The 48,954-nt window shown below is 35.7% G+C and carries 43 protein-coding genes, 1 pseudogene and 1 riboswitch; of the genes and pseudogenes, 30 read left to right on the forward strand and 14 right to left on the reverse strand.

Translation table 11 applies throughout. From position 1 onward, the window contains the following. Positions 1-202: 202 nt before the first annotated feature. Genes KQI76_RS07440 through KQI76_RS07450 form a run of 3 tightly spaced genes read left to right on the forward strand, consistent with a single transcriptional unit; the run spans position 203 to position 4,325 of the window. Positions 203-640 carry a MarR family winged helix-turn-helix transcriptional regulator gene (locus tag KQI76_RS07440; RefSeq protein ID WP_216399698.1) on the forward strand — a complete coding sequence of 146 codons (438 nt, stop codon included), beginning with the start codon at positions 203-205 and terminating at the stop codon, positions 638-640. A 36-nt stretch (positions 641-676) separates the two neighbouring features. Continuing rightward, complete coding sequence (locus KQI76_RS07445; protein ID WP_216399699.1) at positions 677-2,416, forward strand: ABC transporter ATP-binding protein; 1,740 nt, start codon at positions 677-679, stop codon at positions 2,414-2,416. Further along, positions 2,409-4,325 carry an ABC transporter ATP-binding protein gene (locus KQI76_RS07450; RefSeq protein ID WP_216399700.1) on the forward strand — a complete coding sequence of 639 codons (1,917 nt, stop codon included), beginning with the start codon at positions 2,409-2,411 and terminating at the stop codon, positions 4,323-4,325. Before KQI76_RS07445 ends, KQI76_RS07450 begins: the two co-directional genes overlap by 8 nt. Before the next feature lie 233 nt (positions 4,326-4,558). Here KQI76_RS07450 and KQI76_RS07455 read toward each other — a convergent pair whose 3' ends face one another. The 4 genes from KQI76_RS07455 to KQI76_RS07470 all read right to left on the reverse strand — a co-directional run bounded on the left by KQI76_RS07455 (position 4,559) and on the right by KQI76_RS07470 (position 8,689). Next, positions 4,559-5,809, reverse strand: coding sequence for an L-lactate MFS transporter (locus tag KQI76_RS07455; RefSeq protein WP_216399701.1), 1,251 nt, complete (start codon positions 5,807-5,809; stop codon positions 4,559-4,561). A gap of 138 nt (positions 5,810-5,947) precedes the next feature. After that, on the reverse strand, positions 5,948-6,502 hold the full coding sequence (locus tag KQI76_RS07460; protein WP_216399702.1) for a DUF3221 domain-containing protein: 555 nt from the start codon (positions 6,500-6,502) through the stop codon (positions 5,948-5,950). Positions 6,503-7,042: 540 nt separating this feature from the next. Then, entirely contained in the window at positions 7,043-8,404 is a 1,362-nt protein-coding gene (locus tag KQI76_RS07465) for a PFL family protein (RefSeq protein ID WP_216399703.1), read from the reverse strand. A 12-nt stretch (positions 8,405-8,416) separates the two neighbouring features. Beyond that, positions 8,417-8,689, reverse strand: coding sequence for an ACT domain-containing protein (locus KQI76_RS07470; protein WP_216399704.1), 273 nt, complete (start codon positions 8,687-8,689; stop codon positions 8,417-8,419). A 93-nt stretch (positions 8,690-8,782) separates the two neighbouring features. Then, positions 8,783-8,858: riboswitch (glycine riboswitch) on the reverse strand. A gap of 657 nt (positions 8,859-9,515) precedes the next feature. On the opposite strand from KQI76_RS07470, the gene KQI76_RS07475 reads away from it, so the two are divergent. The 14 genes from KQI76_RS07475 to gndA all read left to right on the forward strand — a co-directional run bounded on the left by KQI76_RS07475 (position 9,516) and on the right by gndA (position 20,225). Continuing rightward, complete coding sequence (locus tag KQI76_RS07475) at positions 9,516-9,956, forward strand: hypothetical protein (protein WP_216399705.1); 441 nt, start codon at positions 9,516-9,518, stop codon at positions 9,954-9,956. 88 nt (positions 9,957-10,044) lie between these two features. After that, complete coding sequence (locus KQI76_RS07480; RefSeq protein ID WP_216399706.1) at positions 10,045-10,770, forward strand: DUF5027 family lipoprotein; 726 nt, start codon at positions 10,045-10,047, stop codon at positions 10,768-10,770. A gap of 20 nt (positions 10,771-10,790) precedes the next feature. Beyond that, on the forward strand, positions 10,791-11,522 hold the full coding sequence (locus KQI76_RS07485; RefSeq protein ID WP_216399707.1) for a DUF5027 family lipoprotein: 732 nt from the start codon (positions 10,791-10,793) through the stop codon (positions 11,520-11,522). A gap of 20 nt (positions 11,523-11,542) precedes the next feature. Then, entirely contained in the window at positions 11,543-11,665 is a 123-nt protein-coding gene (locus KQI76_RS11895; protein ID WP_256442990.1) for a hypothetical protein, read from the forward strand. Positions 11,666-11,841: 176 nt separating this feature from the next. Further along, positions 11,842-12,036 (forward strand): hypothetical protein, encoded by a 195-nt coding sequence (locus KQI76_RS07490; RefSeq protein WP_216399708.1) that lies wholly within the window; start codon positions 11,842-11,844, stop codon positions 12,034-12,036. Continuing rightward, positions 11,981-12,319: a DUF5027 family lipoprotein gene (locus KQI76_RS07495; protein ID WP_216399709.1), complete on the forward strand. Its 339-nt coding sequence runs from the start codon at positions 11,981-11,983 to the stop codon at positions 12,317-12,319. The genes KQI76_RS07490 and KQI76_RS07495 overlap by 56 nt, the downstream gene beginning before the upstream one ends. Beyond that, complete coding sequence (locus tag KQI76_RS07500; RefSeq protein ID WP_216399710.1) at positions 12,312-13,169, forward strand: hypothetical protein; 858 nt, start codon at positions 12,312-12,314, stop codon at positions 13,167-13,169. The genes KQI76_RS07495 and KQI76_RS07500 overlap by 8 nt, the downstream gene beginning before the upstream one ends. Further along, positions 13,156-13,998, forward strand: coding sequence for a hypothetical protein (locus KQI76_RS07505; RefSeq protein WP_216399711.1), 843 nt, complete (start codon positions 13,156-13,158; stop codon positions 13,996-13,998). The genes KQI76_RS07500 and KQI76_RS07505 overlap by 14 nt, the downstream gene beginning before the upstream one ends. 27 nt (positions 13,999-14,025) lie before the next feature. Then, positions 14,026-14,685, forward strand: coding sequence for an ATP-binding cassette domain-containing protein (locus KQI76_RS07510; protein ID WP_216399712.1), 660 nt, complete (start codon positions 14,026-14,028; stop codon positions 14,683-14,685). Further along, positions 14,682-15,311: a DUF5028 domain-containing protein gene (locus KQI76_RS07515; RefSeq protein ID WP_216399713.1), complete on the forward strand. Its 630-nt coding sequence runs from the start codon at positions 14,682-14,684 to the stop codon at positions 15,309-15,311. The genes KQI76_RS07510 and KQI76_RS07515 overlap by 4 nt, the downstream gene beginning before the upstream one ends. Before the next feature lie 569 nt (positions 15,312-15,880). After that, positions 15,881-17,026, forward strand: coding sequence for a sensor histidine kinase (locus KQI76_RS12065; protein WP_216399714.1), 1,146 nt, complete (start codon positions 15,881-15,883; stop codon positions 17,024-17,026). A 26-nt stretch (positions 17,027-17,052) separates the two neighbouring features. Then, entirely contained in the window at positions 17,053-17,787 is a 735-nt protein-coding gene (locus KQI76_RS07525; RefSeq protein ID WP_216399715.1) for a LytR/AlgR family response regulator transcription factor, read from the forward strand. A gap of 66 nt (positions 17,788-17,853) precedes the next feature. Beyond that, positions 17,854-18,591, forward strand: a complete 738-nt coding sequence (locus KQI76_RS07530) for an HAD family hydrolase (protein ID WP_216399716.1) — start codon at positions 17,854-17,856, stop codon at positions 18,589-18,591. 215 nt (positions 18,592-18,806) lie between these two features. Continuing rightward, entirely contained in the window at positions 18,807-20,225 is a 1,419-nt protein-coding gene (gene gndA / locus KQI76_RS07535) for an NADP-dependent phosphogluconate dehydrogenase (protein ID WP_216399717.1), read from the forward strand. Positions 20,226-20,427: 202 nt separating this feature from the next. Here gndA and zwf read toward each other — a convergent pair whose 3' ends face one another. After that, positions 20,428-21,900 (reverse strand): glucose-6-phosphate dehydrogenase, encoded by a 1,473-nt coding sequence (zwf, locus tag KQI76_RS07540; protein WP_216399718.1) that lies wholly within the window; start codon positions 21,898-21,900, stop codon positions 20,428-20,430. Between the two features lie 206 nt (positions 21,901-22,106). Between zwf and KQI76_RS07545 the strand changes: the two genes are divergently transcribed. The 3 genes from KQI76_RS07545 to KQI76_RS07555 all read left to right on the forward strand — a co-directional run bounded on the left by KQI76_RS07545 (position 22,107) and on the right by KQI76_RS07555 (position 23,677). Beyond that, positions 22,107-22,871: a TIGR01457 family HAD-type hydrolase gene (locus KQI76_RS07545; RefSeq protein WP_216399719.1), complete on the forward strand. Its 765-nt coding sequence runs from the start codon at positions 22,107-22,109 to the stop codon at positions 22,869-22,871. A gap of 23 nt (positions 22,872-22,894) precedes the next feature. Continuing rightward, positions 22,895-23,122: a YdbC family protein gene (locus tag KQI76_RS07550; RefSeq protein WP_216399720.1), complete on the forward strand. Its 228-nt coding sequence runs from the start codon at positions 22,895-22,897 to the stop codon at positions 23,120-23,122. A 69-nt stretch (positions 23,123-23,191) separates the two neighbouring features. Beyond that, positions 23,192-23,677, forward strand: coding sequence for a PTS sugar transporter subunit IIA (locus KQI76_RS07555; protein WP_216399721.1), 486 nt, complete (start codon positions 23,192-23,194; stop codon positions 23,675-23,677). A 490-nt stretch (positions 23,678-24,167) separates the two neighbouring features. Here the strand turns inward: KQI76_RS07555 and mreBH are convergent, their stop codons facing one another. Beyond that, positions 24,168-25,172, reverse strand: a complete 1,005-nt coding sequence (gene mreBH, locus KQI76_RS07560; protein ID WP_216399722.1) for a rod-share determining protein MreBH — start codon at positions 25,170-25,172, stop codon at positions 24,168-24,170. A 565-nt stretch (positions 25,173-25,737) separates the two neighbouring features. Here mreBH and KQI76_RS07565 point away from each other — a divergent pair. From KQI76_RS07565 to KQI76_RS07575, 3 genes are all read left to right on the forward strand, one after another. Next, the gene (locus tag KQI76_RS07565) at positions 25,738-26,457 is read left to right on the forward strand and encodes a lysophospholipid acyltransferase family protein (protein WP_216399723.1); all 720 of its coding nucleotides are present in this window, start codon (positions 25,738-25,740) and stop codon (positions 26,455-26,457) included. A 421-nt stretch (positions 26,458-26,878) separates the two neighbouring features. Next, positions 26,879-27,349 (forward strand): low molecular weight protein-tyrosine-phosphatase, encoded by a 471-nt coding sequence (locus KQI76_RS07570; RefSeq protein ID WP_216399724.1) that lies wholly within the window; start codon positions 26,879-26,881, stop codon positions 27,347-27,349. 353 nt (positions 27,350-27,702) lie between these two features. Further along, a complete protein-coding gene (locus tag KQI76_RS07575) occupies positions 27,703-28,542 on the forward strand; it encodes a YihY/virulence factor BrkB family protein (RefSeq protein WP_216399725.1) in 840 nt (279 codons plus the stop codon). Positions 28,543-29,249: 707 nt separating this feature from the next. On the opposite strand, the gene KQI76_RS07580 is transcribed toward KQI76_RS07575, so the two are convergent. Then, positions 29,250-31,190, reverse strand: a complete 1,941-nt coding sequence (locus tag KQI76_RS07580) for a heavy metal translocating P-type ATPase (protein WP_216399726.1) — start codon at positions 31,188-31,190, stop codon at positions 29,250-29,252. A 338-nt stretch (positions 31,191-31,528) separates the two neighbouring features. On the opposite strand from KQI76_RS07580, the gene KQI76_RS07585 reads away from it, so the two are divergent. Together KQI76_RS07585 and KQI76_RS07590 are read left to right on the forward strand one after the other, a co-directional pair. Beyond that, positions 31,529-32,431: a transporter substrate-binding domain-containing protein gene (locus KQI76_RS07585; protein ID WP_216399727.1), complete on the forward strand. Its 903-nt coding sequence runs from the start codon at positions 31,529-31,531 to the stop codon at positions 32,429-32,431. Positions 32,432-32,722: 291 nt separating this feature from the next. Further along, complete coding sequence (locus KQI76_RS07590) at positions 32,723-33,394, forward strand: amino acid ABC transporter permease (protein WP_216399728.1); 672 nt, start codon at positions 32,723-32,725, stop codon at positions 33,392-33,394. A 145-nt stretch (positions 33,395-33,539) separates the two neighbouring features. Here the strand turns inward: KQI76_RS07590 and KQI76_RS07595 are convergent, their stop codons facing one another. Further along, positions 33,540-34,691 carry an MFS transporter gene (locus KQI76_RS07595; protein WP_216399729.1) on the reverse strand — a complete coding sequence of 384 codons (1,152 nt, stop codon included), beginning with the start codon at positions 34,689-34,691 and terminating at the stop codon, positions 33,540-33,542. Positions 34,692-34,955: 264 nt separating this feature from the next. Here KQI76_RS07595 and KQI76_RS07600 point away from each other — a divergent pair, with 264 nt between their 5' ends. After that, complete coding sequence (locus tag KQI76_RS07600; RefSeq protein ID WP_216399730.1) at positions 34,956-35,345, forward strand: OsmC family protein; 390 nt, start codon at positions 34,956-34,958, stop codon at positions 35,343-35,345. Between the two features lie 513 nt (positions 35,346-35,858). Further along, on the forward strand, positions 35,859-36,620 hold the full coding sequence (locus tag KQI76_RS07605) for a YfkD family protein (protein WP_216399731.1): 762 nt from the start codon (positions 35,859-35,861) through the stop codon (positions 36,618-36,620). A gap of 66 nt (positions 36,621-36,686) precedes the next feature. Here KQI76_RS07605 and KQI76_RS07610 read toward each other — a convergent pair whose 3' ends face one another. After that, the gene (locus KQI76_RS07610) at positions 36,687-37,541 is read right to left on the reverse strand and encodes a mechanosensitive ion channel family protein (protein ID WP_216399732.1); all 855 of its coding nucleotides are present in this window, start codon (positions 37,539-37,541) and stop codon (positions 36,687-36,689) included. A gap of 411 nt (positions 37,542-37,952) precedes the next feature. Between KQI76_RS07610 and pdaA the strand changes: the two genes are divergently transcribed. Continuing rightward, positions 37,953-38,735: a delta-lactam-biosynthetic de-N-acetylase gene (gene pdaA, locus KQI76_RS07615; RefSeq protein ID WP_253288865.1), complete on the forward strand. Its 783-nt coding sequence runs from the start codon at positions 37,953-37,955 to the stop codon at positions 38,733-38,735. A 245-nt stretch (positions 38,736-38,980) separates the two neighbouring features. On the opposite strand, the gene KQI76_RS07620 is transcribed toward pdaA, so the two are convergent. From KQI76_RS07620 to KQI76_RS07630, 3 genes are all read right to left on the reverse strand, one after another. Further along, the gene (locus KQI76_RS07620; RefSeq protein WP_216399733.1) at positions 38,981-41,086 is read right to left on the reverse strand and encodes an RNA degradosome polyphosphate kinase; all 2,106 of its coding nucleotides are present in this window, start codon (positions 41,084-41,086) and stop codon (positions 38,981-38,983) included. A gap of 62 nt (positions 41,087-41,148) precedes the next feature. Further along, complete coding sequence (locus tag KQI76_RS07625) at positions 41,149-42,684, reverse strand: Ppx/GppA family phosphatase (RefSeq protein ID WP_216399734.1); 1,536 nt, start codon at positions 42,682-42,684, stop codon at positions 41,149-41,151. A 206-nt stretch (positions 42,685-42,890) separates the two neighbouring features. Next, a complete protein-coding gene (locus tag KQI76_RS07630) occupies positions 42,891-44,207 on the reverse strand; it encodes a hypothetical protein (protein ID WP_216399735.1) in 1,317 nt (438 codons plus the stop codon). Between the two features lie 187 nt (positions 44,208-44,394). On the opposite strand from KQI76_RS07630, the gene KQI76_RS07635 reads away from it, so the two are divergent. Together KQI76_RS07635 and KQI76_RS07640 are read left to right on the forward strand one after the other, a co-directional pair. Beyond that, positions 44,395-46,515, forward strand: a complete 2,121-nt coding sequence (locus KQI76_RS07635) for an ATP-dependent Clp protease ATP-binding subunit (RefSeq protein ID WP_216399736.1) — start codon at positions 44,395-44,397, stop codon at positions 46,513-46,515. A 357-nt stretch (positions 46,516-46,872) separates the two neighbouring features. Beyond that, the gene (locus tag KQI76_RS07640; RefSeq protein WP_216399737.1) at positions 46,873-47,718 is read left to right on the forward strand and encodes a dimethylarginine dimethylaminohydrolase family protein; all 846 of its coding nucleotides are present in this window, start codon (positions 46,873-46,875) and stop codon (positions 47,716-47,718) included. Between the two features lie 181 nt (positions 47,719-47,899). Here KQI76_RS07640 and KQI76_RS07645 read toward each other — a convergent pair whose 3' ends face one another. Further along, positions 47,900-48,544 carry an SdpI family protein gene (locus tag KQI76_RS07645; protein WP_216399738.1) on the reverse strand — a complete coding sequence of 215 codons (645 nt, stop codon included), beginning with the start codon at positions 48,542-48,544 and terminating at the stop codon, positions 47,900-47,902. Beyond that, positions 48,541-48,801, reverse strand: a pseudogene (locus KQI76_RS07650) (autorepressor SdpR family transcription factor); the annotation flags it as partial. The pseudogene KQI76_RS07650 and the gene KQI76_RS07645, both read right to left, overlap by 4 nt. Between the last annotated feature and the right edge of the window lie 153 nt (positions 48,802-48,954).

A 48,954-nucleotide genomic window follows, 5' to 3' on the forward strand; every position in this document is an offset into this window, starting at 1 on the left:
ATCAGTGAGTAAGTGTGGTGCAAAAGGGAAACCCATTCAGTGGGCCTTTTAGGCCGAGGCCGGTAACATAGGCTTTCAGCCGCAGAGCAAACCACCAGTTCACACTGGTGGTTTTGATTTATTTCTAGCGAGTTAAATTTGTTGACATTCAATATAATAATAGTGATAATAGATAGCATGCTATGTATCGGAGGGGAAATTGGTGTCAAAGGATATTATCTTTTATATTAGACTTGTCCATTTTGCACTAGAACGGGAAAAAAATATCTACTTTGAAAGTCAAAATTTAACCTCGTCACAAGGTGATATTTTACTTTTTCTAGGTGGAGCAAGATGGCATAATAAAGAAGTTAACCAAAAAGATATTGAACAACATTTTAGATTGTCGAATCCAACAGTTACGGGTTTACTTAATCGTTTGGAGGAAAAGGGATTTGTCGAACGAAAGAAAAGTCAGGTAGACGGACGCAATAAGAATATTTACTTGACCGATCACAGTTTGTCTATTCTGGATCAGTTTAAAGATCATAATCATGTTATTGATCAAAAGCTTTTTTATAATATAGATAAAAGCGAACAAAAAATGATGTTAGAATATTTGAAGAAATTATTAGCTAATTTGAACAATGAACCCCGATGAAATAAGTTATGTAATAGGAGACAGGAGGTAGAGAAGATGGTAAAAAAACTCATGCCATTTTTAGGTGAATACAAAAAAGAAGCAATTTTAACACCAGTTATGGTGATGTTAGAAGTAATCCTGGAACTAATGATACCATTACTAATGGCACGCATTGTTGACTATGGGATTCAAGGTGAAGGTGGAATGCCTTATACAATTAAAATAGGATTGCTAATGATCGGATTAGCTGTTTTAGCACTTATTTTTGGCGGATTAAGTGGGAAATATTCTGCGATTGCAGGGATGGGTTTCGCGAAAAATTTACGAGCTGGATTATTTAGTAAAATTCAGACCTATTCCTTTGCCAATGTAGATAAATTTACAACAGCCTCTTTAGTTACACGTTTAACAACTGATATTACAAATACACAGAATGCTTTGATGATGCTTCTTCGAATGGCTGTTAGGGCACCAATTATGTTAATCGGAGCCTCAATCATGGCAATATCAATTAATCCACGATTATCAATGATCTTTTTAATTACGATGCCAATATTAGCCCTTTCGCTTTATTTAATTGGAAGCCGAGCCCACCCGAGATTTCTTGATATGTTGGAGAAATATGATTTGTTAAATGAAAAAATTCAAGATTTTATTGTCAATATTCGTGTGGTAAAAGCTTTTGTTAGAGAGGACTATGAAGAAGAAAAATTTATTAATAGTGCTAAAAGTGTGAGTGATGCACAACTGAGAGCAGAGAAACTAGTTATTCTAAATATGCCAATTATGCAGTTTGTTGTCTACACAAGTATTGTTGCGATCTTGTGGTTTGGTGGCAACATGGTGATTGGTGGTCAATTTAATATTGGTGAACTATCAAGTTTTATTATGTATATGATGCAAGTACTTATATCTTTAATGATGTTGTCGATGATTTTCATTATGCTAATTATTTCTCGAGCATCTTTTTCACGTATCATTGAAGGCTTAGAAGAAGTTCCCATGTTAGATGATCAAGATGCACAGCCAAATCTAGACTTAAAAGACGGTAGTATCGAATTCAAACAAGTAAACTTTAGTTATAATCGTGATCCGAACAACTTGGTGCTCAGAGACATTGATTTAAGGATTGAATCTGGACAAACGATTGGGATTATAGGGGGGACGGGTTCTTCTAAATCAACATTTGTTCAATTAATTCCAAGATTATATGATGTCTTAGATGGTGAAGTTATTGTTGGTGGTCATAATGTCAAGGATTATCCATTAAAAACTTTACGTGATCAAGTGGCAATGGTCTTACAAAACAATGTTTTGTTTAGTGGCACGATAAAAGAGAACTTGAAGTGGGGGAATGAAAACGCAAGTGATGAAGAGGTAATTGCCGCAGCAAAGTCTGCTCAAGCACATGACTTTATTAGCTCATTCCCAAATGGTTACGATACGGATTTAGGTCAAGGTGGTGTCAATGTTTCTGGTGGACAAAAGCAACGTTTAACAATTGCTAGAGCATTGCTTAAAAAACCGAAAATTGTTATTTTGGATGATTCAACAAGTGCAGTTGATACAGCAACTGATGCAGCTATTCGAACAGAATTTAAAGAACAATTTAAAGCTGTTACTACATTAATTATTGCCCAACGGGTTAGCTCAGTATCAGATGCAGATAAGATTATCGTCATTGACAATGGGACAATTAATGGCTTCGATACACATGATAATTTACTGAAAACAAATGATATTTACCGAGAAATTTATGATTCACAAAGCAAGGGAGTGAATGAAGATGAGTAGACAACCTAAAGCTGAAGGTGGACCAATGCGTGGTGGCCCAAAAGGAATGGGGAAACCGACTAATATTGGTCAGACGATGAAGAGAATTGCTTATTACATGAGAGAAGATAAGTGGATTTTATTGATTGTCTTTATTTCGATTATTGTTAGTGCAGTAGCTAATATTGTTGGAATATCTGCATTGCAAATCATTATTGATAACTATCTACAACCTTTGACTCAAAATAATAATAGTGAATTAATGAGAGAATTTATTCTCGTCATTGGTGGAATTTCAATTGTATATTTGGTAGGGGTTGGCTCTACTTATCTGTTTAATCGCTTAATGGTTGGAGTATCAACCCGAACCTTATATAAAATTCGGGTTGACTTATTTACGAAGATGGAATCACTACCAATCAAATATTATGATACAAATACCCACGGTAATTTAATGAGCTTGTATACGAATGATATTGATACGTTAAGACAGGTTTTATCAAACAGTATTACAGGTTTCATTAACTCGTTGATTACAGTTGTTGGTGTATTCACGATGATGATTATTTACAGTTGGCAATTAACGATTATTGTCGTGCTTATGATGTCGTTAATGTTACTATCAATTCGTGTGATTGGTGGGAAAAGTGCCAACTTCTTTATGAGACAACAACAAGAAATTGGTCGGGTTAATGGTTTTATTGAAGAGATGATCGAAGGACAAAAGGTTATTAAAGTCTTTTCCCGTCAAGAAAGAGTCATTGAAGAATTTGAAGTGTTAAATGAAGCATTACGTAATAGTGCGACAAGTGCTAATATATTTGCTAACATCCTAATGCCAATCATGGTTAACTTATCCTATGTGCTGTACGCGATTACAGCAATGGTTGGCGGATTATTTGCAATCAATGGTACTCTATCAATCGGAACAGTTATCGCATTCTTACAGTTTACAAGAACATTGTCGCAACCGATTAATCAAATTTCACAACAAATGAATGCTGTTTTAACCTCGCTTGCAGGTGCTGAACGTATTTTTAATGTAATTGATGAAAAACCTGAATTAGATGAAGGACAGGTGACGATGGTTCCTGTTGAACTTGACCAGGATAACCAAATGACTGAAGTTGATTATCGGACTGGCGAGTTTGCGTGGAAAGAAGAAAATGCAGATGGCTCTATTAAATATACCCGTGTTAGAGGGAATGTTGTATTCAGCGATGTAACTTTCGGTTATGAAAAGAATAAGACAGTCCTCAAAGGGGTATCGTTGTATGCAAAACCAGGTCAAAAAATAGCATTTGTAGGTTCGACAGGTGCAGGAAAAACGACGATTACTAATTTAATCAATCGATTTTATGATGTCCCTTCGGGTAAAATTAGTATAGATGGAATTGAAATTAATAAAATTAAGAAACCTGATTTACGTCGATCATTAGCGATGGTATTACAAGATACACATTTATTTACCGGAACGGTGATGGAGAATATTCGTTATGGTCGGCTGGATGCAACGGATGAAGAGGTTATTGCTGCTGCAAAATTAGCAAATGCCGATAAGTTTATTAGACATTTAGAAAATGGCTATCAAACAGTCTTAACCTCAGATGCTTCAAATCTTTCGCAAGGTCAGCGTCAGCTTTTAGCTATAGCAAGGGCTGCAATTGCGGAAACACCAATTCTTATTTTAGATGAGGCAACATCATCAATTGATACACGAACTGAGAAGTTAATTCAAAAAGGTATGGATCGTCTGATGGAAGGGAAAACATCATTTATTATCGCCCACCGTTTATCTACAGTCCGATCAGCTAAAGCTATTATGGTTCTTGAACATGGTGAAATTATTGAACGTGGTGATCATGATCAATTAATCGAACAAAAAGGACGTTATTATGAACTATCGGCTGGATTATTTGAATTAACTTAACCTAACTGTTTTGATTAATTAGAGGATTAAGCAAATCCTTTAATCATACATGGGGGACCTATGGATGACAAACGGGGATTAGCAGTCAGGGAGAAACCCTGTTCGTTCATCTATCATCCAGTTGTGAGGGAAGAAATCCTCCCACTTAGTGGAGGTTCATTTTAGAATAAATCACCCAAGTACAATTTGTACTTGGGTGATTTTGCTGTGGAGTTATAATAAATAATATTTAATTAACTAGCTTTTTTCTGTGTCGTTCTAGTAAAGGACCGGATGCTTAGTTTCATTAAGATGGAAACGATAAATGCAAACGCTAGTAACCCAGCAAAGATGTAAAAAGCAGCATTATAGCTTCCTGTGGTATCGTTAATAAAAGCAACGAGCAAAGGTCCGAAGATTCCGGCGCATGACCACGATGTTAACAGTAATCCATGAATAGCACCGAGTTGAAGTGTTCCAAATAAATCACTTATAAAGGCAGGGAGTAGGGCGAAACTTCCTCCATACATAGAAATAATAATAAAAATAAATATTTCTAGTAACAACGCATTCGTCACATTAGGAAGTGTTAACATTAGGACAAATTGAACACCAAAAAACATCAGGAATACGTTACTACGTCCTAAATAATCAGAAAAAGCTGACCAGCCAATTCGGCCACCGCCATTAAATAATCCCATTATTCCAACCATTGTTGCTGCAGCAGTAACACTCATTCCAACTTTAGATTGGGCAAATGGAGAAGCGGCTGAAATTAACATAATTCCGTTGGAAATGTTAATAAACATCATAATCCATAGTAACCAAAAACGATTCGTACGAATTGCCTCTTTGGCGGTTAATTGCTGTAAGCTTGTTTGGATTTTTTCTGTTTTAGTTGTTGTATTCTTTGTTGACTTTGTAGATGGTACCCAATTTTCAGGTGGTCTTACAATATAAAGAGCACCACTCAACATGAGAGTAAAATAAATTGCTGCCAAAATAAAAAACGTATTGGATAATCCAACCGCCTCAATTAATCGAGTTATGACAGGTGCTGCAATTAAGGACCCAGCCCCAAATCCCATGACTGCCATTCCTGTAGCGAGTCCACGGCGATCTGGAAACCATTTTACAAGTGTTGATACTGGTGAAATATAGCCAAGTCCAAGTCCCATTCCACCAATAATTCCATAACCCAAATAAAATAATATTAATGATTCTGTTGCTAAAGATAGCCCAGTGATCAGTTGCCCAGAGCCGAACAGAATAGCCGCAATTGTTGCGGATTTTCTTGGTCCCCATTTCTCTACCGAACTTCCGAATAGGGCAGCAGACGTACCTAATAAAGCGATTGCAAGAGTAAATGCTACTGTAACTGTTTTGTCGCTCCATCCAATTAAATCTGCGATTGGATTTTTCAATACGCTATATGCATAGACAGATCCAATTGAAAGGTGGATGGCAATAGCGGACAATGCTATAAGCCAACGATTTTTTTTCATTATTACCTCCGAGTATATACCCACAGCTCTGTATTCACTATAGCAGACTTCTGCAAGTGAAGTAGTGAACAATTTATGAACAATCTTCAATTTATCCAAATATATAGAATAAAATCCGTTAAATTGTTATTCACCCTATTAACTGGATGTAAGATTCATATAATTTGAGGAATTACTTTGAAGGTGATCGGTTTCAGAATACTCAATCGTCACAACTTCTTCCGTCCATATTTCAACTAAGGTAATTATCCATGTCTGTTTATTTTTATTGAAGTATGTTGATCGAACAGCGTATAGCTCGCTTGGTTGGATATCTTTTTGTGATAGAACCTGTTCTAATACTTCAGATTCGGTCATTTTAGCACCTTCAGGTGAATCTGATTCACAAATAGTGTAATGTTCAATTGTTGATCTTGCTGGGTAGGATTCATGCAGTTCCTTATGCCAAATATCAACTTTATCACCATAGTTTAATTCCTTTGGAGCATTGGAGAACCAAATCATTTGATAGAACTCAGACACACCACCGTTTCCACTTAAATCTTCAGGTATTACGCTTGAAACCAGTATATTCTGTTCTGATTTTTCGACAACATATCCGGTAATGTCTGGTGCTCTATCCGCTTGGTTACTGCAGCTAATTAAACTGATTGTCAATGAAATTATGTAGATAAGCTGAATAAGTCGTTTCATAGAGTTCACCTTTCGTTAATCTTTAAATAGTAGACGAACTTATAATAAAAAAGTTACAAACATTGACAAGCAAAATGAGAAAAGATGAACTTAGATATGGCATTTCTTTAATATTTCATTTTTTAATTAAGCTTAGTGGAAAGATGATTAAGATTAACTGACTGCAACCGCTTGCCTCATGTATGCAAGTGAAACTTCTACCTCAAATAATAAACAAATCCGATTTTACTGATGAAGGAAGCTATGAAAGATCTGAAATTTAGAAAGAAAAGCACCCTGTTGTATTGTTTTAATGACAGGGTACTTTTTTTGCTTGGACTTTCTTATTTTTTAAAGGTTAGGATTATAAAAAAACATCAGGTTAGTCCAGTTTATCCATTGATTTGTAATGATCTTTAGGTTTCATCATAGATAACCATCCGCAAAACTTCCAGGTCAAAGCCAAAAGGAACTTATTTGGTTTAGATGTCAAATAACGATTGGAAATGTCCTGATTCACTCAATTAACAGATACTTTGATTGAAACTTTGATTTTCAAATTTAGTTAATTAACGATTGGAGAGGAGCAGGAATACGACCACCTCGTTTAATCATTTTCTCTGAACTAAATGGTTTGACCCCAATGATGGGTGCTCGACCGAGTAGCCCACCGAACTCAACAATTTCCCCTTCTTCCTTTCCGATCACTGGAATGATTCGAACAGCTGTTGTTTTTTTGTTAATCATACCGATCGCGGCCTCATCAGCGATGATCCCCGCTAGTGTTTCAGGCTCCGCATCTCCTGATAAAGCGATCATATCGAGGCCGACGGAGCAAACACAAGTCATCGCCTCAAGTTTGTCCAATGTTAATGAACCATCTTCAATTCCACGGATCATTCCATTGTCTTCACTAACAGGAATGAATGCACCACTCAAGCCCCCAACATAAGAACTTGCCATTGCGCCACCTTTTTTTACTGCGTCATTCATTAGAGCGAGGGCAGCAATCGTACCATGCGTCCCAACGCTTTCAAGACCAATCTCTTCAAGAATTTCTGCGACACTATCATTCATTGCATTCGTTGGTGCTAAAGATAAATCCATGATCCCAAAAGGAACATTAAGGCGTTCTGCCACGACACGTCCTAATAATTCACCAGCTCTAGTAATTTTAAAAGCAGTCTTTTTAATGACATCAGCTACTTCACCTAAATCCGCATTAGGGTATCGTTTTAAAGCATTGAGAACGACACCCGGTCCGCTAACACCAACACTTAAAACTGCTTCGCCTTCACCACTTCCATGGAATGCACCGGCCATAAAAGGATTGTCCTCAACTGGATTACAGAAAGCAACAAATTTTGCACAACCAATACTTTGATTATCCTTTGTTAATTCAGCGGTTTCTTTGATGACTTCACCTAGTTTTCTTACTGCGTCCATGTTGATTCCCGCCCGGGTTGAGCCGATTGAAACGGAACTGCAAACACGCTCTGTCGTTGCCAATGCTTGTGGAATTGCATTTAACAGGGTTAGGTCACTATTAGTCATCCCTTTGTGAACCAGTGCTGAATAACCACCGATAAAGTCAACACCTGTCTGGTGAGCCGCCTTGTCAAGAACATGGGCCAATTCAATGGCTTGTTCAACGGTGGCATCGCCTAATATTTCTGCGATTGGTGTAATAGAAATCCGCTTGTTAATAATTGGAATCCCGTATTCCTTTTCAACCTGCTCAGCAACTGGTTTAAGTTTACCAGCGTAGTCAGTTATCTTTTGATAAACTTTCTTTTTTACTATTTCAAAGTCACTGTCCGCACAATTACGTAAGCTAATTCCCATCGTAACCGTTCGAATATCGAGACTTTCTAACTCCACCATTCGAATCGTCTCTTGAATTTCACTGTGAGCGATTGCCATCTTAATTCCCCCTTAAATTCGGTGCATCGCTTGAAAAACATCCTCAAGCTGAATACTGATGCTCAAATTCATTTCATCTTCAATCGTTTCAAATGCTTTTAATAATTGTTCCAAATGATTTTGTTCAGCAATATCAACAATCATCATCATTGTAAAGTAATCCTGTAAAATCGTTTGACTAATATCATGGATGTTCATATTAAATTCAGCTAATACACTTGTTACACGAGCTATAATGCCAACTTTATCTTTCCCAACTACCGTTACAACTGCACGTTTTTGCATCTTCGTCACCCCATTGAATAAATATTTTAAAAACTAAAAAAAGATTGGAGCTTATCCCCAATCTCAGTGACAACAATGATGGCTATCATCATTTTGTTGTCTTCTGTCCTGTTACCTGAGATTATGAATCCTTCGGTGTCGCCTAAGCGAGCTCTCCAGAAGTTGCTCCTATTATAGTGTTATCCATAATAATCATTGCGACTATTTAGTTATTATAAAAATCCTAACAGTAATTTTCGTAAAGGTCAATAAGATAATTAGCCTGAATTATGATAAGTGATTATAGAATGACAGGCGATTATAGTGTAACAGACTTTAAAAATAAAGGGTTTATCTTATTTAAGGCCACAGTTTCATTTAGTGAGTGGTGATAGATATTTACCCAACATTTAATCGCCTATTTCTCTTAAGATAAAGCTTAAAAATTTAGCCCAAGCGACAATAGGGACATATTATTTTAGTTTAATAAAGTAGTCCTTCATAAAGTGATGCCTTCTTAATAATCAGGGCCATTCCTATCTATCACCTAAGCATTTCCTTTGTATGATTGAAGTGGGATCTTACAAGTGATTAAATTGCGCCAAAGGAATACAAGGTCAATCAATAAACTCTTTGATCTATTTAAGGGCTAAATTTAATGAATATATTGTACTTTACTATATATTTAAGTTTAAGAAAATAGCTGAATTGGTTAAAAAATACGTTCACGATCAAAATGCAAGCGTTTGCGATAATTTTGCCCTTTTTATTGGAATTTATGGTAGAGTATAGGCAGGTTAACCGCCAATTACTCATGAGTAAAAAATTAAAGTGAGGAGAATTTAAAATGTTGAAGAAAATTACAACACTTTTCTTTTTAGGCATCATGATTCTCACAATCGTACCAAATGAAGTGTTCGCGTCAAATCATGGGGACGAACCTTTTCAATTCTATATCGAAGCATCAAACAATCGTGGAACGACAAAAGGCCGCGCAAAGAAAAATACAACATCAACGTATGTGAATATTGAACAGCTTCCTTCAGCTTATATTAATTTACAAGTTCAAGGCTTTCGCCCGACTTCAGGTTCAGGTACAAATGTTTGGAAGAATGAAACGATCGGTGGACGCCAAACAGCTGGTCGCGGTCAATGGCTAGTTAGACAATTAGTCTATGAAAATGGTGGACGTAGTGCAAGACTAAGATTTGACCGCCATGGGGGGACAGGAACAGTTAAAGGAAAATGGAGTCCTGACAGTGTTGGCACATATCCAAGATTAAACTAATTTCTTATCTGTTTTTAAGAAAGAAGTAGAGTTTACTTCACTCTGCTTCTTTCTATACATATAAAAAAAGCGACGGGAGAAGTGAATAATGAATTTAAATAAAAAAAGTATAGTCATTTACCTGTGTTTAATATTCAGTCTGTTAACAGCTTGTTCATATCGAGAGTTTGAAGACTCACTTAAACAGGAGCTGAATAATGATGAAGATGTGCATGTGAATGAAGCCATTGTACCTGAACAACCAGCTGAAGACGAAGAAGATGATGGTCTGTTTTTCATTGGTGATACAATCGCAAGAGGCGGGGTTGAGTATACGCTTAATGATGTTCGCATTTCAAAAAATATCAATGAAGTAGGCTTAGATAAAGTAGACTTTTTTTGGCAAGATCAAATTGAAGATAATGGTGATATAGAGAGTGGTTATAAATTAGTCACAGTTGATGTTACAGTCAAAAATATAAACTATACTGACTATGAATTGAGGACTAATCCCGATCTTGAACGTGATAAACCGAATTTATTTATAGAATCATATATAGGTTTTAAAGACGATCTTGAAGATCCAAATGGTCCCTTTATAATTGAAACTTCCTATTTTAGTGAGCATCCCCCAATTGAACAGGATCAGTGGAACGATTATTATCAGTTTTTATTAGATCATGGTGAAGAGGTCGATGCTATAGTTGGATGGATTGTCCCGATAGATCAATTAAATGAGGAGTCATTGTATTATTTAAATGGATCTGAAGGTCGTGCTGAAGATCAACAATATTTCTACATTATATCTGAAGGAGAAATTGTGTATCGTGATTGATTGAGAAAGGGGCTATTTCTGTGAATTTAAAACGAATAAAAGGTGTACCTTTTCTGTGTTTAATATTCAGTCTGTTTACAGCCTGTTCATATCGAGAATTTGAAGACTCACTTAAACAGGAGCTGAATAATGATGAAGATACGCATGTGAATGAAGCCGTTGTACCTGAACAACCTGCTGAAGACGAAGAAGATGATGGTCTGTTTTTCATTGGCGATACAATCGCAAGAGGCGGGGTTGAGTATACGCTTAATGATGTTCACATTTCAAAAAATATCAATGAAGTAGGCTTGGATAAAGCGGAATTTAATTCACTTGGTTATCCTTTAGTAAACGACGATGGCTCTATTAATGGTAATCATCAGCTAGTAACTGTTGATGTTACAATTAAAAATGTAAACTATACCGACTATGAATTGAGGACTAATCCTGATCTTGAACGTGATAAACCGAATTTATTTATCGAAGGTTTAATCGGTTTTAAAAATGACCTTGAAGATCCAAATGGTCCTTTTACTATAGAGTTAGCTTACTTTAGTCATCATGCTCCATTTGATCAAAACCTAGGGAAAGATTATCGGCAGTTTTTATTAGATCATGGTGAAGAGGTCGATGCTATAGTTGGATGGATTGTCCCGATAGATCAATTAAATGAGGAGCCATTGTATTATTTAAATGGATCTGAAGGTCGTGCTGAAGATCAACAATATTTCCACATTATGTATGAAGGAGAAATTGTGTATCGTGATTGATTGAGAAAGGGGCTATTTCTGTGAATTTAAAACGAATAAAAGGTGTACCTTTTCTGTGTTTAATATTCAGTCTGTTAACAGCTTGTTCATATCGAGAGTTTGAAGATTCGATTAGAAATCAGTTGAATAATGAGGATGGATAAATGTATCCGAATGAAGCGAAGATTCCTGAATAACCAGTAGAAGACCATGAAGCGGAGAACGCTGAAGATGTGCTGTATTTTATTGGCGAAACGATTTCTTTTACAAATGATCTTGGGACGGTTTTGACTATACACTCAACGCTGTTCAGATATCAGAGAATAGTAATGAAGTAGATTTGAAGAAGATAGACTTTGATTTACTTGGCTATCATTACATAGGTGAGGATGGTTCTATTGATGAACACTATAAGCTCGTAACTGTTGATGTCACGATAAAAAATATTGATTATACAGATTATGCCTTGAAAACAGATTTTGAGTATAACACAGAAGCGGATTCTGACCGCGATACACCATTGCTATTTTTTTGAATACTTAATAGGATTTAAAGAGGGTATTGAAGATCCAAATGGTCCGTTTACTATTGAAGCGAGTTACTTTGGTGGTCATACACCAATAGAAGATGATCCCAAAGGTTATTATCAATTTTTATTAGCTCAAGGTGAAGAAGTTGAGGTGACAGTTGGTTGGCTGGTTCCAGCAGATCAATTGAACGTAGAGCCACTCTATTACATCATTGGTTATAGCGGCCACATAGAAAACCAATTGTATTTTCAATTAACAGAGAATGGGGAAGTGATTATGGGTGACTAGTACATTTAAGCAGTTGTTAAAAGTTGAATTAACAAAAGCAATTAAAAACAAGTTTTTTATAACAACGTTGATTATTGCTTTACTTTTTGCCTTATTCAGTGCTTGGTATATGATTGATTTATATTTTTACTCTGTGAAGGGTCTTAGCAGAATGGGTGGCAATCAAATGATACAGGCTTTATCGTTATTTAACCATTGGATAGGTGGAGAGGCCACCACTCTCGGTTTCACCTTATTTTTTACTTTAATGCCACTTATCGCTGCACTTCCTTATGGTTGGTCTTATTTTATTGAAAATAAATCAGGATACGTGAAGACGGTAGTCACGCGAAGCAGTAAAACAGAATATTTTTTAGCCAAGTATATTGCAACTTTCATCGCAGGTGGGCTTGTTATTCTAATCCCACTCTTGATTAATTTTGTCGTGGTAGCATGTTTCATACCTGCTGTTACACCATCAATAATGTACCCAATGTATCATAGTGTCTATCATGGTTCACTTTGGTCACAGTATTACTATACCAATCCAGTTTGGTTTGTCATTCTATATTTTGTACTTGATTTTATTTTTGCAGGGTTATTTGCAACGATGAGTTTAACAATTTCTCTTTTTGTAAAAAATCGAATTGCTGTTATTTTGGTTCCCTTTTTTCTGATTTTGGTATTGCATTACAGTCGAACATTTTTAGCTTATAAGTATTACTATGAAATCTCACCGCTTAACTATTTACATTCAACAATTATCGAGAATCCTGTTAATGTCTGGATCGTACTTGGGCAAGGATTATTGTTCTTTATCTTAACATTTGGATTAACGATGGGGTTAGGTGGTAAACGTGAAATTTTTTAAACTATTAAAGTATGATTTTAAAAATGGTTTTCAAGTCGGTGGACTAAAACTGATTATCATTATTTTAATGACCCTTGCTTTCTGTCTTGACTTCTATTTACGAAAAAATATTGTGTATATGGTTGATTCTGTGACACCATCTGGGACTTGGATAGATTATTTGTTTTCTGTTTTTGCTGGTATTAAGGAGTATACGCCATCGATTACAGAAGAATTTATATTTCCAATCAAGTGGCTATTGATTCATTTGTTTATTTTGTACAGTACGCTCTACTATCCTTATCGTGATCTGTCATCTTTAGGATTAAATGTACTCGTTCGAACAAAAGGTCGGCTGGCATGGTGGTTATCTAAAAGTATTTGGAATATCTCTTATGTGCTTGTCTGTCATATCTTTATCTTCTTAACGATCATCATTTTTTGTCTAGCTGTAAATGAACCAATATCATTAGAGATTACGCCGATGTTTGTTAATGATTTACTAGATGCAGGGAGCCCGTTTGATACATTTCCATCTTATCTCGCATCTGTCATTCTTTTGATGCCAATATTTATTTCAATTGTACTTAATCTAGTACAAATGACGCTAGGGCTATTTATTAAGCCACTGTATAGCTTTGGAATGATGACTGTTATTTTGCTTACTTCTGCTTATTTTCTAAATCCTTTTTTAATAGGAAACTATGCTATGCCCATAAGAAGTGAGTATGTCATTGAAAATGGACTTCAAGCGACTACTGGAGTGATGCTAAGTGCGCTTATTATCACCTTAGCTTTTCTGATCGGGAGCTTTTACTTTAAACGTTATGATATTTTAGATGAAGAATAAAGAATAATCTGGAAACGAGGGACCGATATGACGATAATTGAACTTAAAAATGTTTCGAAAAAGATTAGAGGAATCACCGTAATTGATGATATTTCAATGACGCTTTCATCTGGTCGGGTGACAGGATTGCGTGGGATCAATGGTTCAGGGAAGACGATGTTAATGCGATTGATTACAGGTTTAATATTACCAACCAACGGAACGATAAAAATTGATGATAAATTGCTAGGAAAAGAGATTACTTTCCCGGAGAGCGTTGGTATTCTACTAGAAAATCCAGCTTTCCTCAATAGTTATTCAGGTTTTCAAAATTTGAAAATGCTTGCGTCTATTCGTGATCAAATTGATGATGAACAAATTAACCAAACATTAAAATTTGTTGGATTAAACGAGGAAAGTGCTAAGAAAAAGTATAAAAAATATTCACTGGGTATGAAGCAGCGTCTTGGTATTGCTGGGGCGATCATGGAACAGCCAGACATTGTTATTTTAGATGAACCGACAAACTCGTTGGATACGAGTGGTGTAGAGTTGGTTAAAGAAATTGTTCGTCATGAGAAAGAACGTGGAGCAGTTGTGATTATCACTTGTCACGATGCAGATATTCTCGATGAATTAGCGGATGAGATTTATTATTTAGAAGAAGGTGCTCTTGTTAAAACAACGAAGGAGGTCAATCGGGCATGAAAAAGATCATATTTTCAACTTTAAGTATTGTTTTACTTATCTGTCTTGGATTGCGAATTTGGCATGTAAATCAAGCGGTTGACTTACCACCAGTTAATAATTATACGATCGGAGAAGAGGTAGCAATAGGAGATAACGTTTTTCTCGATAATTTTGAAAATATGAATGGATATAGTGTAACTGTTAATCAAGCGGAAATTTTACCTTATGAAGATTTTCTAAAAAAGTACAATTATATCGATGATGAAGATGCTCCGTTATTTGAAAAGGGTGATCCCCTTTATCCAGAAATGGTTTATGATTTGAATATTACAGTTAAAAACACGAATAAAACAGAGGATCCGATGGAGCATAGCGGGATTAACTTTTTACATTATAATTTATACGGGACTGATCTTGTCCTGCAGATTAATGATTTGCTTTACTTTGTTGCCAATCCTGAATTGGAGTATGGGGTGACGGATGGATTTCGGTTAAGCCCGAATTCTGAGATGGATTTTAATTTACCTTATTTTTATAGTCCATCAGATATTGTACAGCCAATTCAAACGAAAGCAATTGAGCGGGATCAAGTGTATCTTGTTGTTTCAATGCATCCGGTCGTTAACCGAATTTTAATTGAATAATTCATAAAACGATTCTGCGAAATTACTAAACTTAGTTGTAATTTTTATTTCACTTGATTATTCCTGTATGCGGAAAATTAGACTAATAAAATGAAACTTTAATCAGTGGGAGTTGGGGCTATAGGACCTAAGTCATGCAGACATTACTACGGGACCTGGTGGGTTTAGTCTGCTTTCTCCTATCCAGATGGGACTGCGTTTACTCGTCCCATCGAAGACATTTGTTACTACCATAAGGGGATGACCTAAAGGCACTTGAACCTATAGGGCTGCTACTGTCAGTTGATCTCCCACTTACAATTCTTTTTTTTCCTCGAATGCTTTCCGTCGTTATAGTATAATAAATATCAACATCAAGGTAGGTTAATAACATGATTTATTCACTTTCTATCTTTATTCTCCAACTGTTGGCATTTTATTTTGCTCTTTTTTTGATTCTTAATATCCGACCCACAACGAAGATAGTAATACTTAATTTTCTTGGCATTATTCTTCCGGCCATCTCTTGTTATATATTTTTTACAACAGTTTGGCTTGGTCTATTATATTTCTTCACTTCGACACTTTTTGTGTTTTATCTTTTTACGAGAAGTAGCCGTATCTTTTTAGATGTTCCTATGGTTGCAATTGCTGGGATTATTGCCGATAATTTATCGCAGGTTCTTTTATTTTCATTTTTTGTTAAACTGGATAAATTGACTCTATCAATTAATATGATCCTTTTTCTATTGTTTTTTGCCATTTTCATTTGCCTCTATCAACTTTTTATAGAAAAGGTATGGCATACATTTTTTATTCCGCTTGTTAGCCAATTGATTATCATAACAACCGCCTGTTTAACTGTTGGGGTTTTGTATATCAACCTTTTTATTTCAGTCAGCCAAAATTTATACACATTAGCTATGTTTAATTTAATTATAGAAGCTGTTTATTTTGTCTTAATGTTCATTTTGTCGATGGTGCTGTTGAGAAATGTAAAGCGAGAAAATAGATTAAGGCAAAAGGCTACCGAACATAAACAATTACATGAATACATGGAGTCTTTAGAACGCGTCAATAAGGATATGCAAAAGTTTCGTCATGATTATCAAAATATTTTGTTAACGATGCAAGGTTACATTGATCATAATGACTTTCAAGGCTTAAAATCATATTTTAGTGAGCGGATTGTCAAGGTTGAAGAGCGAGCATTAAAGAGTAATTACCAATTCACACAATTAGAAAAACTTGAACTCATTGAATTGAAAGGATTATTTGCCAATAAAATTCTCTTGGCCGAGGAATTAGGTATCATGATAAACATGGAGGTTCCTGATCCAATTGAAACCATTGCTATGGATATTATTGATCTCACTCGGATAATTGGTATATTAGTTGATAATGCGATTGAGGCAAGTGCTAGATTAGATAAAGGTGAACTTAACATAGCGATTATTAAGAAACAGGCTAGTTCTGTTCTTATCGTAATAGAAAATCGGGTGGAGCCAGAATCATTTGATATTAATCGGATTTTTGAATTGCATTATACAACAAAGGATAACCATCAAGGGCTTGGCTTGAAAACGGTACGGCAGACCTTGACAAATTATCCAAATGTAACGATGAATACTCGAATCGAGAGGGATTTTTTTATTCAAGAAATTGATATTTATCCAAATAAATCGACCAGCCCACAATTTAAAGAAAATAAATATATCCCCCTAAGTGAATTATAATAAGAGGAACGGAAAGGAGCTTTTTCATGAATATAATTATTTGTGAAGATGAAACAGAGCACCGGGAATTTTTACAAGCTACGATTACTGAATATGCAATGTTTCATGAACCAAGTATTGAAATTGTTCTAAGTACTTCCGATCCTGATACTGTCCTAGATTATTTAAAAGACCAACGCGCCGATTGTTACTTTCTTGACATTGAACTAAGTTCAACACTGAATGGTATGGAGTTAGCACGTATAATTAGGCGACATGATCCATTGGCCCAGATCATCTTTATATCCATGCATGCTGATAAACTAAAGCTTACTTTTAAATATAAATTAGCGGCACTTGATTTTATTGTTAAAGATGCAGGCTATGATAAGCTTGCTTTAGAAATTCAAGATACACTAAAAGTAGCTTTTGAAACCTATCAAAAAATTGGGATTAATACTCATTTATCATATGTACAAGTGAAGATTGGTGAACGGATTAAAAATATCCTTTACGATGATATTTACTCCTTTGAAACAGCTTCCCAAGATCACAAGATTATTTTACATGAGCGGAATGGAGTTTATGAGTTTTATGGGAGTCTAAGTACTTATGAACAGATTGATCGACGTTTCTACCGCTGCCATAAAAGTTTTCTAATTAATCTTGATTATATAAAAGAGGTAAATTTAAAAAATAGAATAGTAATTTTAACAAACGGACATGTCTGTCCTGTATCTTCTCGTAAAGTTAGAGAGTTACAAGCAATGTTAAAAAAATAAAAAACTCTTTCATTTCACCTTCCCCCTTAGTCATGCTATCATTTAAGTAGTGAGGAGGGGAATAACATGGTGAAAGAGATTAAACTGCTTGCTTTGGACTTGGATGGTACAGTTGTTGAGTTTAATGGTGATTCGATTGCTGAAGAAACGATTGAAGCGGTGAAACAGGCTCAAGAAAAAGGGGTAGAGGTTATCATTGCAACTGGACGTAGTCGCAGAACCAGTATAGAGATTGCCGAAAAATTGGGAGTAGAATACATGGTTACGCTAAATGGTGGGGAAATATGGACAAGATCAGGAGAACTATTAAAAAGCCAGGCCCTCGATCGAGAGACAGTGGAAAAGATCATGACTGTTTATCAACAATATCAATCTAATATGTGGTTGGTTTCACATGACCATATTTTCCGAAATGAATATCCAGACCATGTTTTAGAACAAGAATGGTTGAAAATTGGCTTTAACGTAATCGATGATGCTGATAGAGAAAAAATGAAGCAAGAATTTGCTCTAATGGATAGGGTTGAGCTAAGTAACTCAAGCTTAACAAATATGGAGCTAAACCCAAAAGGTGTACACAAAGCAAATGCTATCCAGTTTTTATTAGATAGGTTAGGGTTTAGTTTCGACCAAGTGATGGCAATCGGAGATAGTATGAATGATTTTAAAATGATTCAAGCTGCGGGCTTAGGTATTGCGATGGGAAATGCTCAAGATCGTGTCAAAAATATAGCTGATTGGGTAACAACATCTAATGATGCCCATGGAGTAGCAGTCGCAATTAAGAAATTTATTATAGATTAACTGACTGTAAGTCCCTACTGACTGAAGATTTATTTTATCTAGGTAAAGTTTTTTACTTGAAGATAAATGAAATGATTAAAAAATCAATTGCATCGTCGGCTAATCTGTTATAGTTTATATATAGAGAGAGTGGAATAATCGCGGGGGAAGTTGCTTATCAAGGTTTCTCTACGTATGGTAAAATAATGATTACATAGTGAAAGGAGATAAATCGTATGACGAAACAAGAGTTTGGTGTTATTGGCTTGGCAGTAATGGGGAAAAACTTAGCTTTAAATGTTGAAAGTAGAGGTTATTCTGTCTCTGTTTTTAACCGGACTTATCAAAAAACTGAGGATTTTATCAAAAATGAGGCAAAAGGAAAAAACTTTTTTGGAGCTAAAACAATTGAGGAATTTGTTGATTCCTTAGAAAAGCCACGTAAAATCATGTTAATGGTCAAGGCTGGTCCAGCTACAGATGCGACTATTGAATCATTAAAACCACTTCTAGATGATGGTGATATCTTAATTGATGGTGGAAACACTTTTTATCAAGATACGATTCGACGTAATAAAGAATTGGATCAATCAGGTATCCACTTTATTGGAACAGGTGTCTCTGGTGGTGAAGAAGGTGCATTGAGGGGGCCTTCGATTATGCCAGGTGGACAAGAAGAGGCCTATCAACAGGTTGCACCTATTTTTGAAGCAATTTCAGCGAAAGTGGATGGTGATCCATGTGTCACCTATATTGGACCAAATGGTGCAGGTCATTATGTGAAAATGGTTCATAATGGAATTGAATATGGTGATATGCAATTAATTAGCGAAGCTTATTTTATGTTAAAACATATTCTTGGCTTGTCTGCCGATGAACTTCATCATGTATTTGCCGAGTGGAACAAAGGTGAATTAGATAGCTATTTAATTGAAATTACCGCTGATATTTTCACCAAAATAGATGATGAAACAGGTCAGCCATTAGTTGATGTTATTCTTGATACTGCTGGACAAAAGGGAACAGGAAAATGGACAAGCCAAAGTGCATTAGATCTTGGTGTGCCACTACCTGTTGTCACAGAATCTGTCTTTGCTCGCTTTATTTCAGCAATGAAAGATGAGCGGGTTAAAGCAAGCCAGGTTCTGCGAGGACCATCTGCACAGGAAACTCCTTATGAAGGCGATAAAGAAGAGCTAATTGAAGCGATTCGTCAAGCACTCTATATGAGTAAAATCACTTCTTATGCCCAAGGATTTGCTCAAATGCGTGCAGCTTCAATAGAAAATAAGTGGAATCTAGACTATGGTGAGATTGCAATGATTTTCCGTGGTGGTTGTATTATTAGAGCTCAGTTTTTACAAAAAATTAAAGATGCTTATGATCGCGATCCGGACCTAGCTAACTTGATGCTTGATGAATACTTTAAAGAAATTGTTGAAACATATCAAAGCTCATTACGTAAAGTATTGTCAATTGCTATGGAACGGGGGATTCCAGTACCTGGATTTGCAAGTGCATTAGCTTACTTCGATAGCTATCGTACGGCAACCTTACCAGCTAATTTACTTCAAGCACAACGCGATTACTTCGGCGCACATACCTATCAGAGAATTGATAAAGAAGGTATATTCCATACTGAATGGATGGAATAATAAAATAACGAAAAAACACGATTCAAAAAGGGATCGTGTTTTTTGTTTTGATTGAGTTTTTTAATGGAATACTTTTATATTTGGAAAAAAGATGTTTCTATTGAGAAAGTAGGTAACTTATCTCAAAATGCATCTGACTGTCATAAGTGTTCAAATGATAAAAAAGAGGGCTTCAGCTTTTGAGTAAACTGAAGCTCTATCATTAATTAACGTCCCACCAATGAAAACCATCTTTTATTAATAGTTCATCAGCGGCCTTTGGCCCATTTGTTCCAGAAACATAGTTTGGAAAATCAGCTGTTTCCTTTGACCAAACTTCAGTGATTGTATCGATGAACTTCCACGATAATGCAACCTCATCTGAGTGAACAAAGCGAGTCGAGTCACCATTTAGACAGTCGTTTAGCAAAGCTTCATATGCCTCTGGACTTTCCACGCCCTCATCTGCTTTATTATAATGCATAGAAATAGGTGTACTCGATATATCATAGTCTGTCTTTTTCGCATTTAAATGTAGTGTGATTCCTTCATCGGGTTGGACACGAATAACTAACAAATTAGGATCAATCGTGTCACCTTTATCTTTGTATAAATTAATTGGCAAATCCTTAAATTGAATGACAATTTCAGTTGATTTCTTTGCCATTCGCTTACCTGTTCGAATGTAAAATGGAACACCTGCCCAACGGAAATTATCAATCATAAATTTACCAGCGACAAAGGTCTCAGTATTAGAGTCTTGCTCAACACCATTACTATCACGATAGCGATTGACGGCTAGACCATCGATTTCCCCTTTATCATACTGACCACGAACAAAGTAATCATTTACACTTTCTGGTGTTAACTGTCGTAGACTACGTAGAACTTTTACTTTCTCATACCGCACCTCATCTGGGTGCAATTTTGCTGGTGGTTCCATCGCAACTAATGATACCATTTGGAGCATATGGTTTTGCACCATGTCACGAAGGGCACCTGATGCATCATAATATCGACCGCGTTCTTCTACACCGAGCACCTCACTAGATGTAATTTGTACATTGGCAATATATTGGTTATTCCATAATGGTTCAAATAAAGCATTCGCGAACCGGACAATTTCAATATTTTGCACCATCTCTTTACCTAGATAATGATCAATTCGATAGATTTGATCCTCTGAAAAGGTCTGACCAATTTGATCATTGAGCTTTTGTGCCGATTCTGCATTATGACCAAATGGCTTTTCAATAACAAGTCTTGAAAAACCACTATTATCAGTTAATCCTTGCGATTTTAAATTAGATGCGATTTGCCCAAAAAAGTTTGGAGCCATGGCCATGTAGAAAATTCGATTTCCACCTGCCCCGTATTTTTGATCAAGCTGGTTGATGAAGTCATCAAGCTTATGGTATTCAGACATATGTTGGGCATCAAAAGGATTATAGTAAAAATGGGAGGCAAATTCGTCATGATCAATCGGGTCCTCTTTGAAGTTTTCAATTGATTTTTTAACATTGTTATGAAAGTCTTCATTTGTCAAAGGACGTCTTGCAACTCCAACTACTGCGAAATGTTTTGATAATTTTTTATTTCGATATAAACGGTATAGTGAAGGATAGAGCTTTCGGTTAGCTAAATCCCCCGTTGCTCCGAAAATAACAAATACTGCTTTAGGTGTTTGACGTGTCATTTACTTTAATTACCTCTCTTTAATATTAAATTTAAAAAGAATATGTTAAAATTCCTATAGATAACATATCACTTTAATCGTTTTTAATAAATCAATTTACACTATTCAAAGAAAAAGGTTATAATCATTCTAGGTTAGTATGTACTATCTTACCACGTATTCAGAAAATAACAAATAGTTTTAAAATTCAATTTGGGGGCTAAATTATGAAGAAATATAAGAGTTATCTAATCGATTTAGATGGTACTATGTATCATGGGACTGAGAAGATTGAAGAAGCGGTAGCTTTTGTTAATAGCTTAAAAAGAAAAGGCCTTCCCTACCTTTTTTTAACGAATAATTCCACAAAACATCCACGTGATGTTGCTGATAAACTACGAGGAATGGGTGTGCCTGCTGAAGAAGAACATATTTTTACGACCAGCATGGCTACTGCAACATACATATCTGAACAAAAACCTAATGCACGGGTCTATCCGATTGGTGAGGAAGGATTAACTTATGCTTTAGAAGAGGCAAATTTAACTGTTACGGATAAAAATATAGACTACGTCGTCATGGGGCTTGATCGCAATATAACTTATGAAAAGTTAACTATCGGAGCTTTAGCGATTCGAAATGGAGCAAAGTTTGTAGCGACAAATGGTGATGTTGCTTTGCCAACTGAACGCGGACTATTGCCGGGAGCAGGATCATTGATATCTGTTCTTTCAGTTACAACGGGTGTAAATCCAGTATTTATTGGGAAACCCGAGTCGATCATTGTTGAGCAAGCGCTAGAAGTCATTGGGACAAGCAAGGAAGCTACATTAATGGTCGGTGATAATTATGCGACTGATATTTTAGCAGGAATTCATGCAGGAATTGATTCGTTGCTTGTATTCACGGGTGTTACAAAGAAAGAGGATTTAAAAAGTATTGTAGAACAGCCAACATATACAATTGATTCACTTAAAAATTGGTCAATTTAATTGGTAAAACTGGGGGAATAATAATGGCGAAGATTAATTATGAAATTATCAAACAGATTGCTGTATTATCGGAGTCAAAATCGGGGTGGACAAAAGAATTAAATCTTGTATCATGGAATGAGCGTGGGGCAAAATATGATATAAGAGATTGGGCACCAAATCATGAAAAGATGGGAAAAGGCATTACACTTTCAGAAGAAGAAGTATTTGCACTAAAGAAATGTTTGACGGAGCTAGATCTTCACTTTTGATAAATGCTTATGATTCCAAAATAAGGGGTATAAAAAGATCATAAAGAAAAATACGAGGAGGAGATAGAAATGTTTAAAAAATTGTTTAAAAAAGAAGAAAAAAGTAATGAAGAAATAGTGGTTTCACCAGTGACTGGTGAGATTGTTGATGTAACAGAAGTGCCCGATCCGACTTTTTCAGAAAAAATGATGGGGGATGGTGTTGCCTTTAAACCATCTGATGGTCATTTTGTAGCCCCTGTAAGTGGTGAGGTTGTTAACTTATTCCCAACAAAGCACGCAATTGGCATCAAATCAAAAGCTGGAGTAGAATATCTAATCCACATCGGACTAGATACTGTAACCTTAGAGGGAGAAGGATTTACTGCCCACGTTAAGCAAGGGGATAAAGTGAGTGTCGGTGATCCGCTTGTAACGGTTGATCTTGATTTTGTTGGAGAAAAGGTAGAGACGATTACACCGCTTGTGATTACAAGTGAAATTGCCTCACTAGATAAAGAGCTGAATAAGCCTGTAGTCAAGGGAGAAACACAAATCCTAACAGTTCATTTATAAGAGCTTTTTTAGCTAAAGAAGGCTTGTGTCATAATCATACAGGGTTTTGTTGACGAGATTTTTGCCAACAGAACCCTGTTTTTTCACCAAATATTTTTGTAGCATTATTGGTAGTCCAACAAGTGGATGCCCTAAAGGCCCTTGAACCAATCGGGCCGCTACTGTCAGTTGAACTCCCGTTTACAATTCTTACTTTCCTTCAAATTCTCGAAGTGGGGTCTTACTGACAGTTGCACTGCGGAAAAAGAGTCGAGATAAGAAAAAGGATTCCAGTAACCTTTACTGAAATCCTTTTTAATATTTAGCTGGATTTTCATCCAATTGCTATTTTGATGACTCGATTTATTTTACCCTAACGACTTTGATTGCAGATTAGGTAACCGTAAGCCCCCACTCAATTATCCAAGTAATGATAAGTGAGGGGTCGAACAAGAGGCTGTGAAAAGCCGATTCGTTCATCTAACACCCAGTGAGGACTTACTTTAAATTGTTAGCCTAGCTTTTTAAATTTACTCAACTGTTTAATGGATTCAGCTGTTCCAATTGCAATTGCATTTAATGGATCGTTAGCAACACGAACAGGAACGGATAGTTCTTCTCTTAACCACTCCTCCATTCCACGAAGTAGTGCCCCTCCACCAGCTAAAATAATACCTTGATCAACGATGTCCCCACTTAATTCTGGGGGTGAGTTCTCCAATGTTTCATGAATTGTACTAGCAATACTCTCAAGCGATTCCCTAATCGCATCTTGGACCTCTAATGATGTAACTGTAATTTCTTTTGGTAATCCAGTCACTAAGTCACGACCACTGACTTTAATAGATAATGGCTCGTGATCAATCAAAGCATAACCGATCTCCTGTTTAATTCGTTCGGCAGTTTGATAACCAATTAAAACGTTACTTTTCTGGCGAATATAGTGAACGATTTCTTCATCCATTTTATCACCAGCGATACGAACAGAGCGAGAAGTTACGATACCACCGTAAGAAATAATTGCAACTTCACTCGTTCCTCCACCAATATCAACGATCACATTACTAATAGGTTCACTGATTGGTAAACCAGCACCAATAGCAGCGGCAACTGGTTCATCAATTAAGTGCACTTCTTTTACACCAAAGCTTTTTACAGCATTCTCGATTGCTCGTCTTTCAACAGCAGTACTTCCAGAAGGTGCACAAACAATGACGACTGGTTTTTTTATAGAGCGACCCATTTTTTTACTTGCTTTTCGCAAAATAGCTTTAAGCATTTGTGCAGCAATATCGTAATCGGCAATTACTCCTTCACGAAGCGGACGAACAGAGGTAATATTCTTTGGTGTTTTGCCAATCATATCTTTTGCTTCATGCCCAATAGCAACTAATGCATTTGTACGTGTATCGATAGCGACTACTGATGGTTCGTTAAAAACAACACCTTTTTGTTTAGAATAAACTAAAATATTTGCTGTTCCTAGATCAATACCAATTGCAGTGTGGTTAAACATTATGTTTTCCTCCAGTATAAAGTCTAAGTTGTTATAACTATTTATCCCACCTATTTTTCTCGATCAACTTGGGCCGTGACCTTTAAGACCGTAATTAGGACCTGAGATTATCTGTCCCACCGAAGTAGGTGGAGATTGTAAAATAACCGGTCACATATTCTTACTCTGTTCTTTTTTAATACGGTTATTTACTCCATTGTTGCCATGACCACATATCCTAAGCGCCTTAAACCATTTGTTTCGTGGATAAAAGCGATACAATAAAGTGGACGACAGTGTTAGCGGAGGTCTAATTCATTCATCTAGTAGCCAGTTGAACTTTGTTTATAACTAAATGAAGTGTCACTTGATCTGATGATTATAGGTAATGGGAATTTCATTATAAGTAGTTAACAAATATCAAGAATGATAATTGTTTTGTGATGACAAATATTATAACATGATTATTTACTTAAGAGCAAAAGTAAAATGTACCATCAAAAATGATCTTGATTTTAACACCTCGCATCTAGTGTTAAAATCATATATAATAGATTTGTTAGTTTGAACCAAGAGGTGATTTTTTATGAAAACATTTTTTATTTATCTATATGCTTTCTTTTTAGTACTCGGGAGTTTACCCAAATTAGGTCAGGCGAAAAAGTTACCAGATGATCCTTATTCTGAAAAAGCTAAGCAAATCTTTAAGACCCCTGCACGGGTTTCAAAGAAAGTTATTAAAAAAACGAAATCTACCGTAACAGTAACGGGATTGGAGCGAATTCCAGATGAACCAGTCCTTTTCGTTGCAAACCACCAAGGTTTATTTGATATTTTATTACTATTAGGTTATTTGGAAAAACCCGTTGGTTTCATTGCTAAGGAAGAGATTAAGAAGATTCCTATTATCAATAAGTGGATGACAGAACTAAAATGTGTCTTTATTGATCGCTCTAACCGAAGATCGGCTATTAAAGTTATTGATAATGGAATGGCTAGTTTAAAAGCCGGCCAATCGATGGTAGTATTTCCAGAAGGTACAAGAGGACAAGGTCGATCACTAGAACCATTTAAATCAGGAAGTTTACGCTTAGCAACACGAGTGGGTGTACCGATTGTGCCCCTAGCTATTGATGGAACTTATCATATGTATGAAGAAAACAACAATAGAGTACAACCATCAGAAGTTACCCTAACCGTTGGTGATCCTATTTATCCTGAGCAGTATCGAAATTTGAAACATAATCAAATTGCAGACCAACTTCAACAAACCATTACTCATTTGTTGGATTCTAAAGATAAATAACCTATACTATTCACCTTATTACAGATTAACTGATTGTTAACCCTTCAGATCAATTTTTAAAGGAAATCAACAGATCTTAAGAGATGGTCAAGAGTCAGTAAAAGCTCGATTCCTTCACCTAACACTTAGTAGGGCAGGACACACCACTGAGTGAAGTTAGATTATGATACATGTTTTCACAGTTACAAACTCATGAAGAAGTAGCCAGTCTTTCTAGATGAGTAATACAGGTGACAGGGCCTAGTCGATCAAGCTAACCTTGATTAATTAGAGAAGATGGGGTGCTTTTGTAAGGAGGATTTTGCTTTTATTCAGTATTGCCCTAGCGTTAATAACAGATTTAACCGAGGTGATCAATGGATCTCTTCTTTTAGGATATTATGCTTAGAAAGTTTACAAGCGAGGAAATGGTGGGATAGAGATGATAAAGGTTTTGTTTATTTGTTTAGGGAATATATGTCGATCTCCAATGGCTGAGGCCTATTTTAAAGATTTAATTGATAAAAAAGGACTTACTAATCAATTCTTTATAGATTCTGCGGGCATAGGTTCCTGGCATGAAGGGAAGCCCCCTCATCAAGGTACACAGGAGAAATTACGAGAAAATAACATATCATTTGAGGGGATAAGAGCAAGACAAATAACTCTCGATGACTTCAACAAGTTTGACTACATTGTTGCAATGGATGAAGAAAATTTGATTGATTTGAAGAAGCTCAGCAATAATAAAACAGATGTTAAAGTCGTTAAATTGCTAGACTTTGTTGAGGACCAATTGATTAAGAATGTACCAGACCCATACTATACTGGCGATTTTAATCAGACCTATCACTTGATTGAGTCAGGCTGCCAAGCATTATTGGAGTCGCTTAGAATAAAATATCATATCTAATCGTATGAATATAGGAGATGTCCCTGTGATAAATTGAAGTTTACTTTATCGTGGACTAACTGACTGCAAGATCCCACATGAATCATACAACTGAGACCATTGGATGATATATGGGGACCAACCGGGAATAAATAATCATTTGATTGAATTAAAGCTTATGTAAAAAAACGATTAAATACTGACTTGAAGTTTTTTTTACTCATTTAAGTACAAGCTTACTGAGGTGATAGGGCATATTTTTCAAGTTTTTGTGTCCATTCATATGATAACTAGTCAGGACGGGGCATTATTTGAATAAATAGATCGACAATAATGATTAAGTAAGGTCAAAAGAATGGAGGCCAACAATTACAATGGCTAAGCTTAATTTCAATTTTGATTCGTGTAAAAGGTTTTTACTTGCGTTAATCAAACGGTTTTCAGATGATGAAATACCAGCTTTATCTGCTCAACTATCTTATTTTTTCTTACTTTCATTATTTCCACTTTTAATATTTGTCGTTGCTTTAGCCACCTATTTGCCAATTGACTATCAAGAAATAATCGATGTTGTGGGTACTTATATGCCAGAAGAAGTAACTGCTATGATTGAAGGGAATTTAAATCAGATTTTAATGGCTAGCGGTGGTGGATTACTGTCATTCGGTATACTAGGGACATTATGGTCTGCCTCAAATGGCCTTAAAGCAATCATGCGTTCATTAAATAAGGCTTATGGTGTTGATGAAAATCGTTCTTTTTTGTTAGGTCGAATACTTGCTATTACTCTACTAATTTCTGTTCTATTGCTTATTGTTGTCGCACTGTTATTACCTATTTTTGGACGAATGATTGGCATTTACGTTTTTTCCTTTTTTGGAGCTAGTGAGCAATTTATTGCGGTTTGGAATGCATTACGATGGATTATTTCGTCTTCAATTTTCTTTATTGTCTTTCTTTATTTATACAAAATGGCTCCTAACGTAAGAGTATACTTGCGTGATGCAATTTGGGGTGCATTATTTGCGACAATTGGCTGGCAAATCTCCTCACTAGGTTTTTCTTATTATGTTAATACGATGGGCAATTATTCTGCAACCTATGGCAGTTTAGGGGCTGTAATCGTCCTAATGATCTGGTTCTATATTTCAGGGATTATTATTATAACAGGTGGAGAAATTAATGCACTCGTAGCAGAATATAAAGGGAGATAGGAAAAGAGGCTGGGACAAAACTCAGCTAAAATGAAAAAGGAATTCAGTTGATGCTGGATTCCTTTTTCTTATGATCATCATTTAAATAGACTCATCACCTCTTAAATATTTTTGAGGTGTCACTCCGTGATTTACACTCTGGGTGGACGCTTTCCACGGGCCACAGGATGTGGGTCAGTTAGACGTTGCCACAGGACGTGGCGATTTTAGTCTAACATTCCTTATTGCTCCACTACCGTGTTGCAATAAGGATTTTCGAACTCGTGGGACTGGGACTGGGGCTGGGGCTGGGACTGCGGTTACTCGCCCCACCAAAGAGACTTGCGGTTACTCGCCCCACCAAAGAGACTTGCGGTTACTCGTCCCATCGAAGATCGTTCGCTGTTCCCGCTGGAGTCGCCACCCGCCTTTCCAATCACTGGCTGGGTGCTCCTAATAATGGATCATAAGAAGAAACGCAAAAAGAAGAGATGAGAAGAAAGCTTTTAGAAGAAAAGACTGGCGAAACTTACGGTCAAGGTAAAATTGATGTTGAGCCGTTCTTTGGGTTTTTGAAGGCTAATTTTGATTTCACTCGTTTATCTTTAAGAGGTAAATCCAAAGCATTCAAAACACTATAAAAATGAAAATGGTTCTATTTACGAAGAAACCGCAAATAGAACCATTTTTTACCTAGTGAGACTAGTTTTGTCCCAGCCTCTTTTTAATTACTTCGACTGTTTTAATAGACGTAAACCATTGAGGATGACGAGGATTGTACTCCCTTCATGACCTATAACGCCGAGAGGTAAATTGATTATTTGAAGAAAGTTTGAAATGATGAGTAAGATAATTACAATAATAGAGAAACAGATATTTTGTTTAATGATTTGATTCATTCGTTTTGATAATTTTAGTGCATAAATTAGTTCTGTTAATTGATTTTTTATTAAAACGATATCTGCTGTTTCTAATGCAACGTCAGTACCGGCCCCCATTGCAATGCCAATATCTGCTGTTGCAAGTGCTGGTGCATCATTAATGCCATCTCCAACCATCATCGTTGTCTCGTATTCTTTATTTAATTGTTTTAAATGACTGACTTTGTCATCTGGCATGCAACTTGCTAGATAGTGATTTATTCCGATTTCTTCTGCTATTGCTTCAGCTGTTCTCTGATTATCCCCCGTTAGCATGACCGTATGAATCTTATTTTGCTGAAAATAGTTTATCGCTTCTTTAGTATTTGACCGTATCTTATCTTTTAAAGCAATTATTGCGACAATTTCATTGTTACAGGAAATGTAAACTAATGTTTTTGCTTGAGCTGTCAACTTTTCAGTAGCATCATCAAACCATTGCTCCTTATTATCCTCGGTAAATAACTTCTGATTCCCAATCGTCCACTTCTGATCGTTTATAAACGCATATACTCCTTTTCCTGTCTCCTCAGTCATCTTTTCCAATGATAAAACTTGATCAGGTTTATCGAATTGTTTAGAGTAAGATACTATTGCTTCTGCCAAGGGGTGAGATGAGCCTTTTTCGATAGTAGCGACGATATGGATAATTTGATCTTTGTCTTCGCCATCTTTCACTAGAAAATCAGTTACTTTGGGTTTCCCCTCTGTTAAAGTGCCTGTTTTATCAAAGGCAATCGCATTGACTTGTGCTAAGTTTTCTAAGTGAACGCCTCCCTTAAAAAGAACACCATGTCGAGCGCCATTCGAAATTGCAGATAGCATGGCAGGTGTAATGGATGCGACTAGGGCACAAGGTGAGGCAACTACAAGTAAGATCATAGCGCGATAGATGGTGTCAACCCAACTCCAATTAAACAAATAATGAGGTAGAAACATCATTAATCCAACGATAACAAGCACAGTTTTAACATATATATTTTCAAATTTCTCAATAAAAAGTTGAGCTGGAGATGTTTCATTCTGTGCGACTTCAACTAAATCCATAATCTTCTGAAGAAAGGATTGGCTTGCTTCCTTAGTCACTTTAATCGTTAAGCTACCACTGGTATTCATTGTTCCTGAAAATACATTATCACTAATCGATTTTGTGACTGGAATTGATTCACCAGTGATTGCACTTTCATCAATTGATGACTGCCCCTGTAGAATAGTTCCATCTGCAGCAACCCTTTCACCTGGTTTAATCAAGATAAGGTCATCAATAACTAATTCGTCGATCGTAACAACTTCTTCAATACCATGAGTCACCCTTGTGGTTGTATCAGGTTGTAATTCCATTAGCTTCGATAGATCCCGTTCACTTTTCTGAAGTGTGTAGGTTTCCATTGCTCCTGATAAGGAAAAAATGAAGATTAGCACGGCTCCCTCAGTCCAATAACCAATGATCGCTGATCCAATCGCAGCCAGAATCATTAATAATTCTACATTTAGTTTTTTATTTTTAACTGTATCTGTTATGCCTTCTTTTGCTTTAGCAAACCCGCCTATGATAAAAGCGATCGAATGAAGCAAAATCCAAGCTGAACTAGAAAAATGGTTACGAAAGATCCAGGCAATTAAAATAATAATCCCACTCAATAAAGCGGCAAATAGTTGAATATGCCTTTTTATAAAGCTAAATAACCTTCTATCTAATTGATAATGAGGCACCCCCTTATTTATAATAACTCTAATTAAGGAACTCATTATAAACACGTCCTCTCCTAATTGATAATAATAATCATTAATAATTGTATAATAGCTTGTTTTATAAGGTTTATTAAATAAGTTATATTAAAATTATTATAATTTAATTATATCATGGCTATGTAAAAAGACAATATCAATTAAAATCCCTTGCTTATTTTTTTGGATGAATGTGCCTTTAAAAAACGATGTTAGATAAACAGGATAAATAACCGGCTCTGTTATATAACATACAATATAAAAAATATAATACAGATAAATAAAAAAACTTGATTTCATGGAAAAGACTTGTTATTGTAGTAAACAGATAGAATAAATGTTAATTAGGGGGATTTAATATGTTCAAGAAAAAATTTGGTTTGATGCTATTGTTTGTTCTTTTGTTTTTAGCAGCATGTGGTGGCGGAGAAGCAGATCAAGAAACAACTCCAGAGGCATCAGCTAATGATGATATTGATATGGAAGAAGCGGGTCTATGGGGAGAGATTGAGGATGCTGGTGAAATTACAGTAGCTACCTCTGGAACGTTGATCGCGGCATCATATTATGATGAACAGGATGAACTGACAGGTTATGATGTTGAAGTGGCAAAGGAAATTGCCAAACGCTTAGGTCTGGAAATTAACTTTGAAATCATGAGTATTGATAGTATGCTCCCAGCAATTGATAGTGGTCGAATTGATTTAGCGATTAATGATATCGAGGCAACAGATAGCCGAAAAGAACAATTTAATTTTTCAGAACCGTATAAATATTCGCACTCTGTAATGGCAGTAAGAGAGAGTGACCATTCAGGAATTAATAGTCTTGAAGACTTAGAAGGCAAAAAGGCAGGTGGCGGTGCGACAACAATTTATAGTCAAATCGCTGAATATTATGGTGCTGAAATCGTTACTTATGGCAATGCAAACAATGAAGCGTATTTAAGAGATGTATCGACTGGTAGAACTGATGTTGTTGTCAACGACTACTACTTAACAACATTTGGAGTAGCGGCTTTCCCTGACTTCGATCTAACTGTTCATCCGGATATTGCCTTCCACCCAACAGAGCAAGCAATTGTGATGAAGAAAGATGAAGATCAGCTAACGGAAAAAATTAATGAGGTTCTTGAGACAATGCGTGCTGATGGTACATTATCTGAACTTGCAATTCAATTTTATGAAGCAGACGCATCTGTGCCTGTAGATCAAGAAATTGAGGAAATCGATAGTGAGATTTTAGAAGAACTTGACTTATAAAGTTCTCTGAATAGTTAGTAAATAACGCGTGATAAATAGGTGACTTTCGACTGGGTCCCATGATAATGAGTTGGGGCCCAGAATTGTTTTATGGGTTCGTGCGATTTGAATGCCCTATAGTGTGCCTAAGTATAGTTAATTGCTTGGGTAAAAAAGTTTATTGATCGTCCAAAACTCAACACTCCTTGTTAATAACCTTTATCTGTAGCTGGGCAATTTCCAACTAAACTCATACGCCTCTTTTTTGATGCGAACTTATCATAATCTGTTGTTAATGGAAGGAGTTATACAATGGATGTAGTGGCTTTTTTTGATTTAAAACTTGCGATTGAGAATTTACCCTTTATTTTGACGGGGTTACCAATGACCATTTATGTTTCATTTGTTAGTATGGCAATTGGAATGATCCTTGGATTAATGATTGCTTTAGCCCGTCTCTCTGACTTCAAACTTTTACGCTGGTCAGCTAAAATATATATTTCTTTTATGCGGGGGACCCCAATACTAGTTTTCCTCTTTATTATCTATTTTGGTTTACCATCAATTAACATCGAGTTTACTGCATTTCAGGCTGCTATTATTGGATTCGGTTTAAATAGTGGGGCTTATATAGCTGAAGTGAATCGTTCGGCACTGAATAGTGTTGATTATGGTCAGTGGGAGGCCGCGCAATCGCTAGGTTTAGGGTACCGTAAGACCTTGGTTGGAATTATATTACCGCAAGCTAGTCGAATTGCTATTCCACCGTTAACAAATATTTTTCTAGATTTGGTTAAGGCTACTTCACTGGCGGCTGTAATTACCGTACCAGAACTTTTTCAAAAAACGCAAATTGCAGGTGGACGCACCTTCGATACATTAACAATGTACATAACAGTTGCCTTAATTTATTGGCCACTTTGTGCACTTATTGCACTTGTTCAAGAAAAATTAGAAGATCACTTTAATCGTTTTGTCAGCTAAGACGAGAATGAAAATACTGGAATATGCAATATATCTGATTTAACTAGTCGTTGATATTTTTAGTCGATGACTGTAATAAAGATTAAAATCAGTGCATATTCCAGTTTTTAATTTTTAAAATGATAATTAATTAATTATTTAAGTGTTACTTCTTTTTTATTGAAAATAAAACAGTTATAATAAATAAAAGAGCAACAATTATATAGAATAAGGATAGGTTTGGGAATAAATCAATGAATAAACCACCCAAATAGGGACCAATAATGCTCCCAATGCTAAAAGTGACACCACACATAATATTACCTGCTGGAAGTAATTGTCTTGGTAATATATCTGCCATATAAGACAAACCAAGCGAAAATAGGGAGCCAAGTAACATTCCGGATAGGGCAAAGGTAAGTATTAAAATAACAATTGACTGTTCGAATTGAGCACCAATTAGAAAAACAATTGCACCAAGACTTGTGACAATTGACAGAACCTTCTGTCGCCCAATTTTATCACCTAAGACTCCAAGTGGTATTTGTGTTATTAAAGTGGAGATTGAAAAGAATGGAATGATTAATGAGATCGTTTTAATGTCATGACCAATCCTTAAGCCGTATATTGGGAAGATTCCATGTAATAATGCTTCTAAGATCCCATATGTTAAAGGACCAAGCAAGGCAATCCAAGCTAACTTCGTTGTCATAAAAAAACGTTGTACGGTTGATGTGATTTGAACCATCTCGATATCATCATCTTCTGCTACATATTCATTCTTAAGAAAGCAAACAAGTACCCAAACAGATAAACAGAGTAGAGCAGCAATTATGAAAGGCAAACTTTCGTGAATTTGGACTAAACGCGTCATCAGGGGGCCGAAAGCAAAGCCTAAACTGAAGAATAGTCCGTATATGGCAATTATTTTCCCCCGTTTATTAACTGGTGTTGTAGAGGTAATCCATGTTTGGGCTGAGAAGCTAACCATTTGATCACCGATACCGACTAAAAGTCGAAGAACAAACCATAACCAAATAGTTTGCCAAATTGGAAACAAGGCTATGGCAATAAACATTAACATACCGCCGATAAGAATCATTGGTTTGTAACCTAACTTTTGTAAGGGCTTTTCCATAAAGGGTGAGGCAATTAATATACCAAGGTACAGACCAGTTGCATGAAGCCCATTGACAGAAGAAGAAACCCCACTTTGCTCTAAGATAATGGCTAATAGAGGTAATAACATCCCCTGTAAAAAGCCAGACACAGTAACAAAAGCAATAAGTACCCAAAGCCTAGCGCGATTTGAAAACAATTTATTCGACCTCCAAATTAAACAATGACAGATATCACTATTACTTTATATCTTTTTAAATGAAAAAACAATTGCTTTTGCCTTAACTGATGGCGAATGACTGTTTCTTAATTTCGATGGAGTTAAAGAAGGACAAGTGGGATAAGGACTAGGAAGGAGTATCTAATCATTAATAAGAAAGAAGTTACCCACTGAATATAGATTCACCTTAATACTAATTATTATTAAATTGTTAAAACTAACTTAAAAAAGGGAGTTGATTTTATGTTATTTAAATTTAAAGAAGAGGGGATACGGGTAGAATTAGCATATGGTATTTTGGATATATCAGAAGACTTATACCATGGTTATAAACCTGAACATTTATTAGTGGCATCAATTGCAGGGTCAAGTGCTGATCACTTTACTAAATTATTAGATCGCCACCATACGCATGTTGAGGATTTCTTTATTAGAACTGAGGTCCAACATGATGAGAAGGATAATAATCGCCTGACTCGAATCAAACTTCACTTCGTTATTAAGGGAAGAAATTTAAATATTGATAAACTTTATCGTATTCTAGAAAAGGCAAGGGAACAATCAAGTATCATTCAAACGATTGAAGATAGTGTTGAAATTATAGAAACCATTGAAATCGTTCCAATTAAATAATTAGCGCATTTTACTGGCTCTTACTCCATAATTTCCAATTTTGAGAGTTACTAAGCTTGACATACAGTAAAGATTCAATGACCTTAGCTAATAAATATTCTCCATGGGATAGGTAATCCCAGTTTCAGTTAATTGATGAAAAATCCCCAAACTATGATTTTCTGCTTTTATCGTAGTGCAACTATCAGTAAGGGCCCGATTGGTTCAAGTGTCTTATGGACATCTCCTTGTGCTAGTAAGAAATATCTTCGCTGGGGCGAGTAACCGCAAGTCCCAATCCCAGTCCTAGTTCCAACCCCAATCAGTGGGGATGAAGCCCCACTGATTGAAGCTTCACTTTATTATTTCATTTGATAGCTTCTCGTTACTCAAGGATTTCTACCATCCTAATTATGTGAGCACATGGTTCAATATTATTATTTTGCTATCAATATGGATATAAATCAAAGGGATCATACATAAAAAGTTAATCAATGATGCAAACTATCAGAAAAGCTCGAAGGAGTGGTTAGAATGAAATATTTGATCCCCTTGATCTTCTTATTCAGTTTACCGCAAGAAGTATATGCTGAGGAAGATTTAACGACAATTTTTTCTGAGCAGATTCCATCACATGTCCAATCTGTAGAAGATGAGAATACTATGGAGCAAAAGGGTAGCGAAATAATCGAGAGTGAGGCCAAGGGATTAGCGAAAGAATGGTTAGAAAAAAGTGAAATTGAAATTACTAATCCACATTTTATCAATCAATTGAATGAAACAGATGTGAATAAATCAATCTTTGCTTTCGGTTATTCAAGTGAGGTTTACCTTGGGAGGTGGCCACTTCACTACGAATCAATGGAATCGTCAGTAAATTGGGCCTACCAAAAGATCAATGATAATTACATTGCAGGCAAGGAATTAATTTATTCACAAAATGAGGAAGAACAAGTGATTGGTGGCTTGCAACCTAAGGTGGCAAATAGTGACCAAGTACAAAACATGATTTTATTAAATACTAAAGAACGAATTAATTGGCCTATAGATTATGAAGCGGTTTTTGGTGTTTATACTGAAAAAAGCCTACCTATGTCAAATGATACTAAAGCAAATTACTTAGAAGCCTATGCAGGTGCGGTGAAGGAAACAGGTCTCATCACTTATGGCGAGGTGTATTTAACAATGACCGGACGTAATCAGGAAATTACCGTTAAGAATATTGTTGAAGAAGAGGTCGTTGCTTGGTTGCCCATTCAGAATCATTTATCATTCCATTTGAAAACGGACAATTGAATGATTAGCCAGTATTTAAAATACAGTGGGGATGAACCCCCCCACTGATTAAAGCTTCACTTTATTTTACTCTCCACTCATGGAGATTTGTTGTTCTGGCATTTTAATTTTATAATCATATAAATATTGTGCGATTATACCTCTAGCATCACGAGCAGTTTGCCAATAAGTTTCATCATTACATACTCCTACAATTTGAAAACTATAGCCACGATAGTTATCATTTATAGATCCTGTTCCAATAAATTGAAAAGGCTCAATTGGTTCTCCTGCTGGATCCTTAATCAAATGTTCTCCAAGTTTTTGATTTAAAGCAGCACAGATTTCCTCTAAGGCACGAATGACTTCCGAAGGATTTTGCTGGAAGCTAGTTGTGATCGTTTCAACAAAACGCATATTACCCCTATTGTAGTTCTCGATTGACTTTACTTCTCCGTTATTTATCGAAAGAACAGCTCCAGACCATTTTCGGATTTTTAAAATGCGAAAACCAATTTCCTCAACTGTTCCTGAGTGTTGATCGTTAATGATGACATAGTCCTCTTTTCTTAACTGTTTCTCGTAAACAATGAATAAACCAGCTAATAAGTCTTGGACAAGGCTTTGTGCTCCAAAACCAATGATTATCCCTAGCACACCTGCCCCAGCGAGTATACTACCGACATTTTGACCAAATACCGACATTACATAAAAAATAAAGCCGATTGTAGCAACATATTTTATAATCGAATCCATCAGCGAAATCATTGTATCCGCCTCTTGCATATTGAGTAATCTCCCTTTAGTAAAAAAGGACCTGATCAGGCGTTTAAGAAAGAGTGTAACAAGTAGGATGGCTAAACCACCGATAATAATTTGGGCAATTTTACTTTCAAATATAATGATAAGGAAATCTAAGAATTGATTCCAAGTAATGTTCATCTTGTATCCTCCATGAAAATATGTATTTCCTTTTTAGGGAAAATCTATCGTAATCCCAGTCAGTGGGACTAGGAGACGCAGACTAAACCCACCAGGTCCTTTTGTAGGGTCTGCATGCCCTAGGTCCTGTGGGCCCACTCCACTGATTGAAGTTTCACTTTATAGGGTAAAACACTTTATGTTAGCTGTCAAATTAACGGAATTAATATTTTAACACAGAATAACTGACTATAATCTCCTTACTTCAATGATGCTAAGGGAATTTTTTTGACGATAAGTGGAGGAGTAAGAGATAGTTAAAATTTAATTAATTCATAGCTCAAAATATATAGAGCTACAATGAAATTGACCCTAATAAGTGAATAAAAGGAGCTCTTTGGTGATAAACTAAGCAAAAAAGCGGGTGATTTTTTGCAAAAGATATTGAAAATAATGATTATCCTAATGATATGTTCACTGATTGTTCCAAATGTTAGTTATGCCTATGGTTGGGGATACAAAAAGGGAAGTAATAATCAACCACCTGAGGTTGGTAAATATGGTGAGATTCTTGAACAACATGGTGGCTACTATTTTGACCCATCAGGTGAGAAAAATATTTATCTGACTTTTGATAATGGTTATGAAGCGGGATATACAGAGGGCATTTTAGATGTCTTGCAGGAGGAAGAGGTTCCGGCTACATTTTTTGTCACGGGTCATTATGTTAGAAGTGCCCCGGAAATCATTAAACGAATTGTAGATGACGGCCATTTGCTTGGTAATCATTCATATCACCATCCTGATTTTACTGGTCTAACAAAGGAAAAGTTCAAACAAGAGTTAAGTGATTTAGATCGAGCAGTAGAAAAGTTAACTGGTATTGAAAAATTACACTATCTTCGACCACCTAGGGGTGTTTTTAATGAAGAGACGATTAAATGGGGGAACGAATTAGGCTATATTCATATGTTTTGGTCGCTTGCTTTTGTTGATTGGCATAGTGATCAAAAGAAGGGGTGGGAATCTGCTTATCAACAAGTAGTGGATCAACTCCATCCTGGAGCTATTATCCTATTACACACGGTAAATGAGGATAATGCTCAGGCGCTTACACACTTAATTAAGGAATTTAAACAGCAAGGATATACGTTTAAATCGTTAGATGATCTCGTTTTTGAAGATATACTTTTAGATCCTCTCGGGAAACTATAATCATTCAGTTTTGTGAAAAAAATTTATATAAGTAATAGCTTAAGCCTAAGTTTAGTCAGAAGATAAAACTTAGGCTTACTTATACTTAGCACTATTGTTTGTATGCCTTACAACTGTGTAAAGTGGACAAGCATCCAATAAAACCGACGATAGTTGGGACCAGTAATCGCAGTCCCAACTGTCTTTGGTGAGGAAGTTATTGTAGGAGCAGTCCTATTCAGTCGGTAACAAGGATTTCTGCTAAATCAAATTTTACTTTTATTAAGGTGTTGATTGGCTTGATAAGCAAGATTGTAGAAGGTGAGCTGACTATTGATAAGCTGTGTACTTTCCTTTGAAGTAACCGCATGGTATAGTCCAGATTGACTTTGCTCCCGTCTGTTTGTGTTATCTTGTAAAGAAATCGTTAAGATATCCTCCAATCGCTGTTTATGTTTATTATCAAGGACAGGAAATAAAAGTTCAATTCGTCTTTGTAAATTACGAGTCATCCAATCTGCTGAAGAAAGATAGTATTCTTCTTCGCCATTATTATAAAAATAATAAATTCGGCTGTGTTCAAGGAAACGTCCGACAATACTATGAACGCGAATATGATCACTTACTCCTGAGATACCTGGCTTTAAACAACAGATCCCCCTAACAATCAAATCAATTTTTACCCCAGCTTGTGATGCTTGATAAAGCTTGACGATCATATTTTTATCAGTTAATGCATTCATTTTTGCAATAATTCGCCCTGTTCCAAATTGTTGCTGGTGCTTTATTTCACGATCGATATATGCTAGAAAGTCATCCCTCAAGGAATTTGGTGCCATAGATAGATGTCTATATGTAGGGGGTGTTCTAGACCCACTTAAAAAATCAAAAAAATTACTTGCATCAATCGCTAGTGATTCACGTGCTGAAATAATAGAGAGATCAGTGTATAAAGTTGCCGTTTGTTCATTATAATTACCTGTTCCCAAATGAATAAAACGTTCAAGCTTGTCCTTTTCTTTTCGGATAATTAAACAAATTTTACCATGTGTTTTCAAACCATTCTTGCCATAGATAACATGGCATCCTGATCTTTCCAACCTTTTCGCCCAATGTACATTATTTTGCTCATCAAATCGCGCTTTTAATTCTACAAGAACGGTGACCTGCTTGCCGGATTGAGCAGCAGTTTCTAAACTTTTAATGATTGGGGAATTGCAACTTACTCGATAAAGCGTTTGCTTAATTTCAATTACATTAGGATCCTTTGCAGCTGTATTAATTAACTGGATAACAGGATCAAAGGATTCGTAAGGGTGATGAAGAAGGATATCATGTTGTTTAATTTGTATGAAAATATCTTGTTCTAAATCAAGATCCTGAGCCCATTGTGGTTCTAGTTCTGCATAAGCAAGCTGACTAAATTCAGTTTTTAATTGTTGATAAAAGTCTGTTAAAAAAGTAAAGTCAAGTGGACCATCTTGGTAATAAACATCTTCTTCCTCGATATTAAAGATCGACCTTAACATAGCTACGATATATTCATTGAAAGATAAGGTTGAAACTTCTATTCTTACGACAGCCCCCAATTCACGTTTATTAAGTTCAGATTCAATTACAGCTAAAAGATCTTGCGAATCTTCTTCATGAATGTTCATATTAGCATCTCTGGTTAGGCGAAAAATGGTGGTTGATTTAATTTGGTCATCGAGAAACAGTAACTTTAGAAAGTAAATAATTGTATCTTCAATAAAAACATAAGTTTGACTTGTTTTTATTTGAATGAGTCGCTTAAGAAACTTTGGTATTTGAACAATTGCCATTCCCGTTGATCTTGTATCAGTTTTAGGGGTAAGGGTAACGGCAATATTTATTGATCGATTAGCTAACAAGGGAAAAGGACGATACATATTAATTGTTAAAGGAGTTAAGCATGGGAAAATGATTTTCTTAAAGTAAGCTTCCAACCATTCCATTTCCTTAATCGATAATTGTTCAACAGATTTTATTGCTATTTTCTCCTTTTTCAATTGTTTGATTAGCTGATCATAATAATTATTTTGAGTAGTAGTCAAGTCGTGAGTTAGTGAACGAATCTCGTTTAGCTGTTCGGTTGGTGTTAAACCTGATTTGTTATCTTTTTGATTAGGCTTTACTTTAATTTGATCCTTTAATCCAGCTACCCTGATCATAAAAAATTCATCTAAATTTGATGAGAAAATTGAGATAAATCGTAATCGTTCTAATAAGGGATTGGCCACATTCATTGCTTCTTCTAGTACACGCTGGTTAAATCGTAGCCAACTCACTTCTCGATTGTTATAGTAAGTCGGATGATTTAATATTTGCAAGACATTTCCTTTCTGCTTCACTCCAGCCCCTCCTTCAAAAAAACATATCTGTGATTTTCAGTATTTTGGGTCAAAAAAGTAGTTTATGCCTTGAGAAAGTGAAGAGTTATTTTTTTATTTAGTGCCTTTTCTAAGTACTTCTTTTGTTTTTCGGCTTGATAGCGTTCAGCACTTGGATTTTTTACATAATAGAGGTTAAGTTCAACTTCTTTTTGATCGATTTTGAAATCAAAATCTTTAATCACCTGTCGTTTAGTAGTATCAAGAGAGTAGGTGAATTTGAGTAAAGCGCCAATGAGTTGTAGTTTCCTTTGTTCTTGTTTCGTTAACCAGCTTTTGAAGGGTTTGACAAATTGATTAAAGGTAACTTTGTTTTTGTAAGAAGCAATTAAAGCTAACTTTAGTTTATCTTGATTCAATAAACCGTTTATCGGTTGATTGACTAATAAATAGAAGGTATGTTGTGCGCTTGATTCAATATCGATATATTCACCCAAGTTAAATACGTAAATAGCATATTTCAAATAAAACCAATCTGCTTTAGAAAGTAACTTTATTTTATTAGCTACAAGCTTATCAAAAAGTTTCCGTGTTATATAATGGATGTGAGAAATTTGCTTCATATCTAAATCATAACGGATGACAAAATCGTGTAAGCTATCTTCAAGAACATTCGGGAAGTAGGGTGTTTTGTGATCGGCGAAAATTAGTTGATAATTAACACCATCGCGTAATCCTTTTTGACTTAGAATTAAATGTTTAGCCTTAATTGTTTCATATAATGCTGAGAATGTTTCAATTGCTGGAATAATGATATCCGCCCGATCTTTTGACAGACTTTCGATTTTTTCTCTCTTTTTCAATGTCATTGCCTTAAGTTGGTCGAGAATTCTTTTAATATCATTATCATCCATTTGATACTGATGTAGCCCTGCCATAGGATAGGACTTTTCACTTTGATCAATTTGTGCTAAATTTCGCGCACTTCCCCCGATACAAATTAAGGGGACATGCTGATTGACAAGCCATGGTAGAGAATGAAATTGTTCAAGAACAAATTGTCGTACTTTTAAGGCGTTTTCCTCTTCAGAACAATCGTCCTCATATAAAGCAATTAAACTTAGTGTCCCAAATGGAAAACTGTGTGAATGAACAAGCTTTCGGTTCTTGAAATAAGTTACTTCTGTACTGCCACCACCCATATCGACAGTGATCCCCTCGTTTAATGCTGTTGAGTTGACAACAGCCAAGTAGCCGTAATAAGCTTCTTCTTTTTCTGATAAAACGATCATTTCCCAATTCAATTTCTCCTTAACTTGGTGAATAAGTGACTGTTGATTTTTGGCTTGTCTAATTGTTGCTGTTGCGATACAAATAAAATGCTGGTAGGGATAAATCGCTAAAATTTCTGAAAAGTTACTTAGTGTATCTAGTAATATTTTAATCCCTTCTTGAGTTAGGTTTTGGTTGGGATCCAAATAATTAGATAGTCGAGCAACAGCTTTTACATTTTCAACTTCGCGATAATGCCCAGTTTTTTGTTTTTCATAGACGACCAAGCGTATTGAGTTTGAACCGATGTCGATTATAGCGGAAAAATCTTGTTTGGTTTTGATCATTTATCGCACCTACCTATTTTTAAATTTACATAGATATACCACTTAAATTAAGTTTTTAATCATCTATCTTTTTTTGTTTATCTAAGTGACCTGTTGTAGGGATATTTTCCTAATTTAATTAGAACTAAATCGCCTTCAAAATCATTAAAGGATAACCAGGAATACTAAATTTAAGATAATGGCTATTAAATACCTGCTTAATTCATTTAACTTGAGTATTTTGTTTGTTGGATCCATTGTTCTTGATAGGCGCTGGCTTCATCATTTTGATTTGTTTCTTTTAATAGTTTAACTAACTTCTTATGGGCAGACTCCTTAGTAGGATGTAACTCAATCTCCCATTTTAAACATTCAATTGCACCATATTTATGATTAAAATATTGATAAAAATCTGCTAATTCCTCCTGTTCGTCAGGGTTTTCCATTAACTCTTTAATCGTTAGCAGCTGTTTATGAAAGGAGAAGGGTTCTTCCCATGATTCTAACCAGTCAATAATTCGATCGATTGAAACAACTTTAATCGCAGTTTCTATAATCAATCGAATGGTCTTTTCTTTGTCGCTTTTTGAGAAGGATGCGATCCGATCTATGAGAATCTGCTGTTTTTGGTTGAATAGAATCATCTGTAGATCTTGGCTAGCGTGCTCAAGCTGTTTAATAAAGTGAGTTGTATCAATAGGATGAGAATATTCTGGTTTCATAACGATATTGAAATATTTGTTGGCATTTGCGAGTTTAAGGAGACTTTCTGCAAATTCCTTCTGATCAATCAAGTCTGGTTTTTGCTTTAGAATGTTAAAAAGTGTTTTTGTTTGAATGTCTAATGGATAATCGCTTAAAGTTTGTAGCAGGAGTTGCCACTGTTTATCAGTGAAGCCATTAAGTAATTTTACTGTACTTAAAATACTGATATCTAGGTGTCGATTTGCTTTTAAATATATTTTTTCTAGTTTATCGATCTGAAGGGGATTGAAGGCTAAATCTTCCTGATTTTCTGGTTGATAATTTTGAAAGGTTAAAGTATTAAGGATATCATTTACAAGCTGATTTTCAGGAGCATAATCTTTTAGCTTAATCAGAACTTGATAAGCCTTTTGCATTTTCCCATTGCGTCTATAGTTACGAAAGGATTCAACGAATAGCTTGATCACTTTGTCTTTTTCAATGGATTGGTCAAAATAAGAAAGAATGATGATTTGCTCTAATGACATGTGCTGATTTTCAATCTGATTAATCATTTTGTTGAGCGGGATACAAGGAAAGGTCTGCTGATGAACAAGTGAATAGATTGCGTGGTGAGGAGCTAAAACAATTAGTCCATGCTCAATTGCTTTGTTAAGGAAAGAATCTGCTTTTATTTTAGTTGCTTTCAGTGTATTAACATAACGATTTTTGTGAAAAAATAAATAATAATCTTGACTAGATCGACCCTGGGCATGAATGATTTTGCAATTTTGGAAAAGGATTAATTGTTTAACGACTAATGTAGCTTGTTTCCCTTGACTTTGGATTGTACATTTCATTGAAACTCGCCTCCCCTTTAATAAATCTATCATAACATAAGTGAAGACATAGAAAATTATATTTCAGTTTTTTAAAAATTTTTTTGATAAAAATCAAGCAAAATACTTGAAAGTCAAAGAAGGTCAAAGTATAATAAAACTATCAAAGGTCAAAGATAGTCAATGAATTAAAGGAGGAGAATCTATAATGAAATGTCAAAAATGTCATACACGTCCCGCAACTGTTAATCTAACCCTTCGTATCAACCAAGAGACTGAGAATTTGCATATATGTGAAACATGCTTCGCAGAAATAAAAAAACAATCGATGAACCCTTCAGGCTTTTTTGGCAACATGGGAAGTCAGCCATTTGATGGATTCGCTTCAGGCTTTAGTCAAGGACAAGGTCAGCACGTTCGAACTGAAGCTGGCCAAAGTGGTGGTGGCTTGTTAGATCAGCTTGGACGCAACTTAACAGATGCTGCACAAGCCGGTTTAATAGATCCAGTCATTGGCCGAGATCAAGAAGTGAAACGAGTGACAGAAACCTTAAATCGTCGTAACAAAAATAACCCTGTCTTAATTGGTGAACCAGGTGTTGGTAAGACAGCAATTGCAGAAGGATTAGCCTTAAAAATTGTTGAGGGACAGGTGCCTAATAAATTAAAAAATAAACAAGTCTATTTGTTAGATGTTGCTTCTCTTGTAGCAAACACAGGAATACGAGGTCAATTCGAGGAGCGAATGAAACAACTTATTCAGGAATTAAAAGAACGTAATGATGTGATTTTATTTGTTGATGAAATCCACTTACTAGTGGGTGCAGGTACTGCTGAAAGCTCTCAAATGGATGCAGGAAATATCTTGAAGCCTGCCTTAGCACGTGGAGAACTACAATTAATTGGGGCAACAACCTTAAAGGAATACCGTCAAATTGAAAAAGATGCAGCTTTAGAGCGTCGTTTGCAACCAATTATTGTAAAGGAACCGTCTGTTGATGAAACCATTCAAATATTACAAGGTATTAAGGAACGTTATGAAAAGTACCATCATGTTAGTTACAGTGATGAAGTCATTGAACAAGCCGTTCAACTATCCAAACGTTACATTCAAGACCGCTATTTGCCAGATAAGGCAATTGACTTAATCGATGAATCAGGTGCACGTTTGAACCTGGCGTATGCTGAATCAGATAAATCATCAATAGAAAATCGCCTAGCTGAAATCGCCAAAGAAAAACAACGCGCAGCCGAACAAGAGGATTATGAAACAGCTGCTCATTTGCGCCATCAGGAATTAACTTTAGAGAAAAAATTAGCTGAAGCAAAAGATGTTCCAACAACTGAAGTATCTGTTGAAGATATTCAAACGATTATCGAAGAAAAAACAGGGATCCCAGTAAAGAGAATGCAAGCAGATGAACAAACAAAAATGCGTGATCTTCAAGAGCATTTAGCAGAAAAGGTAATTGGCCAGGAACATGCCGTAGAAAAGGTAGCCAAGGCAATTCGTCGTGGTCGGGCAGGATTAAAATCAGCTGATCGTCCGATTGGATCATTTCTATTTGTTGGTCCAACTGGTGTTGGTAAAACCGAATTAGCCAAAGTTTTAGCGGAGGAATTATTCGGAACGAGAGATGCCCTAATCCGTCTTGATATGAGTGAATATATGGAGAGACATACGGTATCAAAAATTATTGGTTCACCACCAGGATATGTAGGACATGAAGAAGCAGGACAACTTACAGAAAAAGTACGTCGCAAACCTTACAGTTTAATTTTACTAGACGAAATAGAAAAAGCTCATCCTGACGTTCAACACATGTTCTTGCAAATTATGGAGGACGGTCATTTAACCGATTCTCATGGTCGGACAGTAAGTTTTAAAGATACAGTGATTATTATGACAAGTAATGCTGGATCAAGTTTTAAAGAATATCAAGTTGGCTTCACAAAAGGGCAAAATGAAGCTGTTTCAACTTTAGAAAACTTACGTGACTTTTTCAAACCAGAGTTTCTTAATCGTTTTGATTCAATCATTACGTTTAATGCTTTAGAGCAAGATGATTTGGTGAAAATTGTTGATCTTATGTTAGATGAGCTCATTGAACAATTGAAAACACAAAACTATCAATTAACTGTAACGGTAGAAGCAAAACAACTTTTAGCAGAAAAAGGCTATAACCCAGACTTTGGTGCACGTCCATTACGTCGTGTCATTCAAGAAACAGTAGAGGATGGGATTACTGATTTATTATTAGATGAAGTTGACATCAATGAGATTCATGTTGATGTGGTCAATGACGAAATTACAGTGACAAAAGGATAAGATTAAAAAAAGTGACATCTTAAATGGTGTCACTTTTTTTTGCCCAAGTGAAGTAACCCCCTCAATTTCAATGATAAAGGGAAGCGGTCAGATAATGAGTGGGGGATTAACAATCAGTAAATATCGGAATCATTTATCTTAAACTCAATGAAAAAGAGAAAACCCCCCCGATTGAAACTTCGCTTTATTGGAAAAAGTTTTTTTGAATATATATTCAGAACTTAGCGGAATCTATGATATACATCAATGATTAGCAAGAGAAGATAAATATTCATGTGAAGCAAGTTTAACTCAAATATTGCAATCCCATTTAGATAAAGCTGTTTGTTATAATGGCAAGCAATAGGAGGATAAGAGATGTACTTAGCAAGTAAAATCAATTGTAACAATGAGTATGATCAATTAAAACAGGTTATTGTTACTCGACCAACATATATGCGAATTGATCAAGTGATTAATGAGACACAGAAATACTATAAAGATAAGAATATTGATATTGATAAAGCTTTAGCTCAGCATCAGAATTTTGCCAAAGTAATGATAAAGTTAGGTGTTGATGTGATAGAGATTGAACCAAGATCATTTTTAAACGAGCAAGTTTTCACCCGTGATATAGGAGTAACTATTGGTAATCAAGTTTTGATTGCTGAAATGGCAACAGAACAACGTCAACAAGAAACAAAATACTTAAAGCAACTATTAGCAGAGAGAGGGATTCCATTTAAAGAAATAAACCTGGGTTCGATTGAAGGAGGGGATATTTTAGTCGATCGTGAGACAATTTGGGTCGGGATTAGTGAGCGAACAAGTAATGAAGCTGTCAGAGCCCTTCAACAATTATTTCCGAATTACCAAGTTGAACCGATTCACCTGACTGATGGTATCCTTCACTTGGATTGCACCTTTAACATCTTGAATCCCAATCTAGCCTTAGTTTACCCATCTGGTATGGATAAACAAGATTATCAAAAAATTAAAACACATTATCAATGCATCATTGTTGATGAAGCGGAACAATTTACTTTAGGAACAAACGTCTTATCAGTTGGTGGGGATAAGGTCATTAGCTTACCAGAGAACAGAAAGACAAATAGAAAATTAATTGAAGCAGACCTTGAAGTGATTGAGCTCCCATTTAATGAAATTATTAAATCAGGCGGCTCCTTCCGTTGTTGCACGCTGCCAATATATCGGGGAAATTAACATTAAAAAAACTACCACTTGAGGTAGTTTTTTTATTCATTGAGTAAGCTTTCTATCCACTTCGGTCCTCTTATTTGTTCTGTTATAAACCAAGCGATTAATGAAAGAACAATTAAAATGACGTGAATAAGAGGGGGTGGCTAAATTAAGTCAAGCAAGTTTGCAAGTTCATTTATCTCTTTCACCCACCAGATTGGTTTAGCTTTCGATAGAGATAGTAGGAGTAGATAATCGGCACAAGAGTTCCTGCAATTATACTAATCAGCATAATCGGCAAAATATATTGTTCTGAAATAAATGGGATAATACAAAGGATAAAACCTAAAATTATAAAGACTTTTGCACCAAGGCGATGTGTTTTACGCCAAACTTCCTCATTATCTAATGTCCATGGTGTTCGAATCCCAATGAGCCAATTGGACTTAATCGTTTGCATGTAGTTACCAAAGATAATCAATAAAAGACCAATCAAAATAGGAATAAAGAATTCAATTTGTAACGGGTAACCCAAACTAGTGAAAAGAACGATTAAATTAATTAGAAAAAATAATCCCATGGTAGAGTAAACCATTATTTCATATGAACGAGAAAAGTATTGATAATTTCTCTTCTTAGGATCAATTTTTGGACTGAGCTTTAAGATGAAATAAATCAAAAGGTAGAAACCATTATTAATAATTAGTGATACAAACTTTGATGCAGACCAATTGACCGTACCATCAACACCCCATTGCATTGGGACTTGATCTGGTAATTGTGGGTAAAATATCAGCCATAAACTAAGTGAAGTTAAGATCATAAGTAAGGGAATCATACGTTTATTCATTGTTTCTGCTCTCCTTTATCAATGAATTCAATCGTCCAACTAACGAGTTCCTGAAATACAGTTGTATTTAAAGTGTAGTAAATATACTGTCCCACTTTATTGTCGTAGACAAGCTCTGCTTGCTTTAGAATGTTTAAATGCTGTGAGATACTTGGTTTTGAGATCTCAAAGTGTTTCGAAATCTCACCAGCAGTTAAATCCCCTTCTTTTAATAACGTTAATATTTGTCTCCTGGTTGGATCAGCAAATGCTGTGAACTACCCACCACTTATTGCCTTGCGGTCTAATTGAAGTGGGGGCTTCTCGACTTATCGCTGCTTTTACTAGCCAACGAAAACTGACCGAGCTAACCCTCTTGTTCCAAGAGTTTTTGTTTCTATGCTAATAAGCGTAATCCCTCATTTTTGATA

Origin of the sequence: Amphibacillus sp. MSJ-3 (assembly GCF_018919165.1) — a bacterium.
GTDB lineage: Bacteria > Bacillota > Bacilli > Bacillales > Amphibacillaceae > Amphibacillus.

Coding starts and splice junctions, on each gene's coding strand:
- KQI76_RS07465 (WP_216399703.1), bottom strand. CDS start 8,404: ATGGCAATCGCTCACAGTGAAATTCAAGAGACGATTCGAATGGTGGAG.
- KQI76_RS07455 (WP_216399701.1), bottom strand. CDS start 5,809: ATGAAAAAAAATCGTTGGCTTATAGCATTGTCCGCTATTGCCATCCAC.
- KQI76_RS07475 (WP_216399705.1), top strand. CDS start 9,516: ATGTTGAAGAAAATTACAACACTTTTCTTTTTAGGCATCATGATTCTC.
- KQI76_RS07645 (WP_216399738.1), bottom strand. CDS start 48,544: ATGAATAAACGTATGATTCCCTTACTTATGATCTTAACTTCACTTAGT.
- mreBH (WP_216399722.1), bottom strand. CDS start 25,172: ATGTTTAACCACACTGCAATTGGTATTGATCTAGGAACAGCAAATATT.
- KQI76_RS07510 (WP_216399712.1), top strand. CDS start 14,026: ATGACGATAATTGAACTTAAAAATGTTTCGAAAAAGATTAGAGGAATC.
- KQI76_RS07480 (WP_216399706.1), top strand. CDS start 10,045: ATGAATTTAAATAAAAAAAGTATAGTCATTTACCTGTGTTTAATATTC.
- KQI76_RS07550 (WP_216399720.1), top strand. CDS start 22,895: ATGGCGAAGATTAATTATGAAATTATCAAACAGATTGCTGTATTATCG.
- KQI76_RS07545 (WP_216399719.1), top strand. CDS start 22,107: ATGAAGAAATATAAGAGTTATCTAATCGATTTAGATGGTACTATGTAT.
- KQI76_RS07585 (WP_216399727.1), top strand. CDS start 31,529: ATGTTCAAGAAAAAATTTGGTTTGATGCTATTGTTTGTTCTTTTGTTT.
- zwf (WP_216399718.1), bottom strand. CDS start 21,900: ATGACACGTCAAACACCTAAAGCAGTATTTGTTATTTTCGGAGCAACG.
- KQI76_RS07605 (WP_216399731.1), top strand. CDS start 35,859: ATGAAATATTTGATCCCCTTGATCTTCTTATTCAGTTTACCGCAAGAA.
- KQI76_RS07450 (WP_216399700.1), top strand. CDS start 2,409: ATGAGTAGACAACCTAAAGCTGAAGGTGGACCAATGCGTGGTGGCCCA.
- KQI76_RS07640 (WP_216399737.1), top strand. CDS start 46,873: ATGTACTTAGCAAGTAAAATCAATTGTAACAATGAGTATGATCAATTA.
- KQI76_RS07565 (WP_216399723.1), top strand. CDS start 25,738: ATGAAAACATTTTTTATTTATCTATATGCTTTCTTTTTAGTACTCGGG.
- KQI76_RS07625 (WP_216399734.1), bottom strand. CDS start 42,684: ATGATCAAAACCAAACAAGATTTTTCCGCTATAATCGACATCGGTTCA.
- KQI76_RS07630 (WP_216399735.1), bottom strand. CDS start 44,207: ATGAAATGTACAATCCAAAGTCAAGGGAAACAAGCTACATTAGTCGTT.
- KQI76_RS07555 (WP_216399721.1), top strand. CDS start 23,192: ATGTTTAAAAAATTGTTTAAAAAAGAAGAAAAAAGTAATGAAGAAATA.
- KQI76_RS07635 (WP_216399736.1), top strand. CDS start 44,395: ATGAAATGTCAAAAATGTCATACACGTCCCGCAACTGTTAATCTAACC.
- KQI76_RS07575 (WP_216399725.1), top strand. CDS start 27,703: ATGGCTAAGCTTAATTTCAATTTTGATTCGTGTAAAAGGTTTTTACTT.
- KQI76_RS07530 (WP_216399716.1), top strand. CDS start 17,854: ATGGTGAAAGAGATTAAACTGCTTGCTTTGGACTTGGATGGTACAGTT.
- KQI76_RS07570 (WP_216399724.1), top strand. CDS start 26,879: ATGATAAAGGTTTTGTTTATTTGTTTAGGGAATATATGTCGATCTCCA.
- KQI76_RS07590 (WP_216399728.1), top strand. CDS start 32,723: ATGGATGTAGTGGCTTTTTTTGATTTAAAACTTGCGATTGAGAATTTA.
- KQI76_RS07460 (WP_216399702.1), bottom strand. CDS start 6,502: ATGAAACGACTTATTCAGCTTATCTACATAATTTCATTGACAATCAGT.
- KQI76_RS07470 (WP_216399704.1), bottom strand. CDS start 8,689: ATGCAAAAACGTGCAGTTGTAACGGTAGTTGGGAAAGATAAAGTTGGC.
- KQI76_RS07580 (WP_216399726.1), bottom strand. CDS start 31,190: ATGAGTTCCTTAATTAGAGTTATTATAAATAAGGGGGTGCCTCATTAT.
- gndA (WP_216399717.1), top strand. CDS start 18,807: ATGACGAAACAAGAGTTTGGTGTTATTGGCTTGGCAGTAATGGGGAAA.
- KQI76_RS07515 (WP_216399713.1), top strand. CDS start 14,682: ATGAAAAAGATCATATTTTCAACTTTAAGTATTGTTTTACTTATCTGT.
- KQI76_RS07525 (WP_216399715.1), top strand. CDS start 17,053: ATGAATATAATTATTTGTGAAGATGAAACAGAGCACCGGGAATTTTTA.
- KQI76_RS07600 (WP_216399730.1), top strand. CDS start 34,956: ATGTTATTTAAATTTAAAGAAGAGGGGATACGGGTAGAATTAGCATAT.
- KQI76_RS07445 (WP_216399699.1), top strand. CDS start 677: ATGGTAAAAAAACTCATGCCATTTTTAGGTGAATACAAAAAAGAAGCA.
- KQI76_RS07610 (WP_216399732.1), bottom strand. CDS start 37,541: ATGAACATTACTTGGAATCAATTCTTAGATTTCCTTATCATTATATTT.